This window comes from Ensifer adhaerens (assembly GCF_013283195.1).
Classification (GTDB): domain Bacteria; phylum Pseudomonadota; class Alphaproteobacteria; order Rhizobiales; family Rhizobiaceae; genus Ensifer; species Ensifer adhaerens_G.
On sequence record NZ_JABEKT010000007.1, the window covers coordinates 1 to 57,671 of the forward strand.

50 protein-coding genes are annotated in these 57,671 nt (G+C 61.4%); 42 read left to right on the forward strand and 8 right to left on the reverse strand.

Translation table 11 applies throughout. The annotated features are described in order from the left end of the window. Positions 1–272 precede the first annotated feature (272 nt). The gene (locus LPJGGPFB_RS32215) at positions 273–2,594 is read right to left on the reverse strand and encodes a multicopper oxidase family protein (RefSeq protein ID WP_173423985.1); all 2,322 of its coding nucleotides are present in this window, start codon (positions 2,592–2,594) and stop codon (positions 273–275) included. Between the two features lie 367 nt (positions 2,595–2,961). On the opposite strand from LPJGGPFB_RS32215, the gene LPJGGPFB_RS32220 reads away from it, so the two are divergent. From LPJGGPFB_RS32220 to LPJGGPFB_RS32260, 9 genes are read left to right on the forward strand one after another with little or no spacing between them, the layout of a single operon-like run. Beyond that, positions 2,962–4,092, forward strand: a complete 1,131-nt coding sequence (locus tag LPJGGPFB_RS32220) for a type II secretion system F family protein (protein ID WP_234903176.1) — start codon at positions 2,962–2,964, stop codon at positions 4,090–4,092. 5 nt (positions 4,093–4,097) lie between these two features. Continuing rightward, positions 4,098–4,562 carry a type II secretion system major pseudopilin GspG gene (gene gspG / locus LPJGGPFB_RS32225; protein ID WP_173423987.1) on the forward strand — a complete coding sequence of 155 codons (465 nt, stop codon included), beginning with the start codon at positions 4,098–4,100 and terminating at the stop codon, positions 4,560–4,562. Further along, complete coding sequence (locus LPJGGPFB_RS32230; RefSeq protein WP_173423988.1) at positions 4,531–5,007, forward strand: prepilin-type N-terminal cleavage/methylation domain-containing protein; 477 nt, start codon at positions 4,531–4,533, stop codon at positions 5,005–5,007. Before gspG ends, LPJGGPFB_RS32230 begins: the two co-directional genes overlap by 32 nt. Before the next feature lie 10 nt (positions 5,008–5,017). Then, the gene (locus LPJGGPFB_RS32235) at positions 5,018–5,431 is read left to right on the forward strand and encodes a prepilin-type N-terminal cleavage/methylation domain-containing protein (protein WP_173423989.1); all 414 of its coding nucleotides are present in this window, start codon (positions 5,018–5,020) and stop codon (positions 5,429–5,431) included. After that, the gene (locus tag LPJGGPFB_RS32240) at positions 5,428–6,093 is read left to right on the forward strand and encodes a PulJ/GspJ family protein (RefSeq protein ID WP_173423990.1); all 666 of its coding nucleotides are present in this window, start codon (positions 5,428–5,430) and stop codon (positions 6,091–6,093) included. Before LPJGGPFB_RS32235 ends, LPJGGPFB_RS32240 begins: the two co-directional genes overlap by 4 nt. Before the next feature lie 58 nt (positions 6,094–6,151). Next, on the forward strand, positions 6,152–6,961 hold the full coding sequence (locus LPJGGPFB_RS32245) for a type II secretion system minor pseudopilin (protein ID WP_234903177.1): 810 nt from the start codon (positions 6,152–6,154) through the stop codon (positions 6,959–6,961). Positions 6,962–6,977: 16 nt separating this feature from the next. Continuing rightward, positions 6,978–8,033, forward strand: coding sequence for a PilN domain-containing protein (locus LPJGGPFB_RS32250; protein ID WP_173423992.1), 1,056 nt, complete (start codon positions 6,978–6,980; stop codon positions 8,031–8,033). Beyond that, positions 8,030–8,596 carry a type II secretion system protein GspM gene (gspM, locus tag LPJGGPFB_RS32255; RefSeq protein WP_173423993.1) on the forward strand — a complete coding sequence of 189 codons (567 nt, stop codon included), beginning with the start codon at positions 8,030–8,032 and terminating at the stop codon, positions 8,594–8,596. Before LPJGGPFB_RS32250 ends, gspM begins: the two co-directional genes overlap by 4 nt. After that, on the forward strand, positions 8,593–9,045 hold the full coding sequence (locus LPJGGPFB_RS32260) for a hypothetical protein (RefSeq protein WP_173423994.1): 453 nt from the start codon (positions 8,593–8,595) through the stop codon (positions 9,043–9,045). The genes gspM and LPJGGPFB_RS32260 overlap by 4 nt, the downstream gene beginning before the upstream one ends. Here the strand turns inward: LPJGGPFB_RS32260 and LPJGGPFB_RS32265 are convergent, their stop codons facing one another. Continuing rightward, the gene (locus LPJGGPFB_RS32265) at positions 9,046–10,740 is read right to left on the reverse strand and encodes a GspE/PulE family protein (protein WP_173423995.1); all 1,695 of its coding nucleotides are present in this window, start codon (positions 10,738–10,740) and stop codon (positions 9,046–9,048) included. 310 nt (positions 10,741–11,050) lie between these two features. On the opposite strand from LPJGGPFB_RS32265, the gene gspD reads away from it, so the two are divergent. Beyond that, positions 11,051–13,060: a type II secretion system secretin GspD gene (gspD, locus tag LPJGGPFB_RS32270; protein WP_234903178.1), complete on the forward strand. Its 2,010-nt coding sequence runs from the start codon at positions 11,051–11,053 to the stop codon at positions 13,058–13,060. Beyond that, positions 13,060–13,638 (forward strand): A24 family peptidase, encoded by a 579-nt coding sequence (locus tag LPJGGPFB_RS32275; RefSeq protein ID WP_327795834.1) that lies wholly within the window; start codon positions 13,060–13,062, stop codon positions 13,636–13,638. Before gspD ends, LPJGGPFB_RS32275 begins: the two co-directional genes overlap by 1 nt. A 51-nt stretch (positions 13,639–13,689) precedes the next feature. On the opposite strand, the gene LPJGGPFB_RS32280 is transcribed toward LPJGGPFB_RS32275, so the two are convergent. The 3 genes from LPJGGPFB_RS32280 to LPJGGPFB_RS32290 all read right to left on the reverse strand — a co-directional run bounded on the left by LPJGGPFB_RS32280 (position 13,690) and on the right by LPJGGPFB_RS32290 (position 17,465). Continuing rightward, positions 13,690–14,655, reverse strand: a complete 966-nt coding sequence (locus tag LPJGGPFB_RS32280; RefSeq protein ID WP_173423996.1) for a magnesium and cobalt transport protein CorA — start codon at positions 14,653–14,655, stop codon at positions 13,690–13,692. Positions 14,656–14,727: 72 nt separating this feature from the next. Further along, a complete protein-coding gene (locus tag LPJGGPFB_RS32285; RefSeq protein ID WP_173423997.1) occupies positions 14,728–16,626 on the reverse strand; it encodes a potassium transporter Kup in 1,899 nt (632 codons plus the stop codon). Between the two features lie 194 nt (positions 16,627–16,820). Further along, positions 16,821–17,465: a TetR family transcriptional regulator C-terminal domain-containing protein gene (locus LPJGGPFB_RS32290; RefSeq protein ID WP_173423998.1), complete on the reverse strand. Its 645-nt coding sequence runs from the start codon at positions 17,463–17,465 to the stop codon at positions 16,821–16,823. 257 nt (positions 17,466–17,722) lie between these two features. Here LPJGGPFB_RS32290 and LPJGGPFB_RS32295 point away from each other — a divergent pair, with 257 nt between their 5' ends. The 10 genes from LPJGGPFB_RS32295 (at position 17,723) to LPJGGPFB_RS32340 (ending at position 28,296) form a co-directional block, all read left to right on the forward strand. Then, positions 17,723–18,550, forward strand: a complete 828-nt coding sequence (locus LPJGGPFB_RS32295) for a uracil-DNA glycosylase family protein (protein ID WP_173423999.1) — start codon at positions 17,723–17,725, stop codon at positions 18,548–18,550. 3 nt (positions 18,551–18,553) lie between these two features. Then, a complete protein-coding gene (locus tag LPJGGPFB_RS32300; RefSeq protein WP_173424000.1) occupies positions 18,554–20,179 on the forward strand; it encodes a GMC family oxidoreductase in 1,626 nt (541 codons plus the stop codon). Between the two features lie 12 nt (positions 20,180–20,191). After that, positions 20,192–20,512, forward strand: a complete 321-nt coding sequence (locus tag LPJGGPFB_RS32305) for an NIPSNAP family protein (protein ID WP_173424001.1) — start codon at positions 20,192–20,194, stop codon at positions 20,510–20,512. 108 nt (positions 20,513–20,620) lie between these two features. Further along, positions 20,621–21,646, forward strand: coding sequence for a BMP family ABC transporter substrate-binding protein (locus tag LPJGGPFB_RS32310; RefSeq protein WP_173424043.1), 1,026 nt, complete (start codon positions 20,621–20,623; stop codon positions 21,644–21,646). A gap of 253 nt (positions 21,647–21,899) precedes the next feature. After that, the gene (locus LPJGGPFB_RS32315) at positions 21,900–23,480 is read left to right on the forward strand and encodes an ABC transporter ATP-binding protein (protein ID WP_173424002.1); all 1,581 of its coding nucleotides are present in this window, start codon (positions 21,900–21,902) and stop codon (positions 23,478–23,480) included. Beyond that, positions 23,477–24,514 carry an ABC transporter permease gene (locus LPJGGPFB_RS32320; RefSeq protein ID WP_173424003.1) on the forward strand — a complete coding sequence of 346 codons (1,038 nt, stop codon included), beginning with the start codon at positions 23,477–23,479 and terminating at the stop codon, positions 24,512–24,514. The genes LPJGGPFB_RS32315 and LPJGGPFB_RS32320 overlap by 4 nt, the downstream gene beginning before the upstream one ends. Beyond that, positions 24,511–25,404, forward strand: a complete 894-nt coding sequence (locus LPJGGPFB_RS32325) for an ABC transporter permease (RefSeq protein ID WP_173424004.1) — start codon at positions 24,511–24,513, stop codon at positions 25,402–25,404. The genes LPJGGPFB_RS32320 and LPJGGPFB_RS32325 overlap by 4 nt, the downstream gene beginning before the upstream one ends. Positions 25,405–25,412: 8 nt before the next feature. Beyond that, positions 25,413–25,838 carry a VOC family protein gene (locus LPJGGPFB_RS32330; protein ID WP_173424005.1) on the forward strand — a complete coding sequence of 142 codons (426 nt, stop codon included), beginning with the start codon at positions 25,413–25,415 and terminating at the stop codon, positions 25,836–25,838. Next, positions 25,835–26,773 carry a nucleoside hydrolase gene (locus tag LPJGGPFB_RS32335; RefSeq protein ID WP_173424006.1) on the forward strand — a complete coding sequence of 313 codons (939 nt, stop codon included), beginning with the start codon at positions 25,835–25,837 and terminating at the stop codon, positions 26,771–26,773. The genes LPJGGPFB_RS32330 and LPJGGPFB_RS32335 overlap by 4 nt, the downstream gene beginning before the upstream one ends. Then, positions 26,770–28,296 carry an amidohydrolase family protein gene (locus LPJGGPFB_RS32340; protein ID WP_173424007.1) on the forward strand — a complete coding sequence of 509 codons (1,527 nt, stop codon included), beginning with the start codon at positions 26,770–26,772 and terminating at the stop codon, positions 28,294–28,296. The genes LPJGGPFB_RS32335 and LPJGGPFB_RS32340 overlap by 4 nt, the downstream gene beginning before the upstream one ends. Before the next feature lie 15 nt (positions 28,297–28,311). On the opposite strand, the gene LPJGGPFB_RS32345 is transcribed toward LPJGGPFB_RS32340, so the two are convergent. Further along, positions 28,312–29,211: a LysR family transcriptional regulator gene (locus LPJGGPFB_RS32345; RefSeq protein WP_173424008.1), complete on the reverse strand. Its 900-nt coding sequence runs from the start codon at positions 29,209–29,211 to the stop codon at positions 28,312–28,314. A gap of 119 nt (positions 29,212–29,330) precedes the next feature. Here LPJGGPFB_RS32345 and LPJGGPFB_RS32350 point away from each other — a divergent pair, with 119 nt between their 5' ends. From LPJGGPFB_RS32350 to LPJGGPFB_RS32445, 20 genes are all read left to right on the forward strand, one after another. Further along, the gene (locus LPJGGPFB_RS32350) at positions 29,331–30,263 is read left to right on the forward strand and encodes a VOC family protein (protein ID WP_173424009.1); all 933 of its coding nucleotides are present in this window, start codon (positions 29,331–29,333) and stop codon (positions 30,261–30,263) included. Positions 30,264–30,422: 159 nt separating this feature from the next. Further along, a complete protein-coding gene (locus LPJGGPFB_RS32355) occupies positions 30,423–31,109 on the forward strand; it encodes a hydrolase (RefSeq protein WP_112815779.1) in 687 nt (228 codons plus the stop codon). A gap of 70 nt (positions 31,110–31,179) precedes the next feature. Further along, a complete protein-coding gene (locus LPJGGPFB_RS32360; protein ID WP_173424010.1) occupies positions 31,180–31,461 on the forward strand; it encodes a XapX domain-containing protein in 282 nt (93 codons plus the stop codon). Continuing rightward, positions 31,461–33,443, forward strand: coding sequence for an amidohydrolase (locus tag LPJGGPFB_RS32365; RefSeq protein ID WP_173424011.1), 1,983 nt, complete (start codon positions 31,461–31,463; stop codon positions 33,441–33,443). The genes LPJGGPFB_RS32360 and LPJGGPFB_RS32365 overlap by 1 nt, the downstream gene beginning before the upstream one ends. Positions 33,444–33,687: 244 nt before the next feature. After that, on the forward strand, positions 33,688–34,131 hold the full coding sequence (locus LPJGGPFB_RS32370) for a DoxX family protein (RefSeq protein ID WP_173424012.1): 444 nt from the start codon (positions 33,688–33,690) through the stop codon (positions 34,129–34,131). Further along, positions 34,128–35,732 (forward strand): MFS transporter, encoded by a 1,605-nt coding sequence (locus LPJGGPFB_RS32375; protein WP_173424013.1) that lies wholly within the window; start codon positions 34,128–34,130, stop codon positions 35,730–35,732. The genes LPJGGPFB_RS32370 and LPJGGPFB_RS32375 overlap by 4 nt, the downstream gene beginning before the upstream one ends. Positions 35,733–35,900: 168 nt before the next feature. Then, positions 35,901–36,737 (forward strand): alpha/beta fold hydrolase, encoded by an 837-nt coding sequence (locus LPJGGPFB_RS32380; RefSeq protein ID WP_173424014.1) that lies wholly within the window; start codon positions 35,901–35,903, stop codon positions 36,735–36,737. Positions 36,738–37,247: 510 nt separating this feature from the next. Then, positions 37,248–37,769, forward strand: a complete 522-nt coding sequence (locus tag LPJGGPFB_RS32385; protein WP_173424015.1) for an Lrp/AsnC family transcriptional regulator — start codon at positions 37,248–37,250, stop codon at positions 37,767–37,769. Beyond that, a complete protein-coding gene (locus LPJGGPFB_RS32390) occupies positions 37,766–39,313 on the forward strand; it encodes a hydantoinase/oxoprolinase N-terminal domain-containing protein (RefSeq protein ID WP_173424016.1) in 1,548 nt (515 codons plus the stop codon). Before LPJGGPFB_RS32385 ends, LPJGGPFB_RS32390 begins: the two co-directional genes overlap by 4 nt. Continuing rightward, positions 39,310–40,473: a DUF917 domain-containing protein gene (locus LPJGGPFB_RS32395; protein ID WP_173424017.1), complete on the forward strand. Its 1,164-nt coding sequence runs from the start codon at positions 39,310–39,312 to the stop codon at positions 40,471–40,473. The genes LPJGGPFB_RS32390 and LPJGGPFB_RS32395 overlap by 4 nt, the downstream gene beginning before the upstream one ends. After that, positions 40,473–42,050 (forward strand): ABC transporter substrate-binding protein, encoded by a 1,578-nt coding sequence (locus tag LPJGGPFB_RS32400; RefSeq protein ID WP_173424018.1) that lies wholly within the window; start codon positions 40,473–40,475, stop codon positions 42,048–42,050. The genes LPJGGPFB_RS32395 and LPJGGPFB_RS32400 overlap by 1 nt, the downstream gene beginning before the upstream one ends. Before the next feature lie 18 nt (positions 42,051–42,068). Beyond that, positions 42,069–43,088, forward strand: coding sequence for an ABC transporter permease (locus LPJGGPFB_RS32405; RefSeq protein ID WP_173424019.1), 1,020 nt, complete (start codon positions 42,069–42,071; stop codon positions 43,086–43,088). Further along, positions 43,088–43,927: an ABC transporter permease gene (locus LPJGGPFB_RS32410; RefSeq protein ID WP_173424020.1), complete on the forward strand. Its 840-nt coding sequence runs from the start codon at positions 43,088–43,090 to the stop codon at positions 43,925–43,927. Before LPJGGPFB_RS32405 ends, LPJGGPFB_RS32410 begins: the two co-directional genes overlap by 1 nt. Next, a complete protein-coding gene (locus LPJGGPFB_RS32415; protein ID WP_173424021.1) occupies positions 43,914–44,867 on the forward strand; it encodes an ABC transporter ATP-binding protein in 954 nt (317 codons plus the stop codon). The genes LPJGGPFB_RS32410 and LPJGGPFB_RS32415 overlap by 14 nt, the downstream gene beginning before the upstream one ends. Continuing rightward, the gene (locus tag LPJGGPFB_RS32420) at positions 44,860–45,672 is read left to right on the forward strand and encodes an ABC transporter ATP-binding protein (protein ID WP_173424022.1); all 813 of its coding nucleotides are present in this window, start codon (positions 44,860–44,862) and stop codon (positions 45,670–45,672) included. The genes LPJGGPFB_RS32415 and LPJGGPFB_RS32420 overlap by 8 nt, the downstream gene beginning before the upstream one ends. A gap of 265 nt (positions 45,673–45,937) precedes the next feature. Then, a complete protein-coding gene (locus LPJGGPFB_RS32425; protein WP_173424023.1) occupies positions 45,938–49,006 on the forward strand; it encodes an ATP-binding protein in 3,069 nt (1,022 codons plus the stop codon). Continuing rightward, positions 48,990–50,228 carry a YcaO-like family protein gene (locus LPJGGPFB_RS32430; protein ID WP_173424024.1) on the forward strand — a complete coding sequence of 413 codons (1,239 nt, stop codon included), beginning with the start codon at positions 48,990–48,992 and terminating at the stop codon, positions 50,226–50,228. Before LPJGGPFB_RS32425 ends, LPJGGPFB_RS32430 begins: the two co-directional genes overlap by 17 nt. 8 nt (positions 50,229–50,236) lie before the next feature. Continuing rightward, positions 50,237–51,007: a TfuA-like protein gene (locus LPJGGPFB_RS32435; RefSeq protein ID WP_173424025.1), complete on the forward strand. Its 771-nt coding sequence runs from the start codon at positions 50,237–50,239 to the stop codon at positions 51,005–51,007. 34 nt (positions 51,008–51,041) lie between these two features. Continuing rightward, positions 51,042–52,226 (forward strand): gluzincin family metallopeptidase, encoded by a 1,185-nt coding sequence (locus LPJGGPFB_RS32440; RefSeq protein ID WP_173424026.1) that lies wholly within the window; start codon positions 51,042–51,044, stop codon positions 52,224–52,226. A 16-nt stretch (positions 52,227–52,242) separates the two neighbouring features. After that, positions 52,243–52,905, forward strand: a complete 663-nt coding sequence (locus LPJGGPFB_RS32445; protein ID WP_173424027.1) for a hypothetical protein — start codon at positions 52,243–52,245, stop codon at positions 52,903–52,905. A gap of 87 nt (positions 52,906–52,992) precedes the next feature. On the opposite strand, the gene LPJGGPFB_RS32450 is transcribed toward LPJGGPFB_RS32445, so the two are convergent. Next, the gene (locus LPJGGPFB_RS32450; protein WP_173424028.1) at positions 52,993–54,372 is read right to left on the reverse strand and encodes an enoyl ACP reductase FabMG family protein; all 1,380 of its coding nucleotides are present in this window, start codon (positions 54,370–54,372) and stop codon (positions 52,993–52,995) included. Positions 54,373–54,802: 430 nt separating this feature from the next. Here LPJGGPFB_RS32450 and LPJGGPFB_RS32455 point away from each other — a divergent pair, with 430 nt between their 5' ends. Next, a complete protein-coding gene (locus LPJGGPFB_RS32455) occupies positions 54,803–56,896 on the forward strand; it encodes a carboxy terminal-processing peptidase (RefSeq protein ID WP_173424029.1) in 2,094 nt (697 codons plus the stop codon). A 133-nt stretch (positions 56,897–57,029) separates the two neighbouring features. Here LPJGGPFB_RS32455 and LPJGGPFB_RS32460 read toward each other — a convergent pair whose 3' ends face one another. Continuing rightward, positions 57,030–57,476, reverse strand: coding sequence for an MEKHLA domain-containing protein (locus tag LPJGGPFB_RS32460; RefSeq protein WP_173424030.1), 447 nt, complete (start codon positions 57,474–57,476; stop codon positions 57,030–57,032). Positions 57,477–57,671: the final 195 nt, after the last annotated feature.

A 57,671-nucleotide genomic window follows, 5' to 3' on the forward strand; every position in this document is an offset into this window, starting at 1 on the left:
CGATCCTGTCCTTGATCAGGTCGTCATAGAAGCGAACCCTTTCGCCATTCTGAGTAACGACGTCGACATTGGGGAAATAGTCCTTTCCCCAACGCGAACTCTTGGCCTCCGGTCCGCCTGGACTGAACAGGAGGATCGCAGTTATCGCCGCGACGGCGACCAACCATCGTTTCATATGGATCTCCAAACAGCAGGCAGGCCGGCGCGGAGCGCGCGCCAGGCTGACGCAACGAGGATAAACGTCTCTCTGGTTGGCCGGCGCGGCCAACCCTTTACGGCGTGACCATGCCTGAGAGCTGCGCTGCCTGAACCGGCTGACTGTCTCTCCAACCCTTGGGCGCACCTTCCGGCATGATCTCCGGAGTCGTGAAAACAACGCCGTCCGGGGTGGGATTAGGGGTCGGGGTCACGGCAGTTTGCGGCGAGCCGGCCACTCCGGTCAGCAACTGGATGCGCGCCAGCATGGCGAAGTCCTCATGAATGGTGTTGTGACAATGGTTGACGTAGGATCCTCCGAACTCACCAAACTGTACCTGGAAGGTGACGCTGCCGTTTTCACCCAGCCGCCAGACATCTTTTCGCTGGAAAGCCTCGGTCGCTTCGAGCTTTAGCCCTTTGCGCGAAATGGTGACGCCCTCCTCGAAGTGGAGGTGAATCGGATGATCCCAGCCGCCGCCGCCGTTCCGATAGGTCCAGTGCTCGACCTCGCCCGCCTTCGGGACCAGCAGGGAAATTCGGTTGGCATTCATGGAATGCGACGTTTCGCCATTGATACGAATGGTCCAGGGGAAATTGACGTATTCACCGCAATCGGGAACGCACCCGTCCGGCCCACGGGAATCGCCTTCTCCTGATCTGCCGAACTCGACGACCCGGGTGCGTACTGGCGTTACGATCGGTATCTGTTCGGTCAGTTGCAGCGGAACGCGGCTGACGTCCGGGTCGGTGGCACGGTGGATGACGCCGGGCACATCGACGCTTTCGACGGCACCAACCACCCGGAACTCAAGCATCGGCCCGACGACCGGGTCCTTGGTGTCGCCCTTGATCGCCTTGACCAGGCTGAGTTCCTCCTTGGGCCCGCGCCCATCGTCATGGCGGACCTGATTGACGACCCGTATCCGGTCGCCCACCCGGAAACCGGAAAAGTCGACGACGATATCGTACCGCTCTCCCATGCCTTGGACGGGGAGGGAGGTCAGGGTCAGGGGTGTGACAACAAGGTTCCCGTCATTGGCGATGAACTTGATCGGCACGGGATTGCCCTTGGCATCCGCCAGCGCGAGCTTCAGGAAGCGCGACATGCAGGCGTTGAGGATGCGGAAGCGATATTTTCGCGGCAGGACTTCGAAGAATGGCGCATAGCCGAAATTGACCAACGGCACGTCGCCGACCATTCCGTCCGTATCGAAAATATCGAAGAAGAGCTGCCCCGACGCGTCGCATACACAATCGGAAAAGACCAGGTTGACGTCGAAGTCGATGTTGCCCCAACCCAGAAGCTTGCCGCTGGGCAGTCGCAGATTGACGCCGTCCGCAAGCTCTTCGTTGCCGCGGTCAGGGCCGCTGTAATAGTTGATCGCACCCAGATTGCCCTTATAGACGTTTTCCGCCGTGAAGAAGAAACGGTGGTCGTGCGCCCACAACGATCCCTGCAGTTCGCGGAAGTCTCCCGGCACGTTGACGAGGCCGGTGCTGTCGTCCGGGCCTGACGCCCGCCGATCTGTGGCCTGGGTGTTGATCTTGTCGCGTCGGGCAAGCGTGGTGCTCCAGCGGTAATCGTAGAACGTGCCTGGGAAGTGGTGCACATTCGCCGCGCCGTCGCTTTCCGCGCCATTGTGCGCATTGTGGAAGTGAAGCTGGGTCTCGTTGCGGCCGAAGCCGTTGTTCTGTGCCCGGTTGGCGGGTAGGTCATTGTAGATCCGCGTGATGATGGGTTCGCCGTAGCGACCCTTGATCAGGAACGGAGGCAGATTGCATTCGCCGGTCCTGCCGCCACCATAACACCAGACGCTGTCTGGCTGCTGCAGCGGGAAGTGGTCGTGGAAGTATCCACCCCCGCCTTGCGCAATTTGTCCGAGCCTCATGATGTAACCCACTTTGGGGAAGTACTCGTCCCAGCGCTGATGCGCGAAGATCTCTCCCGGAGGGCGCCCTTCGATCGGACCACGGTAGGTCCGCGGATTGATGAATTGCCTGTTTGTCGGATCGGCCGAAAAGTCGGTGTGATAGGACAGTCGCTTCGCCGGCCGTTCAGCCAGATGTGCAGGAAACGCCGCATGACCCTGCGACGTGCGCGTCATCGGCACGGGGTTGAGCAGGTGCAGACGATACATGGGTTGTGAGAACTTCTTGACGCCGAAAAGCGGTGTGCGCGGCGCCCCGGTGGGTACCGCCGCATAGGCGCTCTTCGCAAAGGGACTGAGCCCGTTTTTCATCGCGAGCATTCCGCTCGCGGTGAAGATGCCCCATCGCAACAGCTCGCGACGTGTCACCTGTTCCTGGTTGATCGCTCTTGCAATCTCGGCACGGTTTTCCCGTGCGAGCTGCGCTTCTCTTTGTCGCGCCCGCGACGCATCGTTGGAGATGTACATTTAATCCGCCCCTATAAAATGTAGCCCATGGTCCTCCGATTTGGATTTCAACAAAATAATACGCCCCGACACTTGTGATCACAATGATTAGAGCAGACTTTAGTCTTATGAATATTCCGACTTAGATCGAACGATTTGTTCCAGTCTGCCGGTTTTCCAATGTTTCTCTGTTGAGGATATCCGACATTCTCTTATAATTACCTTGGGCTTAGTATTCGATCCGGCCTTATCGCCAAGGTTGAGTCTTTGTCGGCATACAGAACTCCGATGGTGGTGAATGGTTATGCCGAGCTTTCGGTATCGGGCTATCGACCAGTCCGGACACATACTAGAGGGCTATCTGGACGCGGCTTCAAGCAGCATGATGATGACTGAGTTGGAGCGCAGATCGCTTCTGCCGATAGACATAGAAGAGGTGAGCCGATCCACCTCCGCACGGCACGCCCCTATCCTCACGGGCAGTGGGCCTTCATACGAAGATGTAACGGCGCTGACCGAGGATCTCGCGGCCCTGCTTTCCGGCAGCGTTGCCTTGGATCGGGCTCTTCAGATCATCTATCAATCGACCAAACGCCGGGCGCTTTCCGGCATCGTCTATTCGATGTGGGAAGTGATATCGAAAGGGCACAGTCTTGGCGAGGCGATTGCCGCTTACCCCAAGGCCTTCCCGAGAACCTACGTCAAAATGGTGGAGGTCGCGGAAGTCGCCGGCAATCTCGACGCAACCCTGCAGGTGATTGCTCAGGACCGGCGGCGTCAGAGTGAACTCAACCGTCGGCTGGCCGCAGCACTTGCCTATCCCTGCCTTCTGCTGCTTGCCGCGATCGGCGTGTTCTTCTTTGTGCTCATCGTCGTGGTTCCACAGTTCGATCAAGCTCTTGTCGAAACGGGCAACGCGTCGCGCGGATCGGAACCTTTGGTGTTCACGCTGTCACGCATTGCCGTCGGACACAGGACATTTTTGGCGTTCGCAGGAGTGGCTCTGGCCGGCGCCGGCATCATCGGAGCCCGCAGCGACAAGGTAAAAGCGGCCTTGATCTCCCTGCTTCGCCACATCCCTGGGTTCGACACCCTGCTCATGCAGCAGCGCGCCGTCGTCTTCTGTTCGACGCTTGCGATGCTGAGCAGAAGCGGCGTCGACCTTCCGACTGCACTCCGGCTTATCCGAGATCTCATGCGGGATACGAGCTCCGCCAACCTCGTAGCGGGAGTTCTCGCTGACGTCCGCGACGGGAGCCGCCTTACCGATGCGCTCACGCGCACTGACTTTCTGCCTGCCTACGGCCTGCAGATGATGCGCGTCGGCGAAACAATCGGAGAGGCCGACAAGGCGGCATGGCGGGTCGCAACCTACTATGAAACGAAACTCGACCGATCGATCGCGCGCGCCACCGCGATAGCGGGTCCGATCGTGCTGTTGGCAATCAGCGCCTTCATCGCCTGGATCATCGTCTCGGTGATCACCGCCTTGCTCAGTCTGAACGAATTGCTGCTGTGACCCCGATGAAAACACTCCGTCGCACGACCCCACCCAAACGTAACGCCTGCCGACAGAGGCACGACGAGGGAGAAGGCGGATTTACGCTGCTCGAGTTGCTGGTTGTTCTGATCATCCTCAGCCTCGTCGCCGGCATCGCCGCGCCGCGGGTGCTCGGATATCTCTCCGAAGCGCGTGTCCGCGCGGCAAAGCTCCAGATCGAGGCTCTCACCTCGGCGTTCGATCTCTTCTATCTCGACGTGGCGCGCTACCCGACCGAACGGGAGGGCCTGGATGCGCTGGTGGACGGTGCTTCGATCAAGCGCTGGAAAGGTCCCTACATCCAGCAGGCATCCGTGCCGCTCGATCCGTGGGGTAACCCGTATCAATATCGGATCAGTGACAAGGGGAGGCCGCAGATCATCTCTTATGGCGCCGACGGCGTCGAGGGGGGCGCCGATGGTGCGGCCGACATCGCCATCCAGCAATGACGCGGCATACGACAGCGGATTTGCGTTGCTCGAGATCCTGGCTGCGCTCGTCATCGTAGCGCTTGTAGCGGCAATGTCGTTTCCATTCCTGACGCGGGCGAGCCGCGCCATCGGCCTGAAGGTACGCACAGCCGAGATCGCCGCACTTTTGCGGCACGGCAGGAACACGGCGATGGAACAGGGACGACCGATCCTGTGTTCCGTCGACCCGCAACGCAGGACGGTTTCCTCGGGGGCTTCGGGTCGACAGGTGGTTTTGCCCGAAGGAACGACGATGAGGATCGTGAGTTCCGGCCGTCTGCGATCGGCCGATCGTCTTGGGTTTGTCTTTCTGGAGGATGGGCGCGCGCTCGGCGGCGTATTGAGCATTACGGGGAGCAACCTGACTTATCGCATAACGGTCAACCCGCTGACGTCAGGCGTCATGCTGTCGGAGATTGACTGAGGATGCCTCGATGATCCCGCTCGTTGTCCAACCCAATAGACCCGAAGACGAGCGCCGTTCCGACGCGGGGTTCACCCTGTTGGAGGTTCTGGTTGCCGTCGCAATCCTTGCGGCCGTGGTCTCGGTCGTTCCTCGCAGTCTTGTATCCGCCCGGACGTCGATCGGCCACTCCCGTGCCTGGCTGGAGGCGAGACTGGTCGCCGAAGAAGTTTTGGCGGGGGAGCTACGAAGCGGTCGCATGCGGCCGGGAACTTTTTCGGGCGTGTTGCGGGGACACCGATGGCGCGTGGTTGTCGCGCCAGCTGCGGTCGCCGACGCGCCGCCGAGCAACGGTCGCGTGCTGCTTGAAGCAAGGCTTAACGTCGAGGTCTCCGCGTCGCGCGTCCTAGCTGTTGACCGTCTTTTGGTCGGAGGCGGCCAATGAACAGTGTCCGCGCACGGAAAGACGAAGGCTTCGCACTCCTTGAGGCGCTGGTCGTGCTGATGCTAACCGCGCTGGTCCTGCACGCACTCATACTCACGGTTTCGCTCGTAACACGGTCGTCCGCCGCCGCTTCGCAAGGTGCAGCCACGCTTGAAGAGCTTGCGACCGGCCTTGCCGCAATGCGAAGGGATTTTGCGCAGATCGCTGCAGTCAAGACGGGAACGGAAGCGAATGCGCCGCTCCTGTTCTACGGCAGCGGCGAGGCGCTCGGGTTCGCCACGCGAACCGATCCGCAGCTTGAGCCGGATCAGTTGGTGTGGATTGCGGTGAGGTCCAGGCCGCCAGCACTCTTGAGGTCGTCGGCGATACGGGTTCCCGGGCAGGTGACCTTCGAACGAGCCCGAGCATCCGCACCGATCGCGATATTCGAAGGGGCGTGGCGTTGGCGCTTTTCCTTCGCCGAAACGACTGAGCGCGGAACCATCTGGACTGGATCCTGGATTGGGCAGCCGAAGCTCCCCGACATTGTTCGGCTGGAGATCTGGGACAGGTCTGACGAACGGCGGCAACCGCTGACGCTGATGATGTCGCCGCACGTCGACTCGCCGTCGGCCTGTCGCGACGGAGAATCGTGCGCGGGAGGTGGCAATGCGACGCGATGACGGATTTGCCACGCTCGCCGTTCTTGTTGTCAGCGGTCTGCTCGCAGCGATCGTGTCGATGCTGGTGCTGTTGTCGAGGCCGGCGCTTGTGTTGACGAAGCTCGGCGCCGACGACCTCGTGATGGAGAACCTTATGGAGAGCGGCGTTGCAGCGGCCGGGTATCTTCTCTTCCTTGCGGATGTCGACGCCGCATCGGTGGACGGCAGGACAATTCGCCTGCCGAGCGGTAGCGTCATCTTGCATGTTTCGGCGGAGGCCGGACGGGTCGATCTCAATGCGTCACCACGCGAATTGCTGGAGGGTGTATTCAAGGCGGCAGGAGGGCAGTCGCTTTCACCCAGGTCGTTCGCCGCCCGGGTCGTCGACTGGCGTGACGAGGACGATGAAAGAACGACGGGCGGCGCCGAGCGGACGGACTATTTGGCAAGCGATGCAATCGGTCTCCCGGCCAATGTCGCGTTCCAGTCCGTAAACGAGTTGCGCTTCGTTCGTGGTTTGAGCGAAGCCGACTATGTGCGTCTTCAACCGTTTGTCACTGTCTACAACCGCACGGGCCTGCTCTATCCAGCTGCAACCTCACGCCGTGTCTTGATGGCGATACCCGAGATGAGCAATGCGGATGCCTCCGCCTTGAGATCTGTTGAAGCGCCTGGTGCAGAAGGTGAAGATGGCGAACTGCGAGAGCTGTCGCAGCGGTACGACAGCTTCGTCACGCTGGAGGCACCAAAAGTGTATCGGCTTGACGTCGTTGTTCGCAGCGAAAGTGGCAGAACAAGTGCTGCTCACGTCATCATAGCGGATGCCGAAGACGAAGCGAAAGGCTATGCTGTGTACGACTGGGCGCCTGCTGGTCGGGGGGCCCGTTGATGGCGGGGCGGAATGGATGAGTGCTCTTGGCGCATACTTCAAGCGCGCGATGGCGGTACTTCTCGACGAGATGACGTCGTGGCAGGCGACGATGGGTATCCCGCGCACAGCGCGCGGGACATTTCTTCTTGTCGATGAAGGGACGAAGCTTGCCTGCTATCGCGTCGGCCGCTCCCGACCCGCGCACAAGGCAGATGGTAAGCGCGCCGACCTGCGCGACGGGTGGCTGAACAAGATAGTCGGTACACGCCCGGTTGAGCTGCGTCTGGCGGGTGACGGAGTTGTGGTGCGTTCCTTGCGGCTGCCCGCGGCGAGCCGTGGCCACATCGAGGCAATCATCCGCCATCAGGTCGAGCAGATCATGCCGTGGCCGTCAGAGAAGATGGTGTACGACTACGACATCCAGGAGAGCGAGGCCGCCCGGTTTTCAGGCCAGTTCGACGTGCGGCTTGTCGCGACGTCGCTGACCGCGGTGCGCAGCGCAATCGAGCCCTTCCAGTCCGTCGGCATTACCCCCGTCGTTGTGGGGCTTGCGTCGGACCCGTCGGATCGCCCAAGCGCGATCAATCTTTTGCCGGGCGCCAAGGCGGCGGTGCGCGCGAGGCGACGGCACAACGCCCTGGTTTGCCTTAGCCTGCTCGCAGCCGCCGGTGTGGCCCTGCTGGCCTGCGCTGGCTGGAGCGTCAATCACGCTGTCGCCGAAACGGCCCGTATCGAGGCGTCTCTTGCAAGCCTCCGTGGCGCCGTCGAGACGGCTCGCAAGGAGGCGGAAGCGACGAACGATCCCGGGCTCGACGTGGCGCGTAAATGGGACGCCGTTCCCATGGTCTTGCTGCTGGAAGAGCTCTCCAGCCGCGTTCCGGACACCACTTACCTTACGGCTCTCGACGTGGAGGACCGTAATGTCCGCGTTACAGGGCTTTCCACAAACGCTGCCGATTTGATCAGCCTGCTCGAAGGTTCAGATATGTTGGAGGGCGCCGGTTTTTCCGCGCCGATCGTTCGCGACAACGACAGCAAACTGGAGCGGTTCGAGATCCTGGCGCATCTCTCGGAAAAGGGCCGGCCATGAGCGCATCAAGCGCCAGCGCGCGACGTGTCACGGCAGCAACGGTTGCTGCGCTTTCCTGTCTGGTGGTGCTGCCGGTCCTGACGGCTGCGTGGAGTGCGACTGTCGTGTCTCGTCTTGGCGAGCAGAGCAGGAACGACACGGCCCTGGCTGAAACACTCAAATCCAGGCTATCTGCGCTTGGCGGCGGCGCGGGAAGCGAAGGCGACAGCACGAGCGCACGCGTCTATTTGCAGGGAAACACGCCCGCGATCGCCGGCGCCGAGCTTCAGAGGCTCGTCACTGATATCATCGGCCAGAACGGTGCTGTGGTCTCGCAGTTCGAATTCGTCGCGTCCGAAGAGGACGACCCGGCCGGCGGCACCGTCGAAATGCGGATTCTATTCCACAGCACCATCGAACCTCTTCAGAAGATACTGTTCGCCACCGAGACCAATCCGACAGCGCTTGTCTTCAAATCCATCAATATCGAGAGCCTGGCGTCCGACGAAGAGGCGCTCCATGCATCACCGACATTGCGCGTTTTGGCGCTCGTCGAAGGCTATTGGCGGAGGGCTGAACGATGACGCGCCTTCCGGCTTCGCGCTTGTCGGTCATCGCCGTCGCCTTGCTTCTCGCAGGCACGGCGTCGTCCCAATCCCCATCATCCGACGAGGCTCCCTGGCTTCGAGGTGTGAGCCTCGACAGGCTGGAGGCAACGCGATTGCGTCCATTGTTCACGCCGGCGCGGCAGCCTCCCACCGTCTCCGAGACGGTGGACACGCCAGCGCCGGTTGCAGCCACGAACGTTGAGATCGTGCCGGACGCCCCGCCAGAGCTCAAGCTCGTCGGCATCATATCGACAGCAGACAGTCAGCAAGCCCTTCTGCAGGATGCCGCAAGTGGCCAGATTCATCGCCTCAAGGACGGCGAGAAATTTCAGAACTGGAACCTCTCGATTGTCGACAGCCGCACCGTCGCCTTCGAGCAGAGCGGGCGTAGCCGGGACTACAAGATGTTTCTGCCCCTTCAATGATCAGACCGTCACGCGCAGAACCTCTTCGATCGAGGTGACGCCACGCCGGTATTTCGAGAGCCCATCTTCCAGCATGGTTGTCATGCCTGCCTGGACGGCGACGGTCTGAATCTTCTGAGGATCGGCATCCTTGCGGATCAAAGCGGTAATCTCGCTGTCGACGGGCAGGACCTCAAATATTCCAACGCGTCCGCGATAGCCGCTGTCGCCGCAATAGGAGCAACCGACCGCGCGAAAGCATGTGTCACCGGGGCGTTTGATAAAGCGCTGGCGCGCCGCAGATGTCGACGCGGCGGGCGCCATGTCCTCGATCGGCGCCTTGCAACGCTCGCACAATTTTCTGACCAGGCGCTGAGCAATGACGCAACGCAGTGCGGATGCCAGAAGGAATGTTTCGACGCCCAGATCCATCAACCTTATGATGGCGTCTGCCGCGCTATTGGTGTGCAGGGTCGTTAGAACCAGATGGCCAGTCAATGCTGCCTGAAGACTGATCGAGGCGGTTTCGCTGTCGCGCATCTCACCCACCATCATGACGTCGGGGTCCTGACGAAGGAACGATCGCATCGCATTGGCAAATGTCAGGTTTATCGATGGCTTGACCTGAGTTTGGCTGACCCCCGCCATCTGATACTCGATCGGATCTTCGATCGTCATGATCTTGCGTTCGGGGCTGTTCAGAGTGGACAATGCAGCGGTCAGGGTGGTCGTCTTGCCGCAGCCGGTCGGGCCGGCCACGACAACGAGGCCATGAGGCTCGGCCAGTTGCGTATGAAGAACGGAGTAATCACGCGACGACATGCCCAGGCGAGAAAGATCAAGGGCTTCGGCGCCTTTGACGAGGATGCGCACGACCAGCGCTTCTCCGTGCAACGTCGGCATTGTCGCCACCCGGAAGTCAGCGCGCGTCGAGTTGATCAGGATACGTGCGCGCCCGTCCTGCGGCAGCCTGCGTTCGGCAATATTCAAGCCTGCCAGGATCTTGATACGCGAGATGACGCCGCGCGCAATCTCGTTTGAAAGCGGCTGCATCGTGCGCAGCATCCCATCGACGCGCATCCTCAGCCTTACGCCGTCAGGTTGAGGTTCGATGTGAAGGTCCGTCGCCGATAGACTGAGCGCTGTTTCGAGCAATTGATCCACGGCCCGAACGATCGGCGCGCCGCTGGCGATATCGTGGAGGCGATCGAGATCCTCCTCGTTCCGATCGCCAGCAACAGGCGACGTCGAGCGCTCTGTGTTTGCGTCCTTGGCCGGTTCCCTCGAAAGCATGCGCTCGAAGAGCATCGCCATTTCCTCGAACGTCGCGATCCGCAACTCCACCTGACGGCCAAGTGCCGCCAAGGCAGCGTCGATCGCGTCGTTTCGACTGGGATCGGCAACGACGAGCAAACGAGCCTCACCTTCGAGCGCCGGCATCGCCCATGCGGCACGAAGGAACCGCGCCGACAAATCTTCAGTCAATTCCGGACGAAATTCGACGCGGTTGAATGCTGCGCGATTGAGGTTGTGAAAATCGGCAATCGCATCGGCGAGCAGCTCCCCGGACAACAGCCCGGTCTCCCAAAGGACGGTGTAGTTCGAGGGCGCTTCCACAAGAAGCCGTTCCAGGGACAGCCTCTCTGCCGGGCCGACCAGGTCCTCTTTCGTCAATAGATAGCGAATGAAATGCGTTACAATCGTTGCCGTATTCATCCGTCCCGCCGCAGTACACTACAGCAAAGCCCCACTCACTCGACCGCCACTTTGACGGCTTGTCGACATCGAAGGCAGATACATGCCGGCCCCTGGGATCTTAAGCGGTTATCCCCAAGAACCGCGATACCAGAAGTGGATTAGCTGCCGATAATAATAGTGATCCGTTACAGAAATGCTAGGCTTCGACATGAGTGAGGCAAGAATCAGTCGTGACAACATGAGCACTAGCGGGACAGTCCTTCGGACGGCTTTGTTTTTCGGCATCTGTCTGCTTTCCCCCGGCTGCCTCGCTCCTGAAGAAGGCCGATTGGGGAACGACGTCGACTCGATCCTGGGTTCGGTGACAAGCGCGGACCTGCAGGCGCGCTCACTCAGAAATGGCAGCAATTCTACGCTCGGCTACTCGTCCGCGGGATCGGCTGGTGCCCGCCAGCCAGCGATATACTCGTCCACGCGCCTCGGCGTTGTCGCCGCTCCAGCCGGAGCGGATGGTGCGGCCGGTGATAGCGTCAATCTGAATTTCCAGGGGGCTGAGCTCCGCGACGTCGTGCAAGCCATCCTCGGCGAGACGCTTGGTCTGACCTATACGATCGACCCGAAGGTAACCGGGACGGTGACACTGTCGACCGCTCGGCCGGTCCCTCGTGACGATCTCGTGTCCATTCTTGAATCGATGCTCGAAATGAATGGTGCCGATCTCGTTAAGCGCGGCAATGCCTTTCAGATCGTCGAGGCCGGATCTTCGATCGCCGGTCAGGTCAGCACGAAAGGTCGCCCGACCGGCTTCGGCATCACGGTCGTACCGCTGAGATATGTGTCGGCGCAGGCGCTTTCGCGGCTCGTGGACGGTTTTGGCGCGCGTCCAGGGACGCTGCGGATTGACACCACGCGCAACGCTATCCTGATCGCCGGCAGCGGGCCCGACCGCGAAGCGGCGCTGGAGACGGTCACGGCATTCGACGTCGACTGGATGAGGGATCAGTCGGTGGCGGTCCTGCCGCTCCAGCACGCACGCCCCGAAGCCGTCATTCCCGAACTCGAGCGCATTTTCGCCAGCAAGGGCAGCAATGGCGACAGCGTCATACAGTTCATGTCGATGCCGAGATTGCGTGCCGTTCTGGCGGTCTCACAGAACAAGGCACTCACGGAACGCGCTCTCACCTGGGTCCGCCGTCTTGACCGAGAGAACCCAGACCTCGGACAAAGCGTTCATGTCTATCGCGTCAAATATCGTGACGCGACGAAGATCGCAGAACTTCTGCAGCGTCTGTTTGCAGCCAACGAAGAGACGGAAACCGCCGACCAACAGGCCGCTCCCGATGAAGCGGCCGCACAGGAGCCGGCAGCCAGCGACGAGGACGTCGTGGACATCGACCCGGCGCGCTTCGGCGGTTCGTTGCAGCCAGAGCTCGGCGCCGAGCCGGTTCGCATCCGCTCGGATCCATCCAACAACTCGATCGTGATCTACGGCGACCTCGAGATGCGCAAGCGCGTGCTTGCCGCTCTGACACGGATCGACGTTCCCCAACTCCAGGTCGCCATCAGTGTCACGATGGCGGAGGTTCGGCTCACCGACGAACTGCGCTTCGGCGTCCAGTATTTCGTGAAGAGCAAATCGGTTGGTCTGGGCACCGACGAGGGATCGTTCGGTCTCTTCAAAACGCTTGCCGACAACATTGCCCGTGAGGTGCCCGGCTTCAATTTCGTCCTGGGCGCGAACAGCAGTCCGGATGTGATCATCAGCGCGCTCGATAAGATCACGGATGTGCAGATCCTGTCGTCGCCGTCGCTTGTAGTGCTTGAAAACGAGGTGGCACGTTTCCAGGTGGGCGATCAGATCCCGATCATCACGCGTACCGTCGTGCCGGTCGAAACCGCCGACGCCCCGGTCAGCAACCAGGTCGAGTACCGGGACACGGGCATCATCATGAACGTGCGCCCGAGGATCGCCGAAAACGGCGTGGTGGCGATGCGGATCGACCAGGAAATATCGAACGCCGCTTCGGGCGACAACAGCCTGACGCCGGTCATCTCCAACAGAAGCATTTCGAGCTCGGTATCGGTTCTTGACGGACAGACAGTGCTACTCGGCGGCTTGATCAGCGAAACGCAGGAGCGCGGCAAGGATGGTATTCCCTTCCTCAGTCGCCTGAAGCATGTCGGCAGCCTGTTCGGCAGCAAGAACCGGTCGAACGCGCGGACCGAGCTGCTGATCATGATCAGGCCGATGGTCATCCGCGATTCACGCGATGCACAGAGCGTTGCAGAGGAATTGCAGGCGCGGATGTGGGGCATGGGTTCGCGGGCGTTGAAGTAGTGCAGCTGTCCAAACGCATCGACCCGGATCTGCTTCCTGTCTTTGCCGCGACCATGGCTGCCCTCGTGATTGGTCTCGCGACCCTGCAGTGCGCGCGAACATTGTTGTTGATGTTGCTTGCTGCCTGCGTGACACGCATCGCCCTTCAGGATTGGCGAAGCCTTAGGGTTTCCAATTTTATGAATGGCACGGTCGCCGCCATCGGTATCGCGGCATGGCTCGCCGGCATCGATCCCGCGCGAGTTGACGCGTCGCGCACTTTTCTCGAGATCGCACGCGATGTGACATTGACTGGCGGCGCGCTCCTATTGGTACGAGCGCTTTACTTCAGGCTTCGTGGCATTGAGGGACTCGGGCTGGGTGACATCAAGCTCGGCGCTGCCGCCGGTATTTGGATCGGTTGGGAAAATTTCGCATTGGCTGTCTTTGGCGCAGCGTTGGGCGCCCTGTTGTTCGTGTTGGTTTCGACGATGAAGCACGGGCATTGGCCGGCAGGACGCCGCATACCCTTCGCCTCGTTTTTAGCCCCGGCAGTTTGGGGCACATGGTACCTAGCCCAGCAACTTGTTGCCAGTTGAACATATTGAAGAGCAGCGTGGCGGCACATCGCACCGCCCGATCTCAACATCCTAGAGCCAGCCGGACTTCTTGAAGCGCCAATAAAGGATGGCGCAGAGAGTGGCGATGACGCCGAGAACGGCAAAATAGCCATAGCGCGTCCCAAGTTCGGGCATGTGTTCGAAGTTCATCCCATAGATACCAGCAATCGCGGTCGGCACAGCGAGGATCGCCGCCCATGCCGCAAGCTGTCTTGTGATTGTGCCCTGGCGTTGTTGCTCGAGCAGGTTCGAGGCTTCGAAGACGGACGTCATTATTTCGCGAAGGCCGCTGACCAGCCCCTCCACACGCTTGATATGGTCATGGACGTCCTTGAAGAACGGCTTTGCATTGTCGTCGATGCAGGGCAGGTCGAGGTGGCTCAGCTTTCCCACCACTTCGCCCATCGGACCGAGCACGCGCTGGAACCGGATGACGTGACGGCGCATACGGAAGACGCGCCTGATCTGCTCGGGCTGCAGGAAGGACATGAGGACGTGCTTCTCAAGCTCGAGTATTTTGTCCTCAAGGGTCTCAACCATAGGCAGGTAGCCGTCGACAACGAAATCGATGATGCCGTGGAGCACATAGTCGGGTCCGTGCTCAAGGAGCTGCGGCGACTGCTCGAGTTGCTGGCGCAGTTCCTGGTGAGAACGGGCCGATCCATGGCGGACAGAGATCAGATGGCGCTTCCCCACGAAGATGCAGGTTTCCCCGTAGGCTATCTTCTCACCTTCGAGGTGGGCCGTCTTGATGACGACGAAGAGTTGATTGCCGTAGATGTCGACCTTGGGCACCTGCATGCCGTTGAGAGCGTCCTCCACCGCGAGAGGATGAAGGCCGAACATTACCTGGAGATTGGCCATCTCGTCCGCAGTGGGATCGGTCACCCCGATCCAGATGAACTCACCGTCCCGGGCGTCGACGGGCGTCGCGACAAGCGGCACCTCGTCTGCACGTTTGCCGGCTCGATACAAATAGGAGGCGACGACTGTCATTTAGATTTTCCGAAGATGGTTCGATCGCGTGTCGGATGACGCGGCGGACAAAGGTCCGCCGTGGGCCGAGGATCAAATCGTGACCTGTTCGCCGATCTCGACGACCCGGTTGGCGGGAAGCTTGAAATACGACGACGGATCGATACCGAGCCCCGCGAGCGCGATATAGAGATGATCCTGCCAACGGGGCAGACCCGAGTTCGGATCGCTGATAAGGGTTCTGCGGCCGAGATAGAACGAGGTCTGCATGATCTCGAACTTGAATCCTGCCTTCTTGCAAAGCGAGAGCGCCTTGGAAACGTTGGGTTCGTCCATGAAGCCGAAGCAGAGTTCCAGCCTTGCAAACCTGTCCGAAAGTTTTGTCAGCGTCACCCGGTCTTCCTGCGCAACGTAAGGATGTTCGGACGTGCGGACAGTCAGGATGACATTGTGCTCGTGAAGGACGTGATTGTGTTTGATGTTGTGCAGAAGGACTGCCGGCGTTTTGTCGCCTACGCTCGTCAAGAAGATCGCCGTCCCACGGACCGTCTGGGGAGCATGTGTCGATTTCTCTATGGAACGGATGAACGTCTCCAGCGGTATATCGTGGCGCGCCGTCTTTTCACGAAGCATTCTGGATCCACGGGTCCAAGTCCACATGATGAGCATGATGGCAAGTGCCAGCGCCACCGGTACCCAACCGCCGTCATGGATCTTGAGCAGGTTGGCGACCAGGAAAACGCTCTCGATGACCAGCAGCGGCAAAAGCAGCATCCCCGCCACAAGCGTGGAGTATCCCCAGACGGAGCGCAGAAACTGGAAAGCCATAACCGTTGTCACGACCATCGCGCCGGTGACCGAGATGCCATAGGCGGTGGCCAGCGATTCCGAATCTCCGAAGGAGAAGATCAGCACGATCACGCCGACAAACAGCATGACGTTCACGGCGGGCACGTAGATTTGCCCGGTATTGGTCTCGGAGGTGAACTTGATCAGCAGGCGCGGCAGGAAGCCCAGATGGACCGCCTGTCGTGCGAGCGAGAACGCGCCCGTGATGACGGCCTGGCTGGCGATGATGGTTGCCATGGTGGCGAGAATCACCATCGGCAAAAGGGCCCAGTCCGGATAGAGCAGGAAGAATGGGTTTGCCATCGCCTCAGGATGGCTAAGCACCAGCGCGCCCTGGCCGAGGTAATTGAGCGCCAATGCGGGGAAAACGAGCGAGAACCAGGCTGTGCTGATCGGCTTGCGCCCGAAATGTCCGAGGTCGGCATAGAGCGCTTCCGCTCCCGTGACCGTCAGGAACACGGCGCCGAGCACGATCAGGCCCGCCCAGCCCGCATGGGTGATGAACCAGAGGGCGTTGATCGGATTGAGCGCTTCGAGGATTGTCCAGTCGTCGCCAATGTGGATCAGGCCGCCCCATGCCATGGCGAGAAACCACACGACCGTGATGGGCCCGAAGAATTTTGCGACCGCCTGGGTGCCTTTCGACTGGACGGCGAAAAGCGCGACCATGATGGCGGCGGACAGCGGCAGCACGTAGCCGGAGAAGGCGGGAGTGACCAGCTTCATGCCTTCGAGCGCCGACATGACGGACAGGGCAGGGGTGATCATGGCGTCACCGATGAACAGTGCCGCCCCGATTAGTCCCGCGAAGAAGAGAACGGGCATGAAGCTGCCCGTCTTCTTCATCAGGAGGGCGAGAAGCGATAGCGTTCCGCCTTCGCCGTCGTTGTCGGCGCGCAACAAGAAGAGCACGTATTTGAACGTGACGATGATCGTCAGCGTCCAGACCATGAGCGAGATAAGGCCGATGACCTCATTATGATGCACGCCATCAGCCGAAAACGGCCGCAGCGCCTCGCGAAACGCGTAGAGCGGGCTCGTTCCGATGTCGCCATAGACAACACCGACGCAGCCGAGGAGGAGGACAAGAAAGTCACGCTTCTCCGAGTGGGGTTCGGAACCTACGTTACGCAAGGCAGTCATGGGGTCTCCGGCAACTCGGCGGCTGTGTCGTGGAGGGAGTATATGGTGCAATGCGCAAATGCTGGCAATCTGTGTTGTGCGCTCTAGCAACAACAGATGATATCCTCGCTATTGCAGAAGAAGGACGGCGCCTAGCCGGACCTATTGGAGACGATCGCAGCACCCATGGCGCGCCGGCTGATCAAAAGCTATGTTTATGAACCTTGCATGGGTGCCGGAAGAATGCCCTTCAGGATCGTCTCGGTGATCGTTATCGCCGCCGTCTCGTAATCCTCTGCTTTCAGACGTGCCTTCTTCAGGCCGTCGGCGGCGATCGGCTCGAAATCGGCATAGTATTGCGTCGATGCCCAGAGCATGATGAACAGGTGGCGTGGATCGACTGGCAGCATCTTTCCAGCCGCAATCCATCCCTCCACGACAGCCACATGTGCATCCGTGACCTGGCGCATATGATCGCGATCCTTCTTCTTCAGGAACCGGGCACCCTGGATGATCTCGCTGGCAAACAGCCGGGATTCCGCGGTGTTCTTGCGCGTGTAGTCGAGCTTGGCCCTGATATAGAGGCGGAAGGCCTCGGCCGGCTCGCGCTCGGGCGAGATGTATTTCAGCGCGTCGTCCCAACTGGCGATAAGGTGCGCGACGATGGCCCTGTAGATCTCCTCCTTGGAGGAGAAGTAGTAATAGACGTTGGCCTTGGGCAGGCCCGAGGCTTCGGCGATCTCGGCGATGCGGGTGCCGTCGAAGCCTTTGCGCGCGAAGATCTCGATCCCGGCCTTGATGATGAGGCGCATATTGCGCTCGCGGATGCGTTCCTCCGGATCTCGTGCTGCCTTTGCCATGCGATCTCGCCTCCATCTCGCCGCCGCTCCCTACCAGACAATCATGCGTGGCGGCGAGGCCGTTTGCGCAATTTCCGAGTTTTCCGGCGAAATGCAAGCGCTCGCCATTTTCATAAAACCTGACGATACGGTCAAAAAAACCTGACGGTTCGGTCATTTTTTATCCTCAGGAAAGTTGACACTTTGGTCAGCTTTTGTCTAGTCTCCTTTCAACGAGTTGGAGGGGCGGTGTGATGCCGGCACGACTGAGAGAGGCAATGGCGGAAACGCTGGCCGGCTGGGAGGCCGATCTGCCGCAGGCCTGGCAGGATGCGCTCGGGCCCATTGGCGACGATTTCGACCGGGTCGATGCCGGCCTCACTTTCGAGGCCTGGGAGCCGATCTTCCCGGCGCGTCGTGGCAGGATCTTTCCTGGTCAACCGAAAGGCGCGCATGCGCTTGCGGCCTTCGATGGAATTGCGCCTGACGGCGTACGCTGCCTGATCCTCGGCCAGGACCCTTATCCGGAGCCGGGTTTTGCAACTGGTCGCGCCTTCGAGGCAGGCAATCTCGCCGCCTGGACCGAGCTGGACAAGATGTTCTCGAAGAGCATCCGCGCCTATATGCAGCTCATCGCCGCCGCGCGTCTTGGCGACGAGAGTTTGAGTGAGGACTTCGGCCGTTGGCCGGATGTCCGGCAGCTTTTGTGTGATCCTTCAGGATCGTTCGAGGGCCCAAGCGCGATCGCCGACCGCTGGGTGGGCGAGGGCGTGCTGCTCCTCAACGCATCGCTGACGCTCTCGCGCTTTCGCGTCGACATCGACCCGCACCAGTCGCGCGGACATCTGCCGTTCTGGCGGCCGTTGATGTTGCGCGTCATCGAGATGCTGCTGTCGCGGGGCGAGCCGATCGTCTTTCTCGGCTTCGGTGCGGCCGCAAGCGATATCTTCGCCGAAACCGGTATCCGCGAGGGCCGCAACGGCAACGTCGCCTGCGTCGAGCGCGAGCATCCGGCGTTCGCCGACAAGGTGCTCGGCCGGGAAAACCCCTTCCTTCTCTGCAATCTCTACCTGGAGGCGATGGGCGCTCGTCCCATCGCATGGTGAACCATGGCGTCTAGCCCGGAATATGATTTCATCATCGTCGGTGCCGGTTCGGCCGGCTGCGTTCTTGCCAACCGCTTGTCGAAGAGCCCTGAAAACCGCGTGCTTTTGATTGAGGCCGGTGGCAAGGACCGCAATCCGCTGTTCCGGCTGCCGATGCTGATGGGCAAGCTCTTCCACTCGGGCATCTACAACTGGCACTATCACACGGAGCCCGAGCCCTATCTCAACGGCCGCTCGCTCTATTGGCCGCGCGGCAAGGTTCTGGGCGGCACCTCGACCATCAACGGCATGATTTACGTGCGCGGCAATCGCCACGACTATGACCGCTGGGCACAACTTGGCCTGCCTGGCTGGTCCTACGACGACGTGCTGCCGGCGTTCCGGCGCTCGGAAACGCATATCGAGCGCAAGGACGCGTTTCACAGCACCGATGGCGAGCTCACCGTCTGCCGTGCCCGTGGCCACAATCCGCTGATGGACGTGTTCTGCGAGGCGGGCCTGCAGGCCGGCTATCCAGCGAATGATGACTTCAATGGCGCCACCCAGGAAGGGTTCGGCCGCTACGATTTCACCATTCGCAAAGGCAAGCGCTGGTCCACATCCTGGGCGTTCCTGCGCCCGGCGCTCGGTCGCAAGAACCTGACCGTGCTGACAGGTGCCGAGACGACGCGTCTCATCATCGAAGGTGGCCGGGCCTGCGGCGTCGGCTACCTGAAGGACGGCAGGGCGGGGATCGCGCGGGCAGGGCGCGAAGTGATCCTGTCAGCGGGCGTCGTCAATTCGCCGAAGGCGCTGCTGCTGTCCGGTATCGGACCGGCGGACGAGTTAAGCGCGCTTGGCATCAAGCCTCTGCTCGACCTTCCCGGGGTCGGCAAGAACCTCCAGGACCACGTCGACTGCGTCATGAGCTGGGAATGCCGTGAACCGGTCACGCTGTTCGGTGACCTGCGCGCCGACAAGCTCATTCCCGCCGTCGCGCAAGGCATGCTGTTCGGGGAGGGCATCACGACAACCTTCCCCTACGAGGCAGGCGCCTTCGTCCGCTCGAACGACGGCCTGGTCTCGCCCGATATCCAGCTGCATTTCATGCCGGCGCTGGAAAAGACAGCCAACTTGCATTTCCCCAATCCCTTCGCCAAGAAGCGGGCGGTGGAGGCGGATCACGGCTTCACCATCCGCGTCGGCCCCGTCAATCCGGCGAGCCGCGGCGAGATCACGCTGCGGTCGGCGAACCCGACAGACAAGCCGAGGATTCAGGCGAATTACCTGCAGTCCGATTTCGACATCCGCACGATGATCGACGGCATCCGGCTGACGCGCGACATCGTCGGCCAGAAGGCATTCGACCGCTATCGCGGCAAGGAACTGGCGCCCGGTCCGGAAGCGCTCGACGATGCCGGGCTGACCCGCTGGCTGCGCGCCACGGCGATGACGACGTTCCATCCTGTTGGCACAGCCAAGATGGGCAACGACCCCATGGCAGTGGTGGATGCGCAGCTCAAGGTCCACGGCATCGAAGGGTTGCGCGTCGCCGACGCCTCGATCATGCCGATCATCGCCAGCGGCAACACCAACGCGCCCGCCATCATGATCGGCGAGAAATGCGCCGAACTGATCCTGAACAGCTAAGGAAGTGATCCGATGATCCTCGAACACCGCACCTACACGTTCAAGCCCGGCACGGTCGACAAGTGGATGAAGAAATACGAGGCCGACGGCCTTCCGGTGCAGAAGCGCCACCTCAACAAATTCGTCGGTCTCTATGTCTCGGAGCTCGGGACGCTCCACACCACTGTTCTGATGTGGGCCTATGACAGCCTTGCCGACCGCGAGGCGCGCCGGTCGGCCATGTACGCCGATCCGGATTGGCAAAAATTCATCTCCGAAGTCTGGGCGCTCGATGCGATCCAGAAGCAGGAGGTGATGATCATGAACCCCGCCGCCTATTCACCGCCCCTTTGAGACGACCGGGCGCGCGCCGGTATTGCCCGCGCACGTCGGAATACGCATGACACAAGACAATCAACAAAAGAGGGAACGATCATGACTGACAAGGCTTCACAACACATCATGCATCGCCGCACATTCCTGCAGGCAAGCGCGGGCGCAGCAGCGCTCGGCTTTGCCGCAAGCATCATGCCGGAATTTGCGCGTGCATCGGGCGGGCTGGTCGCGCTGGTTCACACGCAGGCGGCCGGCGACAACGGTCCGGTCGATCAGATGATTGCCAAGCTCAAGCAATTGTCGGAAGAAAAGGGCTTTGAACACCGCGCCATCTATGCGCAGGATCCCGCGACCTACGAGACCATCTACCGCACGCTCGGCGACGCCGGTGCCCAGATCATCATCTCCACCTTCAACGAAGTGGCCGAGCCCTTCAAGGCGCTGGCACCGTCCTACCCCAACACCAAGTGGATCCAGCTGTTCGCCGACCCCTTCGAGCCGGCGATCCCGAACGTGGTGACGGTATCCTATGACTATTATCTCGGCTGCTATCTCTCCGGCGTCTTTGCCGCGAAGATGACGACAACAGGCAAGACCGGGTTCATCGGCGGCGTTTCAATCCCGCCGCTCAACGCCGATTTCAATGCCTTCAAGGCTGGCGTGCACTCGATCAAGCCGGATGCCAGCGTCGTTGCCGCCTTCGCCGGCTCGTTCCAGGATCCTGCAAAGGGTCAGGAAATCGCCACCCAGATGTACAATGACGGCATCGACTACATCCAGACGGATGCCGCTGCCACCGATGGCGGCATCATTGCCGCCGCCAACGAAAAGGAAGGCCGCATGGTGAGCTGCCTTGCGCCGGGACAGTACGCACTCGGCCCGAAATCGCTCATCTCCATCGTCGGTCTCGATTTCGGTGTTTCGCTCTACAACGAGGCAGGCAAGGCCGTCGGTTCCGATTGGAAGGGCGGCACGCATGAGCATACTGGCCTTGGCACCGGCGTCATCGACTTCATACTTTCGCCCGTCTTTGCCGAACAGGGACCGGCTGAACTGAACGCCAGGGCGAAAGAGGCGCTTGTTGAGGTCGAAAAGGCGCGTGCCGGTATTCTGGATGGGTCCATCAAGGTTCCGTTCAACACCACGCTCTGAGCCACTGGAGCATCCCGCTTTGAAGCGGAATCGCTAAAGGCGGATAAGATGCTCTAGAATCAAAGTACTAGAGCTTCCTCATTGCGTTCTTCTGAACGCACGGTGTTCCACGCCGGCCCGTCGGGTCGGCGCGGAGCCTTGGCGGAAAACCGGCGTTGGTCTCTCCCGTTGGGGGAAGATCGACGGACGTTCGCGGATCGTCTTCCTTCCTGTTGATGACCCGTGAACCCATGCTCTCGATGGGAACCTTTTGATGTCGAATCCTCCGAAACCAGCGCTGGAGTGCCGTGATGTCACCGTGAAATTCGGCGACGTGACGGCATTGTCCGACGTTGCCGTCTCGTTTGCCCCCGGCCAGATCCATGCGGTCGTCGGCCAGAACGGCGCCGGCAAGACGACCTTCGCCCGCGTCGCTGCGGGACTCGTTCAGCCGACCGCCGGCGCGGTCGACGTTATGGGTGAAGAAATCCGCACTGGCCACGTCAGCCAGAGCCGGGCTGCGGGCGTGGAACTGGTTCACCAGAGTTTCGCCCTGCCGCCGTCCTTTACCGTCGCTGAGACCATGGAGTTCGGCGCGACCGGCAAAGGCGGCATCTACAGCCGCAAGAGCCTTGCCGAAAAATGGCAGTCGCATCTCGCCGGCCTCGACGTTCAGGTCGACCTGAACAGGAGGATTCGCGACCTGCCGATCGAAACCCAGCAGGGTATCGAGATTGCCAGAGCGCTGGTCATGGATGCGCGCGTTCTGATCCTCGATGAACCGACGGCCGTGCTGTCGCCGTCCAGCATCGACATGCTGTTTGCACGCGTCCGCCGTCTCAAAGAGCGCGGCGTGACAGTCATCCTCATCCTGCACAAGATCCGTGAGGTGCTCGGCATCGCCGACACGGTCACGGTGCTGCGCGGCGGCCGAAAGGTCGAAGGGCCGCTGCCGATCGCCGAGGTTTCGGCCGAGAGGCTCGCGAACCTCATCGTCGGCGATGCGATTGCCAAGACGCTCGACCGGCATGAGCGCGACGCGCTGGTTGGAACGAAATCACCAGTGGGCGAGGGCGCTGGTCATCTCGAAAATGCGAAGGGCCCAAGCGTGCTCTCCATGAAAGCCGTCTCGACGCGGCCCGATAGTGAAGGCACCGCGCTTGACAGCGTCGATCTGGATATTCGCCCCGGTGAGATCGTCGGCATCGCCGGCGTGGAGGGCAACGGACAGAAGACGCTGGTGCGCGCGATTTCGGCCCTTGCCGATCTGGCAAGCGGATCGATCCGACTTGCGGGAAATGATGTGACCGGCGAACCGCTCGCCGCCCGTCGCGCGATCGGCCTCAGGATCATTCCCTTCGAGCGCAATGTCGAAGGGCTAAGTCTCACCAGTTCCCTCTGGCAGAACTGGAGCGCAAGGGAACTTTTGCAGGGTAGGTTGCTCAGACTGATCCGCCCCTCAGCAGTGCGCGAAGCCTGCGACAGGTCGCTGAAGGACTGGAGCGTCCACTACCACAATTCCGCGCAGAAAGCGGGGTCGCTGTCGGGCGGCAACGCCCAGAAAGTGATCCTCGCGCGCGAGGTCGACCGCGAAGCCCGACTGATCATCGCGGCTCAGCCGACGCGGGGCCTCGACATCGGAGCCACCGCCTTCGTCTGGCAGGCGCTTCGGCAGGCGCGCGATCGCGGTGCCGCCATCCTCTTGATCTCGTCGGATCTCGACGAGCTCTTCGACATCTCCGACCGCGTCGTGGTGATGCTGTCTGGACAGGTGAACGGCGAATTCCGCGCGCCTTTCGACATCGCGTCGGTGGGTGCAGCCATGACCGATGCGGCCGCGAGGACAAGCGCATGAAAGACAGTCTTACCACGGTGGTCCGCAGCCTGATCTTCGTCGCCTTCGCGCTTATCCTGTGCGCGCTGGTGTTCCAGTTCGCCGGCTACAATGCGCTGACCATGCTCTGGGCGGTGGCCGATGGCGCCTTCCTGCGCAGTGGCGCGATCGAGCAAAGCCTCAGATGGGCACTGCCGCTGTTCATCACCGCGGTCGGCGTTGGGATCTCCTTCCGGGCAGGTTTCTTCAACATCGGTGCCCAGGGCCAATTCTATGTCGGCGCCATCTGCGCCGCCTTTGCCGCCGAGGCGTTCAAGGGCGGACCGGCTTTCCTCGTCATCCCGGCGCTGCTGATTTCCGGCATGCTCGGCGGCGCTCTCTGGGCGCTCTGGCCGGGGCTTCTCAGGCTGCGTTCGGGCACGGACGAGGTGATCACCACGTTGATGGGCAACTTCATGGCCGGCCTGCTTTTGGTCTACGTCACCTCAGGCCCGCTAAAGGACCCTTCGGGGTCCGGCCAGCAGGCATCGAGCCGCCCGCTCGATGCCGCTTACCGCATCTCGGACTCGCTCGGCCTCTCGCCGACTATCATCGCCATTGCTGCAGCGGTCGGCATCCTGATGTGGCTCCTGGTCAACCGCACCGCCTTCGGGGTTCTCGCGAGTCTTGCCGGTCGCAACGGCACCATGGTGGAGTGGCAGGGCGCGCGGCTCTGGAAGCTCGGCCTGTCGAGCTTCCTCATCTCGGGCGCGCTGGCCGGACTTGCCGGAACCATCGAGTTCATGGGGCCGAACGGCCGCATCGCATCCGGGTTCCTGCCTGCCCACGGCTTCACGGCGATCCTGATCGCGCTGGTCGCCAATCTCTCGGTGCTCGGCACGGCTGCGGCCGCGGTGTTCTTCGGCGGCCTTGCCTCCGCCGCACTCTATCTGCCGATCATGGCCGGGCTGCCGGCCGCCGCGATCGACATCATCAACGCGGCGATCGCGCTGTTCATCACGGCAAGGTCGAAGCTCGTCGACAGGGTATTGCGTTTCGGAGGGCGCCCGTCATGAACGAGATCATCATCGCCATCCTGCGCTCCGGAACGCCGCTGATCTACGTCACCCTTGCTGGCGTCATCGCACAGCGTGCAGGCGTCTGGAACCTCGGTCTCGAGGGCCTGATGATCATCGGCGCCTGCGCCACGATCGTCGGCATCATGCTGACCAATTCCATTCTCGCCGCCATCCTGATCGCAATTGTCATCTGCGTGCTTGCATCCATCCTCCTCTGGTTCGTGATCGACAGGCTCAAGGCCAATCCCATCATCGCCGGCCTCGGTCTGACCGGTCTTGGCATCGGCGGTACCGCGCTTGCCGTTCAGTCGATCTTCGGAAGCCAGGCGAGCGTGACTGCACCTTTCGGCATTCCCAAGCTTGGCCCGGCTTTCGGTGCCTATGGCGTGTTGTCGATCTCGGTTGCCGCCATGCCATTTGTCGTCTTCGGCATGTGGGTGCTGCTCCGCCGCACCCGGTTTGGGCTAAGGCTCGCCGCCTGTGGCGAACATCCCTTCGCAGCCCGCAGCGTCGGTGCCAATCCGTCGCGCATGCGCCTTGTGGCGCTTTCGATCGGCGGCGTTCTCTGCGCCATCGGTGGAGCGGAACTCGCAGCCGGAAGCCTGCAATTCTTCGCTCAAGGCATGACGGCCGGGCGTGGATTCATGGCGTTCGCCGCCGTCATCTTCGGCGCGTCCCATCCGGTGGGGGCAACTTTCGCCGCGCTGTTCTTCGCCGTCGTCGGCGCGCTCGGCATCCGGGCGCAGCTGATGTTTGGCGACAAGATCCCGCACGATCTGCTGCAGGCGCTCCCCTATCTCGCCACGGTCTTCGGGGTCTGGCTTTCGGGCAAGCTTCGCGGCGGTACAAAGGCCGCCAGCTCCTTCGCTGAACTCAAGGATCAATAGGAGGCACCATGACGTTTGCCCAACGCCATCCGATCCAGGATGTCTGCATCCTGGTCACCGACCTCGAGGCGTCGATCCGCTTCTATACGGAAAAGCTCGGCTTTGAGCTCAAGCATCGCGCCCCTAGCTTTGCCGATTTCACCGGCGCAGGGCTGACGCTGGCACTTTGGGAGCGGTCGCATATCGAGGTGCATGCCGATGTGCGCGTGCCCAAGGGGTCGGCCTCTGCCGTGCTCGTGGCGGTGCGGCTCGACAATCCCGCCGAGATCGACGGCCTTTACGCGGATCTCAAGAACGACGGCGTCGAATTCGTCAATCCGCCGGCAGACTACCCGTGGAATGCCCGGTGCCTCTATTTCCACGGGCCGGATGGCGAGATCTGGGAGCTCTACGCTTGGCTCGATGGCGGCGCTCCCGGCAAGGTGGCGCCATGACCCGCAAGCTGATCATTCTCACCGATCCCGGTCAGGACCAGGCAGCCGCCATCCTGATGATCCTCGGCCAACGCCAGGCCTTCGACGTTCTCGGACTGGTCGCAACTGCCGGCAACATCAACCTCGATCACACGATCGCCAATTGCCTGAAGCTAATGGAGCTGGCCGGTCGGCCTGATATTCCGGTCTTTGCCGGTTGCCCACACCCGATCATCCGCCCGCTTGTCATGGCCGAGCACGTGCATGGCCCGACCGGCCTTGACGGCCCGGACCTGCCACAGCCGAAGATCGCAGTGCAGCCAAAACACGGCGTTGATTTCATCATCGATACGGTGCGCGCCCACCCCGGCGAGATCACCATCTGCTCGCTCTCGCCGGTCACCAATCTCGCCATGTCCCTGCGCAAGGCACCTGATCTTGCCAGCAAGATCCACGAGGTCGTCGCGATGCTCGGCGCCTATTTCGAGGTTGGCAACATCACGCCGACGGCGGAGTTCAACTGCTATGTCGACCCCGAGGCCGCCGACATCGTGCTGAATTCCGGCATCAAGACCACGCTCCTGCCGCTCGATGTGACGCATAAAATGCGCTCGACGCCGGAACGCCTCGGTGCCATGCGCGCACTTGGCAACCGCTGCGGCGTGGCGACCGCCGAGATGCTGGAATTCTCCGAAGCCTTCGACCTCAAGAAATACGGCTGGGACGGTGCGCCGCTGCACGGCCCGTGCGTGCCGGCCTTCATGCTGGCGCCGGAGATGTTTTCGGGGCGGCAGATCAACGTTTCCGTTGAGCTCAACGGCACCCTGACGTCAGGCATGACGGTCGCCGACTGGTGGCAGATCACCGATCGGCCAAGGAATGTGTTCTATGTCACGGACGGCGATCCGATCACCTATTACGATCTTCTCCTGAAATCGCTGGAAAACCTTCCATGAGTGAAATCCTGATCCGCAACGCGACGATCGTGGCGATGGACGCCGGCCATGGCGCAGCGCCGTTTGCCGGTGACATCCTGATCGAGGGCGAGATCATCAAGGCGATCGGCGAAGCGCTCCTCGCCAGCCCGGACGCGCGGATCATCGACGGTCGCGGCAAGCTGGTAATGCCCGGACTGGTGAACGCGCACACCCATTCGAGCGAGACCTTTCTTCGTGGCCGCTACGAGCGCATGCCGCTCGAAATCTGGCTGCTTTATGCCTATCCGCTGCTGATGAACGACCCGATCGGCGAACGGCTGCTCTATCTGCGCAGCCTGCTGCTCGCCATGGAATCGCTGCGCACCGGCGTCACCACCTTCTGCGATGATTTCTTCGATCCGCCGCGCCATGATCTCGAGCGCCTTGCAACGGTCTTTCGCGCCTATGACGATGCCGGCATTCGCGCCAATGTTTCGAGCGCGGTGATGAACGTCCATACGCTCGATGCACTGCCCTTCGCGCGCGAGGTAATGCCGGCCGAGTTGCAGGCCCTTCTCGACTTTGGCCCGCCGATGACCGCGAATGCCTATATCGATTATTGCAAGTCGGCCTTCGCGAGCCTGCACGGCAAATCCGGCCGGCTGAATTTCATGATTGCCCCTTCGGCGCCGCAACGCTGCTCGCCGGACCTGATGGCCGCGTGCATGGATCTGGCGGTCGAACAGCACGTGCCCTTCCACACCCATATTCTGGAGACCAAGACGCAGGCCGTGACCGGCCACAGGCTGCACGGCAAATCGCTGATCGCCTACATGCACGATCTCGGCCTGTTGAAGCGCAACACGACGATTGCGCATTCGGTCTGGGTCAGCGACGAGGACATGCGGCTGATGGGGGAGGCCGGTGTCTCGGTTGCCCACAATGCCGTGTCGAACCTGAAGCTCGGTGCCGGCATAGCGCCGATCCGCCGCCTGCTCGATTCCGGGGTGACGATCGGCCTCGGTACCGACGGCGTCTCCTCGAACGATACATCCCGCATCTTCGACGTCATGCGTGTCGCCGGCCTCGTGCACAGCGCTGCCGGGCCTGATTACGAGAGCTGGTTGGCAGCCGACGAAATCCTGGCAATGGCAACCATCGGCGGTGCGAAGACGGCATTGCTGGAACAGGTCACCGGCTCGATCGAGGTCGGCAAGTCGGCCGACCTGCTGATCCTTGATCTGCGCAACTATCCCTTCATGCCGCTCAACGACGTCGCCAAACATCTGGTCTATTCGGAAAACGGCTCTTCGATCGAGACCGTGATGGTCGCAGGCCGGATCGTGATGGAGAAGGGGCGTCTGACCACAGTCGACGAACAGGCAGTCTTCGACGAGATTGCCGAACTGGTGCCGGCCTATCTTGCGGAACATGCCGAGCTGGAGCGTCGCAACAGTGTTTTCGAGCCGGTCATGGCGGAGATCCATCGCCGCGCGACCCGGATCGATATCGGCCTCAACCGGTATCAGGGGGATGGCGCGGCGGGGCGTATCAGGTTCTGATCCTGATTGCGCCGCTCAATGAACCGGGATCACGACGCCTAGGATCTGCTGCTCGAAGAACTTCGAGAAGGCCGCGATACGCGGCGGCAGCGCCTGGTAGGGCGGATAGTAAAGCGTTAGCCACAGATCCTGCGGCGCCCAGCCCTTGAAGGCATGGACGAGGCGTCCGGTCCGCAGATGTTCGGCGATATGAAAGCCGGGAAGCAGCGCCACGCCCGCACCGTCAGCCGCCATGTCGGCGAGGATCTCGCCGCTGTTGGCGCTGAAGGCCCGGCCTGCCGATATCGTCACCGATGAGCCGCCGTCCGAGAGAACCCAGTTTTCCCGGCGGCTCTCACCGCTATAGGCGAGACACTCTTCGGGCGTCAGTTCACCGGGATGGCTGAGGCCGGCGCAACGACTGCCCGGGGCTGCCACCAAAATGCGCGGTATCGCGCAGATCTTCCGCCAGATGGTGAACTTGTCGGAGGGCTGCGACGAGATGCGAATTGCCAGATCGTAGTCATCGTTGACGATGTTCACCATCCCGTCCGACAGCACGACTTCGAATGATATCTTCGGGTAGCGCTCCTTGAATCCGGAAATGATGGTCGGCAGAAAGGTTTTCCCAAGCCAGGTCGGCGCGCTGATCCGGAGCCGCCCTTCATCCGTCTTGTGGGTGTTCATGACGTCGCGGCGCGCGCGTTCGAGCGTTTCCATCGCCGGCTGGATCTGGGCTGCGAAAATGGCGCCGTCCGTCGTCAGCGACACCTGCCTTGTCGTTCGAACGAAGAGCTGAACACCAAGATCGGCTTCGAGTGCGGCGATCGCCCGGGTCACCGCCGCCGGCGTCATGTCGAGTTCGCGGGCGACCTGGGCGAAATTTCTCTTTTCGGCGGCCATCAGGAAGGTGCGGAGCGCTTTATAGTCGTTCATCTCATTATTTCAAAAATCGCAATTCATTCGAAATTAATATTGCAATTCCGCCGTGACGGCAATCTGCGTAGGTTTGTTTTCAGCAACAGACACCGGACAAAACGCAGGAAACAAGAGCCATGATCAAGGATATCAAGGGACTGCATCACGTGACATCGATGGCGTCGGACGCCGCGCGCAACAACGCATTCTTCACCGACACCCTCGGCCTGAGGCGAGTGAAGAAGACCGTCAACTTCGACGAGCCAAGCATCTACCATCTGTATTACGGCGACGAGACGGGTGCTGCCGGCACGGTGATGACATATTTCCCGTTCGACCACATGATGCGCGGTCGCCCCGGCGTCGGTGAAGTGGGCGAGACCCAGTTCGCTATCCCGAAGGGCACGCTCTCCTACTGGAAGGATCGCCTGACATCGCAGGGTGTCGCTGGCCTCAAGGCCGACACGATCTTCGGTGCCAACCGCCTGCGGTTCTCAGGCCCGGATGGGGACGGATTGGCGCTGGTCGAAAAGGCCGATGACGGGCGCTCCGCCTGGACCGGCGCCGGCGTGCCTGATGATGCAGCCATCCGCGGCTTTGCCGGCGCCAGATTGAGCCTGCATGACACGGCAGCCATGGAGGAACTTCTCGGTTTCATGGGCTACCAGCGCGCCGAAAAGGAAGGCAACGTTACGCGGCTGGTGATCCCCAACGGCAACGGTGCCGACACGATCGATCTCGAAGCGCTGCCGCAAACCACGTTTGCTCGCCAGGGTGCCGGCTCGGTCCACCACATCGCCTTTGCCGTCGAGGACCGCGCAGCACAGCTCGAGGTTCGCAAGGCGCTGATGGACACCGGCTACCAGGTCACGCCGGTCATTGACCGCGACTATTTCTGGGCAATCTACTTCCGCACCCCTGGCGGTGTATTGTTCGAAATCGCGACCAACGAGCCCGGCTTCAACCGTGACGAGGACACCGCCCATCTTGGTCAGGCGCTGAAGCTGCCGCAACGCTACGAACCCTTGCGCGACCGGATCGAGGCCGGCCTCGTGCCGCTCGCGGCCTGAAAGACGAATTGCGTGCGGGCCGGCCGGCTCTAGCCGCCCGCAGCTCCAATACCGGAAGGCCTGTCGCAGTAAGCCCGTAAACACAGTCTCCGACAGGTCGCGCCTATTCCGCTTAAAACCCGCCGCCAGACGGCACATCACGCACCAAGGAGAGACCCAATGTCCAAGCTCGAAGTCCTGACCCCGCAGAACAGCCAGCTCATCTTCATCGACCAGCAGCCGCAGATGGCCTTCGGCGTCCAGTCTATCGACCGCCAGACGCTGAAGAACAATGTCGTCGGCCTCGCCAAGGCGGCGAAAATCTTCAACATTCCGACGACGATCACGTCGGTCGAGACCGACAGTTTCTCGGGCAACACCTATCCCGAACTGCTCGGCGTCTTCCCGGAAAACGACATTCTCGAGCGCACCTCGATGAACTCCTGGGACGACCAGAATGTGCGCGATGCGCTGGCGAAAGGTGCGGCCGACGGCCGCAAGAAGATCGTCGTCTCGGGCCTGTGGACAGAGGTCTGCAACACCACCTTCGCGCTCTCGTGCCTCAACGACACCGACTACGAGATCTACATGGTGGCCGACGCCTCGGGCGGCACCTCTCTCGATGCCCACAAATATGCGATGGACCGCATGGTGCAGGCCGGCGTCATCCCGGTCACCTGGCAGCAAGTGCTGCTCGAATGGCAGCGGGACTGGGCGCGCAAGGAAACCTACGACGCCGTCACCGGCCTGGTGAAGGAGCATTCAGGCGCGTACGGCATGGGCATCGACTATGCGGTAACCCATGTCCACGGCGGTGCCGAGCGCGTCAGCCACGGCAAGCGGATCGGGCCTAACCCCGCCAAGTAACGATCGCCGGCCGCTCCGGCAGGATACGTCCTGCCGGAGCGATTTTCCCGTCATCCCGCGAGGTTACCCCATGAAAGTCTATCTTCTCTCCCTCGGTGCCGGCCTGCTGGTGGGGGTGATCTACAGCCTCCTGAATGTGCGCTCGCCCGCGCCGCCTGTCGTCGCACTCATCGGCCTGCTCGGAATTCTGGTCGGCGAGCAACTCGTGCCTTTGGCGAAGAGCGTCTGGGCGCGCGAGCCGGCTGCTCTGTCCTGGCTTCACCAGGTCAAGCCGCATATGTTCGGTCATCTGCCGAAAGGCGGTGCGCCGGTGACGACGGCCAGCAAGCACGCACCGGAGGATAAAGTCTGATGACGACGCGTCGAACCTTTCTGGGTGCGGCGACGAGCCTTGCCTTTCCCAGCCTGTTTTCACCTGTTGATGCCGCCGACCCCAGCAAGCCCGGAGCCGACCCCATGCATGCCGATATCATTCTTCACCGCGGGTTGATCACCACGCTCGACCGCGCCAATCCGAACGCCACGGCGATCGCCATCAAGGACGGCCTATTCCTGAAGGTCGGGACCGACGCCGAGGTGATGGCGCTTGCCGGGCCGGAGACGAAGATCATCGATCTCAAGGGTAGGCGCGTGCTGCCGGGACTGATCGACAACCATACACACGTGGTTCGTGGCGGCTTGAACTACAACATGGAACTGCGCTGGGACGGCGTTCGAAGCCTCGCCGACGCCATGGATATGCTGAAGCGACAGGTGGCGATTACCCCCGCACCGCAATGGGTTCGCGTCGTCGGCGGCTTCACCGAGCATCAGTTCGCCGAAAAGCGCCTGCCGACTATCGAGGAGATCAATGCGGTCGCGCCGGATACGCCGGTGTTCCTGTTGCACCTCTATGACCGCGCCTTGCTGAACGGTGCAGCCCTTCGCGCCGTCGGCTATACGAGAGACACGCCGAACCCGCCGGGCGGCGAGATCACCCGCGACGCCAACGGAAATCCGACCGGCATGCTGCTGGCCAAGCCGAACGCCGGCATCCTCTATTCGACGCTCGCCAAGGGCCCGAAGCTGCCCTTCGACTACCAGGTCAATTCCACCCGCCATTTCATGCGCGAGCTCAACCGGCTGGGCATCACCGGCGTCATCGATGCCGGCGGCGGCTTCCAGAACTATCCCGACGACTACGCCGTCATCCAGAAGCTTTCCGACGAAGACCAGCTGACCGTTCGCCTCGCCTACAATCTCTTCACCCAGAAGCCGAAGGAGGAAAAGCAGGACTTCCTCAATTGGACGCAGTCGGTGAAATACAAGCAGGGCAACGATTATTTCCGTCACAATGGTGCCGGCGAGATGCTGGTTTTCTCCGCCGCGGACTTCGAAGACTTCCGCCAGCCCCGGCCGGAGATGGGGCCGGAAATGGAAGGTGAACTGGAGGAGGTCGTTCGGGTGCTGGCCGAAAACCGCTGGCCCTGGCGCCTGCACGCCACCTATGACGAAACCATCACCCGCGCACTCGACGTCTTCGAAAAGGTCAACAAGGATATCTCGCTCGAAGGGCTGAACTGGTTCTTCGACCATGCCGAAACCATCTCGGATCGCTCGATCGACCGCATTGCCGCTCTCGGCGGCGGCATCGCTACCCAACATCGGATGGCCTACCAGGGCGAATACTTCGTCGAGCGTTACGGCCACGGCGTTGCCGAGGCGACACCGCCGATCAAGCGTATGCTCGAGAAGGGCGTCAACGTTTCTGCCGGCACGGATGCGACGCGCGTCGCATCCTACAATCCCTGGGTCTCGCTCTCCTGGATGGTAACGGGCAAGACCGTCGGCGGCATGCAGCTCTATCCCCGTGCCAATTGCCTCGACCGCGAAACGGCGCTGCGCATGTGGACTGAGAAAGTGACGTGGTTTTCCAACGAGGAAGGCAAGAAGGGACGGATCGAGAAGGGCCAGTTCGCCGATCTCCTCGTCCCGGACAAGGATTTCTTCTCCTGCGCCGAGGACGAGATTTCTTTCCTGACCTCGGAACTCACCATGGTGGGCGGCAAGATCGTCTACGCCGCCGGCGTCTTCAAGGCGCTTGATGAAAACGACGTGCCGCCGGCGATGCCGGATTGGTCGCCGGTCAGGGCTTTCGGCGGATACGCCGCCTGGGGCGAACCGGAAGGGGCAGGCAAGCGTTCGCTCCGCCGCACGGCCATTTCGACATGCGGCTGCGCCAGCGACTGCGGCGTGCACGGCCACGACCATGCCGGCGCCTGGACGTCGAAACTGCCGATCGCCGACCTCAAGGGTTTCTTTGGTGCACTCGGTTGCTCCTGCTGGGCCGTGTGAAGCCCTGCACTGCTATCAAGCAGGAACGGGCAGCCGATTGGCGCTGCCCGTCTTTTTCAAACCTCCCGGGCACCGTCATGCGTATGGCGTTTGCCTCCTCTTGCCGCCGGTAATTGTTGCAATATTCGCAATTAAATCGCAATAATTACTGCAATTGTTCGGAGCAATCATCCCGGGCAACATGGCCTCCATCAGACGAACACACCGTCGCTCTTACCCAAGAGCGAAGATCGCAGGAGCAGACATGACTGACCGTTCTCTTTCCATCCACCGCCCCGGTGGCCCACTGCACAGGTTTGCCGGGTCGCCCGTGACGCGGACGACAGCGCTTCTCGCCCTGTGCGCGGCCTATATCCAGGGGCCGCTCACCAAGATCTTCGATTTCGATGGCGCAATCGCCGAGATGGAGCATTTCGGTCTCAATCCGGCCGGCCTGTTCGCGGTTGGCGTGATCGTATTCGAGCTCATCGCTTCGGCCATGGTTGTCTCGGGTTACCTGCGTTGGCTTGGAGCGCTGGCTCTCGCTGTCTTCACCCTTCTTGCGACCTTCATCGCCCTTCGCTTCTGGGAGCTTGCGCCGGGCATGGAGCGGATGATGGCCACCAACGGCTTCTTCGAGCATCTTGGCCTTGCCGGCGCATTCGTCCTCGTCGCAGCGATCGACATCACCAAAGGAGCTGGCAAATGAGCGCTTCGAAGTCCAAGGGCGGCAGCTTCGCTCCGCTGCGCCAACCCGTCTTCGCTGTCCTCTGGGCCGCGACGGTTCTCGGCAACACCGGCAGTTTCATGCGCGATGTCGCCAGTTCCTGGCTGATGACGGATCTCTCCGCAGCGCCCGCCGCCGTCGCCATGGTGCAGGCAGCAGGCACCTTGCCGATCTTTCTCTTGGCAATTCCGGCGGGCGTCCTCTCCGATATATTAGACCGGCGAAAGTTTCTCATCGCTATCCAGCTTCTGCTTGCCTGTGTCAGCATAACCTTGATGACACTGTCGCATTTGGGGCTGTTGTCGGTCAGCGCCCTGATCGCGCTGACTTTCCTGGGTGGCATTGGCGCAGCCCTCATGGGCCCGACCTGGCAGGCGATCGTTCCGGAACTTGTGCCGCGGGAAGACGTAAAGAGCGCCGTCGCGCTGAATTCTCTGGGTATCAACATCGCGCGCTCCATCGGCCCGGCTGCGGGCGGTCTGCTGCTTGCCGCCTTTGGTGCCGCCGTCACCTACGGCGCAGACGTTGCGAGCTACATCCTCGTCATTGCAGCGCTGGTCTGGTGGCCGCGTGCCAAGAATGCGGATGATGCGCTTTCGGAAGGGTTCTTCGGGGCATTCCGGGCGGGCCTGCGCTATACCCGTGCCAGCAGGCCGCTGCATGTCGTTCTGCTGCGGGCGGCGATCTTCTTCGCCTTTGCCAGCGCCGTCTGGGCGTTGCTGCCGCTGGTGGCGCGCCAGCTTCTGGGCGGCGACGCCAGCTTCTACGGCATCCTGCTCGGCTCGGTCGGTGCCGGCGCGATCGGCGGCGCGCTCGTCATGCCGCGGCTGCGCCAGCATTTCGGCGCCGACGGCCTGCTGCTCGGATCCGCGCTAGTGACAGCACTGGTGATGGCTGCCCTGTCGCTGGCGCCGCCACAATGGCTGGCGGTTGTCATTCTACTCTTTCTCGGCGCCGCCTGGATCACCGCTCTCACCACCCTCAACGGTGCCGCTCAAGCCATCCTGCCGAACTGGGTGCGCGGTCGCGGGCTCGCCGTCTATCTCACCGTCTTCAATGGCGCGATGACGGCCGGCAGCCTCGGCTGGGGTGCCGTTGGCGAAATTGCCGGCATCTCGGGCACCTTGTTGATCGGTGCGGGCGGCCTGTTCGTGGCCGGATTAATCATGCACCGCATCAAACTGCCGGCGGGCGATGCCGATCTCGTTCCGTCCAATCATTGGCCGGAGCCGCTCGTTGCCGAACCGGTTCCCCATGATCGCGGTCCGGTGCTGATCCTGATCGAGTATCATATCGAAAAACATCACCGCACCGCATTCCTGCATGCGCTCGATGAACTGTCGCAGGAGCGCCGACGCGATGGCGCCTATGGCTGGGGCGTTACCGAAGATTCGGCCGACCCGGAAAAGATGGTCGAGTGGTTCATGGTCGAATCCTGGGCGGAGCATCTCAGGCAGCACAAGCGCGTGTCGCAGGCCGATGCCGACCTCCAGGGCAAGGTGCTCGCCTTTCACTCGGGCGCGGAAAAGCCTGTCGTCAGGCACTTCCTGACGATCAATCGGCCGGGTAGAGTACCGGCGTGACCAAGTGGAGGCGGTTCCCCGCCGCCTTCCTTTCATTGCGAAATGTGCAATTCAATCGACACTATTGTTGCAATTGCAGGCATTCTCTTCTCGGTCCAATATCCCTGCATAGACAATCACAACGCCGCGAAACCAACCTCTCTTCAAACAGTCAAAGGAGAAAAGATCATGGGCTTTGTCACCACCGCAGACGGAACCGAAATCTTCTACAAGGATTGGGGTCCGAAGGACGCCCAGCCGATCATGTTCCATCACGGCTGGCCGCTCAGCGCCGACGATTGGGACGGGCAGATGTTGTTCTTCCTGTCCAAGGGATACCGGGTGGTCGCGCACGACCGCCGTGGCCATGGACGTTCGTCGCAGGTCTCGGACGGCCACGATATGGATCATTACGCCGCCGACGCCTTTGCCGTCGTCGAGGCGCTCGATCTGAAGAATGCCGTCCATATCGGCCATTCGACCGGCGGCGGCGAAGTGGCGCGTTATGTCGCCAGGCACGGCGAACCTTCGGGACGCGTTGCCAAGGCAGTCCTGGTTTCGGCCGTGCCGCCGCTGATGCTCAAGACGGCGGCGAACCCCGAAGGCCTGCCGATCGAGGTCTTCGACGGTTTCCGCGCAGCACTCGCCGCCAACAGGGCGCAGTTCTTCCGCGACGTGCCCGCCGGTCCGTTCTACGGCTTCAACCGCGACGGCGCGACAGCATTGGAGGGCGTGATCCAGAATTGGTGGCGGCAAGGCATGATGGGCAGCGCCAAGGCCCATTACGAGGGCATCAAGGCCTTTTCGGAAACCGACCAGACGGAAGACCTGAAGGCCATCGGCGCTCCGACCCTGGTCCTGCATGGTGACGACGACCAGATCGTTCCGATCGCCGACGCCGCGCTGAAATCGATCAAGCTTTTGAGAAACGGTACCCTGAAGACCTACCCAGGCTTCGGCCACGGCATGCTGACGCTCAATGCCGACGTCCTCAACAACGACCTGCTCGCCTTCATCAGGGCCTGACATCGCATGAGAAGGGGTGCGGCGCCTTCCGCCGCATCCCACGTCCCTCGACACCGCCCGCCGTATCTCTGCTGCGACCTTTGCCGCACTGTCGGCAAGCGGCGCCCGGATCGGCCGCAACTCCCCCCCTATAGCAACGGTTCAACCAAGGGCATCGTCCGCGGGCTGGATAACGCACAGATCACCCGTTACGGCGAGCCCGTGCGCGCCCTCCATCACGCGGAGCGCCTTGCCGAGACGGCGCCGGGCCCAGCTTCCCGGCAGATGCCGCCGCTATGCTGAACCACCTGGCGCACCACACTTGCGGCGGACAAAGCCGAAACGCTCGCCCTTTGACCGACATGTCGTCTTCCACGTCTTGCGCCGGGAAGGAACGGTTGCCGCCTTGACGCTGAACTGGTTTCCGAAACGGCAATTCAAATACCAATACTTCCGTTTCGGAATATTTTGTTTGACTCAATTCCGGTTCGGCACATAAGGTACCCCTCAGATAAACCTGAGGAGCATCTCGTGACGAACCGAGACGATCTGGACGAGCTCGACCGAACGGTCATTTCCATGTTGACAGAGGATGGGCGCCTTTCCGCATCGGAAATTGCCGGACGCATCGGCAATGTTTCCGAGCGCACGGTGCGTAACCGCATCGCCGCTCTCCTGCAAAATCGGCACATCGTTATCGGCGCCATCCCCGATCCGACAGCCATCGGCCGCGACGTTCAGGCGGAATTGTTGATCGAGGTCGAACCCGGCAAGGCCGATGAGGTTGCCGCCGAACTCGGCGAATATGACGAAGTCGGATATCTGGCGGCGATCACTGGGCGTTACACGCTGGCCGCATCCGTCTTTTTCGACACCAACGCCGAACTTTTCGAATTCACCGAGGGGACCGTCGGCAAGATTCCAGGTGTGAACCGGGTCGTCACCAACATGATCCTGCGGATGTACAAGATCTACGGCACCCGTACGACGGCACTCAGCCAGCGTGAGCCGCAGCCGAATGGCGCGGGGCGTCGCGCCAGGAGGGCGAAATGATCGAGCGATTGCGCATTGGCGTAGACGTTGGCGGAACGAACACGGACGCGGCACTGCTGCGGGGCAACGAAGTTCTCGCGACAATCAAGACGGCGACAACCGAAAACGTCACGGACGGCGTCTCAGGCGCGATCCGCTCTGTGCTTTCGGCTGCAGGCATCGCCGGTTATCAGATCGGTGCCGTGATGATCGGCACGACGCACTTTCTGAACGCCCTCGTCGAGCGCCGCCGCCTGCAGCGCACAGGCGTGTTGAGGCTTTGCGGATCATCCACGCGCGCCCTGCCGCCGATGATCGACTGGCCTGACGATCTCAAGCGCGTCGTCGACGGCGGGGCGGCACTTGTCGGAGGCGGAGTAAACTATGACGGCTCGGCGATCGCCTCGCTCGACGCTGATGCGATCCGGCAGGCTTGTAACGACTGGCGAAGCCGCGGCATCAACGCAATTGCCATTTGCTCGGTGTTTGCACTGGTCGATCCCCGCATGGAACAGCAGGCGGCGGCCATCGTTGCAGAGGAACTGCCGGGGGCATCGATCAGCCTCTCACACCGCATTGGCCGAACCGGCCTCTTGCAGCGCGAGAGCGCGACCATCCTCAATGCCAGCCTCCACCGTATCGGGCATGAGACGATTGCGGCTTTCCGCCACGCCTTTGGCGAACTGGGCCTTTCCTGCCCGCTTTACCTGACCCAGAACGACGGGACCTTGATGTCGGCTGACTACGCCGAGCGTTTTCCGGTCTTCACCATCGCTTCCGGGCCTACCAATTCCATGCGCGGTGCGGCCTTTCTCACCGGATTGAAAGACGCTGTTGTCATCGATATCGGCGGCACGACGACGGACATCGGCATGCTGATCGGCGGCTTCCCGCGCAGCCGCGGCGAAGGGGCTGCGATTGCCGGCGTACCCACGAACTTCCGGGTGCCAGATGTCTTCTCGTTCGGCCTTGGTGGCGGCAGTATCGTTCGCGACGGGGCGCACATCGGGCCCGAATCCGTGGGCTTCCGCCTGCCGGAAAAGGCAATCTGCTTCGGTGGCAACACATTGACGGCAACCGATGTTGCCGTTGCCGCCGGTCTCGTCGATCTCGGCGACAAGACGCGCCTGAAGCATCTCGACGGCGCGATGGTGACCGCTGCACTCGCCAAGATGAAAAGCGACGTCGAGGCCGTGGTCGATCAGATGAAGCCAGGCCCGGAGCCGATCCCGGCGATCCTTGTCGGTGGCGGATCGGTGCTGATCGACGGTCTCCTTGAAGGAACGAGCGTCTCGCTGCGGCCTGACCACTTCGGCTCGGCCAATGCCATCGGTGCTGCGATCGCCCAGGTCTCTGGCGAGGTTGACAACATCGTATCGCTCGACGGCCAGTCGCGACAGGCGGCGCTCGATGGCGTCATCGCCGAAGCGCGCCGACGCGCGGTCGAGGCGGGGGCGGCCGAAGACACGGTGACGCTCGCCGAAATCGATGAAACGCCGCTCTCCTATCTGCCCGGCAATGCCATGCGGATCGCGGCCAAGGTGGTGGGGGATCTCAACCCATGAAGTTCTGGAACTTGCAGGAAAGCGATATCGATCGGATAGCGCTCGGCGCCGGCATCCTTGGCACCGGCGGCGGCGGAAGCCCATATCTCGGCGCACTGATGGCCAAGGCCCAGCTTCGCCAGGGGCGCCAGATCAGGGTGGTTCGCCCGGCCGATCTTGCCCCGGATGCCATGGTGCTAGCCCTCGGCGGCATCGGTGCGCCAACCGTCGGCATCGAAAAGATGGACGAGGGCGACGAAGGCATACGGGTGCTGCGCTCGATCGAAGCCTTGATCGGGCGCCGGATCGACGCCGTCATCGCCGATGAAATCGGTGGCGCCAATGGCATCTCGCCGATGATGACGGCGGCAAAGCTCGACATTCCCGTCGTCGACGCCGATGGCATGGGGCGCGCCTTTCCCGAGGTGCAGATGACGACCTTCTTCATCAACGGTCATCCTTCCGCACCTTCTGCGCTGGCCGACGCGTCCGGAAATGTCCTTGTCGTCACGGACGCGACCAGCCCGGAAATGCTGGAAAAGCTGATGCGCGCCGGGACGATCGCGATGGGGTGCACGGCGCATATGTGCACGGCGCCGATGAGCGGCGATTTCGTGCGCCGGTTCGGCGTTCCCCACACGGTAAGCCAAGCCTGGCGGCTTGGCGACGCTGTGCTTGCCGCACGTGCAGCCAAGACGGATCCGGTGGCAGCCGTGTTGAATCTAGAAGGCGGGGCGCTGCTGCTGCAGGGCAAGGTCGTCGATATCGCTCGCAAGATCGAAGGCGGCTTCGTGCGCGGGCGGATGACGGTCGCCGGGCTTGGCGCGTTCGCGGGTCGCTCTGTCGAAGTCGATATTCAGAATGAATATCTGGTCGCGCGCGAGGACGGCCGCACCCTGGCGATGGTCCCCGACCTGATCTGCATGGTTGATAGCGAAACGGGCCGCCCGATCGCAACGGAGGAACAGCGCTACGGCTTGCGGGTCAGCGTCATCGCGATACCGTCACCGGGGCTGTTGCGGACCGAGCGGGCGCTTGCATCCGTCGGGCCACGCGCTTTCGGCTACGCGTTCGATTTCGAGCCGTTGGGTGAGCCGAATGCGGCTGAACCCGTGAATGCCTATGTCAACGAGAAACAGATGGAGCGCGAAACCCTTTCGGCTCCCGTGGGAGCACTGTGATGAAGAGTCGCGATCTGCTGAAAACTGTTGGTTTTGCTGCTCTTGCCCTGGGTGCCGGAGTGCCCGTCCTGCGCGGGCGCCAGGCGATCGCCGCTGATGGCACGTCCATCTTCACGCTCGCCTATCCCGCGGGATTTCCCGATCTCGATCCCGCCACCTCGTTTTCGAACGACGGCGCCGTGCTTGCAAATACCTATGAGACGCTGACGCGCTACATTCCGGCGCGCGACGGTGCGGAGGCCAAGGTGGAGCCGTTGCTGGCCGAAAGCTGGCAGGCTTCGCCGGACGGCCTGACCTGGACCTTCCGCCTGCGGCCAGGCGTCAAGTTCCATGATGGAGCGGATCTGACGGCACAGGCGGTGAAAGCCTCGATCGAACGGACCAAGAAGATCGGCGGCGGCGCTTCCTTCATCTGGGCGCCGGTCGAGACAATCGAGACGCCGGACACAGCAACCGTGATCATGCGCCTCAAGACCGCGCAGCCGATGGATATCACCGCAGCCGCCGGTTTTGCGGCGTGGATCTACAGCCCCGCCTCGATCGACAAGGACAATGCCTGGTTCAATGCCGGCAACAGCGCAGGCACCGGCCCCTACAGGATCGAATCCTACGAGCCCGGCCAGCGCGCGATCCTCACCCGCAACGACAGCTATTGGGGCGGCTGGTCCGAGGGTGCCTTCGACAAGGTGGTCTTTGAGATCATCGAAGATGTGGTGCTGGCCCAGAGCAAGCTCGAAAGCGGCGAGGCCGACTGGACCTTCGGCATCCCCTACGACAATCTCGAAAGTCTGAAAGAGCATCCCGAGCTGAGCGTTGTTTCAAACCCGTCCTTCGAAACGCTTGTCGGCATGTATAACACGCGCCGTGCGCCCCTCGACAACGCCAAGGTGCGTCAGGCACTCTCGATCGCCTTTCCCTATGACGATGTCATCTCTGCCGGAACCGCCGGTCTCGGCGCGCGCGCCAGGGGTGTCATCCCGCCAGGTATCTGGGGACACGATGCGGAGGCGCCGATCCCGGCAACGGATCTCGACAAGGCCCGAGCCTTGCTGGCGGAGGCCGGTATTGCCGAAGGCGGACTGGAACTGACGCTCACCTATGCGACGGGCGACGCGCTCGAAGCGCTGGCTGGCGAACTGTGGAAGGCCAATCTCGAACAGTTGGGTATTACGCTGACGCTGCAGCCGATGGCCTGGGAGGCGCAGTGGCAACTGGCCAAAGCCGACCCTGCCGCAGGGCAGGACATCTTCCTGATGTACTGGTGGCCAACCTTCGTCACGCCCTACGATTACCTGTTCAACCTGTTCCATTCCGAGACCGCACCGAATTTCAACCTCGGCTATTACGCCAATCCGGAATTCGACAAGCTAATTGACGAGGCGAACACGCTGTCGGCGACCGACAGACATGCGGCGGAGGTCTCGTTCAAGAAGGCGCAGCGCATCTTGATCGACGAGGCGGCAGCGGTGTTTGTCGTCGACAAGCCCAACGTCCACATTATCCGCGCAGATATCAAGAACTACGCCGACAACCCGGCCTATGGCCACGTGACCTTCGTCCACGAACTGAGCCGCTAGGGCAGGGAGCGAAGCGTCATGCACCTGATGCGCTATTTGTTACGACGCCTGGTACTTTCGGTCTTTGTGGTGCTGGGGGTCACTCTGTTGGTCTTCGTGGTGGCTCAGGTGGTGCCGTCAGATCCGGCCGCACTTTATGCCGGGCCTCGCCCGACGGCGGAACAGATCGAGACAGCGCGCAAGGTTCTGGCGCTCGACGCGCCGCTGCATGAGCGCTTCTTCTCCTTTGCCGCGCGAATGGCGACTGGAGAATTCGGCGTTTCCTACAAGACGCGGCGGCTAATCGCCGATGACCTGTCCGTCTTTCTGCCGGCAACATTGGAACTCGCCGTCTTCTCCACCGTGCTGGCTTTGCTGATCGGCGTGCCTGCCGGGGTACTGACGGCAGCCGGGCGGGGCGGGTTGCTCGATCGACTAGGCAGCCTGGGTTCGATTGCCGCCGTAGCGATGCCGACGTTTTTCCTGGCCATGCTGCTGCAAGCCTTCTTTGCCCAGTGGCTTGGCATCCTGCCGCTCTCCGGCAGGCTGTCCAAGGAGTTCGCGGTGCTTGCGCCGCTGCCGTCCGTAACCGGCTTCAACCTGGTGGATTCGCTCTTTGCCGGGCGCCCTGCGGCCTTCTTCGATACCTTGTCGCATCTCGTGTTGCCGGCGTTAACGCTCGCCAGCTATCCCGCGGGTGTCGCCATGCGGCTCACCCGATCGGCGATGATCGAGATCCTGCAGAGGCGGCACATCGTTGCCGCTCGTGCGCTTGGCCTTTCGGGCTCGCGCATCCTCTTCGGACATGCACTGCCGAACGCCATTGGCCCCGCGCTCACCGTGGTCGGCCTGAGTTTTGCCTATGCGCTGACCGGCGCCGTGCTGGTCGAGATCATTTTCGCCTGGCCTGGCCTCGGCCGCTACGTCTCCGAGGCGATCTTGTCAAAGGACTTCCCGGTGATTGCCGCGGCAACCCTGGTGGTGACGATCTGTTATGTCGCGATGAACCTCCTGATCGACCTTGCACAGGCGATCTTTGACCCGAGGGTGGCCCTGTGATGCGCGATCTGCTCAAGCGGCTGGGCTGGGCCGGTTCCATCAGCCTCTTCTTCATCATCTTCGTCGCGTTGCTGGCGATCTTCGCGCCTGTGGTCGCGCCTTTCCCGACGCAGGGGTTGGGTGCGCCCAACATCGCCGACAAGCTAACGCCGCCGTCGACGGAGTATTGGCTGGGAACCGATCATCTCGGCCGCGACATGGTCAGCCGCGTTATCTACGGCGCACGGGTCTCCTTGACCACCGGCCTGTTGATCGTCGCGCTTTCGCTGGTGATCGGCCTGCCGATTGGCTTGCTGGCGGGCTATTTCGGCGGATGGATCGACGATGCGCTGATGCGCGTCACTGACGTCTTCCTCGCGTTCCCGGCGCTTCTGTTGGCGGTGCTGATGGCCGCGGCAATGGGGCCGGGCATGGTCAACGCCACCGTTGCAGTCGCCGTCACCTGGTGGCCTTGGTATGCGCGGCTGGCGCGCGCCGAGGTCCTCGTCCTGCGCGGCCAGCCTTATATTGAGGCGGCAAGGGTGATGGGGGTCTCGCACGGCACCATCATTCTCAGGCACATTCTGCCGAGCACTAGCAGGCCCCTTGCTGTACAGGCAGCGCTCGATTTCGGCCCGGCATTGCTCACGGCATCGGCACTGTCGTTTCTCGGCCTTGGCATCCTGCCGCCGACGGCCGACTGGGGGCAGATGGTCAACGCCGGCCGCGCCTTCTTTCCATTGCGCTGGTGGTATGCGGCCGCCCCGGGCATGACCATTTTCGTGTTGGCGCTGGCTTTTTCGGTGTTGGGAGATGCGTTGCGCGGCGACGATGGAGGGCAGGGCGATGTCGCTCGTTGAAATCAAGGGGCTGGCTATCCGCTTCGGCAGCCTCCACAATCCCATCCATGCCGTTCGTCACGTCGACCTGTCGATCGAACGCGGCACGATCCATGGCCTGATCGGGGAATCCGGCTGCGGCAAGACCATTTCCGGTATGGCGCTGCTCGGCCTGTTACCACAAAGCGCGCGCGTCTCGGCTGACGCCTTTCGCTTCGATGGCCTGAACCTTCTCGATGTTGCGAAAAGTCTGCGCGGCCGGCGCATTGCCATGATATCGCAGGACCCGGCCGCAGCCCTCAATCCTGTGCTGCGGATCGGCCGGCAGATGGACGATGTGCTCAAAAGCCATAGCGGCCTGCCGCGTTTCCAGCGGCGCGCCGTCGCCGAGGAACTGCTGGCTGCAACCGGCCTTGCGGATCCACGCCGGGTGCTGAAGAGTTACCCGCATCAGCTTTCGGGCGGCATGCAGCAGCGCGTGGTCATTGCGCAAGCGCTCGCGACGGGGGCCGACTTCATTATCGCCGACGAGCCGACGACTGCACTCGACGTTACGGTTGGCGCACAGGTGCTGGCACTGCTGAAACGCCTTGTCCAGGAACGTGCCCTGACGGTGCTGATGATCACGCACGACATGGACGTGGTTGCCGAATGCTGCGACAGCGCGACAGTGCTTTATGCCGGCCATACGGTGGAGGCTGGGCGCACCGATGAACTTCTGGCAGCGCCGCGTCACCCTTATACACAGGCGCTGCTCGCCGCTCTGCCCGATGCGGTGGCCAAGGGCGAGAGGCTGGCGTCGATCGAAGGCCACATTCCTTCCCCCTTTGCCGTGATCGAGGGCTGTCCTTTCGCGCCGCGCTGCGCGAGCGCCATGGCGGTCTGTCGCCAGGCCAAGCCGCCGGAACGGGACGATGGGAACCATTGCTGGACATGTCACCTGGAGCCGCACCATGGATGAGCCGCTGCTGCAGATCCGCGATCTCGTGGTTCGCTATCGTCGGACGGGCCTCTTTTCCGCGCCGCCGCCGCCGGCGGTCAATGCGGTCAGCCTGGCACTGGCGACCGGCAGCACGCTCGGCCTCGTCGGTGAATCGGGCTCGGGCAAGAGCAGCCTGCTACGGGCGATCCTGCGGCTTGTTCCGGTCGAAAGCGGCACCATCCGCCTCGACGGCGACGATTGGCTGGCGTTGCCCGAGCAGCGTCTGCGCGAGCGGCGCCGCGCGATCGGCGTCGTTGCGCAAAACCCCTTCCTCTCCCTCAGTCCGCGGCTGACCATTGCGGAAATTCTGGCTGAGCCGATGACGGCACAAGGCCGTGTCCCTGCCGAGGAGCTGCGCCTGCGCGCAGCCGAGATGCTCGAGCGTTGCGGGCTGCCTGGCACATTTCTCAGCCGTCGGGCGCGGGAGCTTTCGGGTGGGCAGGCACAGCGCGTCGCTATCGCGCGAGCGTTGGTCCTCCAACCCAAGCTGCTCATTCTCGATGAACCCACTTCGGCACTCGATATCTCCGTTCAGGCCCAGATCCTCAACCTTCTGGAAGATCTCAAGCGAGAGTTGGGGCTGTCGATGTTGTTCGTCACCCACAATCTCAAGGTCGTGCGGCATGTCTCCGATACGCACGTCGTTATGCGCGGCGGTCGCATTATCGAAGCCGGCTCAACCGAGCAGATATCGTCTGCACCCGCCGAGGAGTACACACGCCAGTTGATGGGATACGGACGAAATCCGACCGGCGCCGAGGTCGCTTCGGCACGCCGGGGTTAATGTGGCGAGCCTGGAAGTGCGCAGTGGGCGACGTGGTCGTTCTTGCCGGTTCGAAGGGCAGTGAACCGACCGCCCACCGAATTCTGCGCGCCGCAATATGCATGGCCGCGAAGAGACGGCGGCGATGACGATAGAAGAGCTTGGCGATGCAGACGACAAGGCATGCCAACAGAATTTCCGGGCCGACAAGCGAACGCCAATCGCCTATGCTATATATTCAAGGGGAACTGTGGAGCCAGCGTACACGCGAGTTTAGGGGCGGCAGATGCTCGAAAGTCGGGTCAGCAAACCACGACAACCGACGAAATCTTCGGGGCGCAAGGGACGCCTCTCCGAATATGGAGGCGAGCGGCGGATCGTCACCGCCCTCTGTTATGATCTCGTCGGGTCGACGCGACTTCTCCACCTGCTCGACATAGAAGACTATCAGGAACTGATGGCTGCATTTCAGAATGCGGCGAAACAGTCGATAGCCTCCCATTCCGGCGTCGTGCAGCATGAGGCCGGTGACGGCGGCGTGGCGCTCTTCCCGGTCGAGATCGGTGCGAAGGATGCAGCATCGCTCGCCATTCGCGCGGGTCTCGGGATCGTCGAAGGCTGCGCGCGCGTTGGCCGGGAAGCGGGGCGTGACGACCTGCACGTGCGCGTCGGTATCGCGACATCCGTCGCGCTCATTCAAGAGACGCCGGATGAAAAAGGCGAACCGGTTACGGGTGCCGCACTTGCCATAGCCACCCGCCTGGAAGAAATCGCGACACCAGACACCGTGTTTGTTTCAGGCGACACGCGCGACCTGGCCGGCAGGTCACATGCTTTCGTGTTCGAAGGCGTGAAGACGCTGAAGGGCTTCACGGCACCGGAAAAAGTGTGGCGTGCACTCGGACACAAGATCGAGGTCGACAGGTTCTACGCATTCGGTAGCCTTGGTGGACGCTTCATTGGCCGCGAAAGCGAGTTGAAAACGATCGCCGCCTGTTGGGAAAGGGTCGCCGCGACGGGTGGCGAGATACTCCTGCTTGAGGGAGACGCAGGCATCGGGAAGTCGCGACTCCTGCGGGAAATCCGCAAGATGACGCGTGACCGGCGATCAGGGCTCTTCTTCTTTCAGTGTTTGCCGGGCGGGCATCGCTCGACGCTGCATCCCCTGTTGAACAGCATAATGGCTGCTGCGTCTGGACAGGACGATCAACTGGGCCTGTCAGCACACGCTGTGGCAACGCCATTTGAACGGAACGGCATTCGCGACGCGGAAACGATTGAAACATTTGCCTATTTGCTGGGCGCAATGGGGCGAAATCAGCAACTCGCTGATAACGACCCCAAAGCCATCCGGGAAAAAGCTTTTCGCGCTGTGTTTCACGCACTCGCGGGGTTGTGTGCCAATGGCCCGATCGTGCTCGCCGTCGAAGACATCCACTGGATCGATCCGACCTCCCAGGATTTGCTGGCGGAGGCGGCTCGGGTTGCGCGCCAGCTTCCGATTCTTCTCGTCGCGACCTCACGTCCTGGATTTGCGGCGGACTGGCTGGATGCGGCCAACGTCACGCGTCTGACGCTCGCCCCGCTTGATCGTGACGAAACACGACAGGCGATAGAGGCAAGATGGCCGGAACAGAGGCAGGCAATGCTCCCTGGGCTCTACGACGTCATGGAGAGGATATCCGGTGGCGTTCCACTCTTCATCGAGCAGATCTGCCAATGGATCTCCGAGAATGTTGCCGCGGACACTATGAGCCTGTCGGACAACGTTAAGCCCAGCCATGTGTCCGCGTTCGAGGAGATCCTGGACGCACGGCTCAATCACCTGGGTACAGCCAGAGAGGTGGCGCGCGCGGGAGCGGTCGCGGGCACCCGATTCACGTTGTCGTTGCTTCGCGCGCTGCTGCCAGGAGTTGGCAAGACGTCTTTGGCCAGGGCGGCAGAGACCCTCAGCGATTCAGGGTTCCTGGTGCGGATCAGGGCGCGGGGACATACCGCCTACGGTTTCCGTCACGCTTTGATTCAGGAAACGATCTACAACGCGCTTCTCCGCAGGCAGCGGCAGGCATTGCACCGGCGGCTGTTCCTGGCCGTCAGTCAGAACCGCCAATTGGCCACCTGGATCGACACCGGAAGACTTGCCGAACATGCGGAACGCGCAGGACACATCGAAAGCGCGATCGAATTGTACACTGCGGCGGGCAAGGAAAGTTCGAGCCGATCGGCGATGGTGGAGGCGCGCAACTATCTGGAGCACGCCTTGGCGGTTTGCGACCAATTGGGCGAGGGACATGCGATCGAGCCACTACAGCTGACCGCACTGACTTCGCTCGGTCCAATCCTGACCGGTCTTGTTGGACTGAACTCACCTCCGGCACGCAAACTCTATGAAGATGGCGTGGCCATCGCCCGTCGGCAACCGATGGCCGAACAATCCAGATGGTTTCCGATCTATTGGGGATGGTGGCTCACAGGAACGGATTTTCGCATTATGCACGATCGCGCTCTGCAAGTGCGAGCGATGCTGGCCGGGGCGGAAGATTCTGAGATCAAGCTCCAGGTCAATCATTGCATCTGGGCCATTGATTTCAACCTCGGGCACCATCAGGAGGCCCAGGATGCGATCAAGGCTGGACTGGCGCTTTATGACGAGCAAGCGGCCAAGACCAGCCGAACGTTATTCGGCGGCCATGACGCCAAGGTGTGCGGTCTAGGGCAACTGGCACTTTCGCTATGGCTGACGGGACAATCGAAAGCATCCGATACGGCTCTGTCGAAGATGGTCTCCTTCGTTGACCGGATATCACACGCGCCGAGCACGGCGCATTCGCTTGATACGGAAGCGGTTTCCGCATTTTACCGGGACGATTATGCGCGTCTCGCCGAAATTTCCAACAGAATGGCAGATTTCGCGAAGTTGCATGAGATGCAGTCGCTGTCCGGCCTGTCGTTGCTCTTCGCCGGGTGGGCCCGCGCGCATGGGGAAAGTCTCACAAGCGGGCATGCGATGTTTCTCGAAGGGCTGTCACTCTTGCGAAGCCTCGGCGCTGTCGCCGATCTCCCGATCTATCTCTCCATGCACGCCACATTGCTCGGGCGTGCGGGAAAATATGAATCGGCGGTTGAGGTTACGAACGACGCGATCGAAAAATCCAGGGAGACCGGGCATGCTTACTGGCTCGCCGAGCTTTACCGTCGACGCGCCGTTCTCAACGCGCGGGGCAACGCCGCCAGGGGGGCGATCATCGCCGACCTTACCTCAGCCGTGGAAATTGCCGAGAGCCAAGGAGCAAAGGCGCTTCTAAAGCGCGCCAGGCATTCAATCCAGGAGCTTGGCGTTGCCGTTCAACGTTGAACCAGCAGGCCCGCCACCGAACGATCCGTCAAGCCTTGACGGCAGGCTCGCAACCTTTCGTGACGCCGTCATTACCGGCCTTCGCACCCCCTTTTCGCACTCCGCAGGTCCGCACGATTCTGAGCAATGCCTGCGTGCAATTCTCCCGCTCTGCCGTCGTGCTCTCATAACCCGGATCGGTGATCTGACCGGACTTGACCGGATCGGCCTGCCGGTCGTTCAGGCCGTTCGACCCGCCGCCCTTTCCGAAGTCTCGTCGCTCGGGCGAGGGCTTACCAAGGCGGGAGCGGCAGTGGGGGCGATCATGGAATCGCTTGAGCGGTTCTACGCCGAAGCCATTCCGCCGGAGCGGGCATTTTCCGCGACGGCGGATGAACTCCAGATCGCTGGCGGTCTGTTTGAAAATCTGCTGACGCACGATCGCCAGCGGAACTGGCGCCAAAGGACGATACCCTGGATCACCGGCATCGATATCGCGGCTGGCCTCCCGCAACCGGTCCCCCTGGAACTTGTTCACACCTGCTACACGGATCCGCCACCCGCCCATGATGGTCTGTTCCTGCGCACGACCACGGGTCTCGCCTGCCATCGGACCGTCTTCGATGCGTTCCTGCATGGACTGTTCGAATGTATCGAGCGCGACTCTATCGCTCGTGCCTTCGCCACCCACGGCTTCTTCGATCGAATGCGCATGTCCCCGCTCGGGCTGGGTGAAGGCGTCGATCACATACTGTCCGTTGCGGGCGAGCATCACATTTCCTTCGGTCTTTGGCTCGCACCTTCGCCAGCAAATGTTCCGGTGGTCTGGTGCCAGACGATCGAGACGGGTCCCGGAGAACCGATCCTTGCGCTTCCGACCGAAGGCTATGCGGCAGGGCCAAGCGTCGCTGCGGCGACTGAAAGCGCGATGCTCGAAGCCTTGTCCGCGCGGGCCGGGGCGATATCAGGCGCGCGAGACGATCAAACGCGGGAGCACTACAGGCGCAGCACCGACCGGATCGTCGCCAAGGCCCGCCAGCTGATACTTGTCGATACATCCGGATTGCCTCCCCCGGCACTCGAAGCGGGCGTCGTTTCAGATCTCGGCTCGCTCATCGACAGGGTCCTTTCCGCCGGCATGGGGCCCATATTGACTGTGCCGGTGGGAACGGACATCGAAGCAGGTGTTGCGTGCGTGCGAACCATACTTCCCGGCGCCAGTCCCTTTTCGATCCTGCGGTGAGTGCTCACATGACCGATGCGAGTGGAAAAGGTCCGATCCTGGTGTTTCTTGGTCCGACGCTTCGGTTGGCCGAGGCGGCGCCGGTTCTCGACGCCATCTACCTGCAGCCCGCCGCGCAAGGCGACATTCTGCTTGCCGCCCACGCATTCCGTCCGCGGGCGATGATCCTGATCGACGGTCAATTCGAGGACAGACCGGCTGTCCGACACAAGGAAATCCTATGGGCGCTGGCGCAGGGCATCGTCGTGATCGGCGCGGCAAGCATGGGCGCCCTCAGGGCCGCGGAACTTAATGAATTCGGCATGATCGGCGTCGGCGTGATCTACAGGTGGTATCGGCGCTGGCGGCTTGCACCCGATGATGCGGTCGCCGTCCTTTCGGGGCCGCCGGAGCTTGGTTTTCTCCCTTTGACAGACGCACTGGTCGATCTCCAAAGGACGTTTGCCAATCTGGCACGCCGGAATTTGCTGACGGCCGCCGAACGCGACTTGCTCACAACAATGGCGCGAAACACGAATTTTCGAGAGCGCCGGCTCGAAGCGATTTTGCACACCGCAGGGTGGCGGAAGGAGGATATCAAGGAATTGCGAAAGGACATCGTGGGGCAAAAAAAGCTCGATGCTCTCTTGGCGCTGCGGAGCGCTCAAACCCTCCTGCGTCAGGGAAATGCAGCGCATCGCGTGAGCGACGCCTGGGTCGCAACGAACACCTTTGTCCGGGATCTCGAGGCGAGCGGCATTGACTCAGAATTAGTTAACACTTATAAATTGAATCCTTAATTGTCGGATTTTCCATCGTGGGGGCAACTGTGCGATGCGTCTGATTCGAGACGAGGCCCCCGACTCCGGCAATGCGCGCGTCGGCACGCGCTTTTGGATTTATCCCCAACCACCCTTTATTCCAGGATACGAACAGCCCGATCGCGTGTGGTTGTCGATCCCACGCGACGAAATAGGCGAGGGGCCCAGCGACCTCTCCATGTATGTCGCCGATCCGCTCTATGACAAGCAACCTTATGGCTTCGCGAACTTGCCGCCATTCGGCGGAGCAAAGCGCGCGCCGGTGAGGCCGGGGCCGGACCGTCACTTCGACAACATCGATCCAACCTCGCGCCCATTTCTTGCTGTCCACGCCTACGCCTGCGTGCGTTTCGTACTCGATATCTGGCAGAGCTATTTGGGGCAGCGGGTCCATTGGTTCTTCGATCAGACCTTTCCGAGGCTTGAAATCGTTCCATTTGTCGATTGGGACAATGCACAAGCGGGCTACGGCTTTCTGGAACTGGGGCGTTCCGACGTCGATGGCATACTGAGACCCTATGCGTTGAACTTCGACACGATCGCGCACGAGGTCGGGCATCTGGTCATGCTCTCGGAGACGGGCATTCCAACCGTGACATCGCCTGATGGCGACTTCTTTTCGTTCTCCGAAGCTTTTTCGGATTGTGTTTCACTGATCTCGTTCCTGCATTTCGATTCCGCCATTGACCGGCTCCTGCGGCGAACGAGAGGCAATCTGCTGCTCTACAACGAACTGAACCGCTTCGCGGAAACGAGCCCCGAGACGCAGATCCGCCTGGCGACCAATTTCCGGCGAATGTCCGCGGTTACCCGCGAGGTGCACGACCGCGCGCTGCCGTTCGTTGGCGCCATTTTCGACAGCATCGTCGCGCTCTATCATCGCGATCTGGTCGCGAATGGTTGCGCCGACAGACGGCTTCTGGATGTCGATTTGCGCGAACTGGCGCGGGACGAATTCGACACGTTTCGCCAGGCAACAGCAGAGGCGTTCAGTACCAAGCCATTGTATTTCAAGCTTGCACTGACCGCCGCACGCGACGCGGTGGGCGCGGCACTGGCGACTGCATTGAAAACGCTTGATCCGAACACACTGCGTCTTGAGGAAGCGGCAAATGCCGTCACTGCCGCGGCGCAAGGTGCCGCGGCCGAACTGCTCGAAGAGAATTTCGCTTGGCGTGAAATCATCGCTTCAAGGTAAGCCAAAGGAGGGAAAGATGAGTGATTGCTGTGTTAATCCCGTTGTTGGAACCGTGCAAAATCTCAAAGACATCATTGACTATCGATATTATCGCCCGGGCGACGTTAGGTTATATGGACGGCCAGCCCAGTTCTATGAAAGAGAGAAGAAAGACGAGGCGATCAGGGAAGCTATATCCGACCTCGAAAAAAGATTGAAAAGCCTTGGAAACACCGAAATTGCCGACGAACTTCTGAAGCGCATAGGAGATATTATCGACTACATAATGAAGAGCTCAGGAGTGGTCGGTGATGGCGTAACAATCGCTGTGTTTGACGGGGAGTATTACAGCTTCCTCCCTGTTAGCATGAACGTTCCGAAGAATTACATCAATAGCATTGGCGTCATTTATGGTTATGCGTATGAGGGGCATTGCTACAAGCTACCAAAGCCGCAGATCATGTGCCTATCCGAAAGACCGTCGAAAATCGCAAAGGGCGATTGCGGCTGCGATTGTGGGTTTGACCCGGCATTCGGCTATGCGGTCTGGTCGATCGACAAGCTCGAGCGTGCTATATCTCTCGACATTCGTGCCGACGATCTGAAAACGCTGGTACTGGACGAAAACCTTCCAGGCAACCGGTCGCCACTCGCTTATGCCCAGACAATGGCGCTGGCCCCGCAGCGGCTCCGGGATTGACGGCAACGCCCTTACTGCTCGTAAATGATGTCGGCGGGACCTTCAGTCATCCCGCTTGAAGGCGGGATGCTCTGGATTGGGAAGCTGTCAGGCCACCTCAAGGTGAGAGCCTGTCGTCCCTTGCGCGATCGTAGGTGCGAGAGACTCGGCTTTCAGGTGGGAAGCGTTCAGTCGCCGTGCCACGATGTCGTGGTTGAGCCACTGGACGGGGCCGGTGGGGGCTGAGGATTCGGCAAAAATGAGCTGGCCGGTCGCCTCAACGACGAGCGCACTCAAGAGGTCGCTGATCATCGCCTTGCCGTCCCGGTGCATCTGCGTGATCTCGTTGGACGTGCCGATCGTCAGATCGGATTGTGCCTGGCTGTTTGCCATCGGCCACGCCGAGAAGTCGTAGAACGGACGCATGACCTCATTGGCCTGCATGTCAGTGATTTTCCTAATCACATCGTTCATCGTGAAACCGTCTGCCAGAAGCTGCTGGCATGCCTGCCATTGCTCTTCAGCCCATTGGCCGCCGTTCTCTTTCTTCAAGGCAAGCAGCAGCGGTATCAGGGGAAGCTCGATCCCCGTGAAGACGTCCGACGAATTGGTCCGGATTTCAGGGCAATTATAAACGGTCGCCTTGATACCGGCTGCCCACGCATCCTTCGCGATGCCTTCGAGCCGCATCTTGGCATAACCCTGGGTGTAGTTGGTGTAGGTCTGCCAACGATAGCTTCCGTCGATCAGGACCGCTGTTCCGTGATAACCGTAGGCCGTGTACCGGACCTGAGCACCCGATGCCTCCACGCGCTCACGGATCGCCGCGCTGAAGTCGATGAGATGTTGAAAGGTGATTGCGGAGACTTCGTCGAAGTTCTGCAGGATCAGCTTGCCCATATCGCTGTCGAGCAGGGCTTGCGACGACATGTGGCGGGCACCACGACCCTTGTAGATTCGATTGGCAACGACCAGGAACACCTTCGCCTTCGGGATGCCTCCGGCCATCGTATGGGCGAAGAAGACATTGCGGCCGTCGGCGATCATTCCATCGAGAACGGCCATGACCTGCGCAAGCGAATTCGTAAATCGAGCGGTAGCGATCTCCCGGCACTGCGCGATGTAATCCCAGTCGAGTGCGTCCTGTTCCCAGCTCTCGAGCGTCATGGTCGCGAGAAAATCCGTGGGAGTGGGGCCACCTGCCGGCGCGTCGAGATCGAAGCCAGCCATCAGAGGTATGTTGATGATCCGCCCGCCCAATCGGTCCTCGGCGGCAGCGAGCTCCTCGGCGTTCAGGGGCCGCAGCGCGTTATTCTCATCGCGCCGCCCGACCGTGATGCCCACGATCTCCATTCCAGCCCGCCGGGCTTCATCGAGCAGGCCAGTCGCATATCCGCGACCGAACAGTTCGCCGAAAAGGACGAAAACATCCCCCTTACGGAAGACGTTGTTTTCGGCGATGCGATTCAATGCGATCGGGTTTTCCATGCTGTCTGCTCTTTGGTCCGTTGGTCGTCGAGCAACGGCTCAGACGAACTTCAATCATCACATGACCGCACTGACCCGGAATAGGAAGTCATTTTACGTGACGGTTCATTTCAAAGCGTGAACTCGCCGCGGGAAATCCGGCTATCCAACTCGGAAACAAAAGCAGGCAGGAGCTTGAATCTTAGGGCAAATTCGGTCTTACGCCCGCGGGCTTATTTTGGAAATGACGGCATCGCCGCCCTGCCGAGTGGCGCTGTGACGGCCTGCATCGGTCATCTTGCACGCCTCAGCCGCCCGCAGTTTTGCATCAATCTCTTGAGCCGAAGGACCTTTGGATGTGCCGCATGATCGACTCGGTTGCCAAAAAACCATAATTGCGCCACCTAGATTGCAGATCGACACTCGGCATTAAGAATTGGATCAACGCTGAATGCGCATTTCACACGTCTTCCTTGGCGCGCTTCTGGCTGTCGTACAGCCCGCATATGCTGACGTCGCCTCACCGCCCGTATTGGAGCCGGTTAAGCAACAGGCAAAAGCTGCCCAGTTGAGTGCAAAATTTCTGACGCGCTTCAGCTACAAGCCCGTTCCGCTCGATGACGCCTTGTCGGCAAGGATCATGGATCGGTTCATCGAGTCGCTTGATCCGGACCGCGCGCTCTTCCTGCAAGCAGACGTTGACAGGTTCATGGCGGACCGCAGCGAGATCGACGACGCCATCGAACGGAAAGACCTGAAGATTCCGTTCGACATCTTCAACGTCTATGGCAAGCGCGTTGTCGACCGTATGGACTACGCGCGCCAGTTGATTAAGCAGGACTTCGATTTCGGCGCGAAGGAAGACTACTCCGTGCTGCGCGACAAAGCGCCTTGGCCGCAGTCGGAGGCCGAGAGCAACGAGCTTTGGCGCAAACGCGTCAAAAGCGACTGGTTGCGGTTGAAACTGGGCGGCAAGAGCGATGCGGCTATTCGCGAAACGCTCGACAAGCGATATGCCAACGCACTCGAGCGCGCCTACAAGTATAAGAGCGACGACGTTTTCCAGTCGTTCATGAACGCCTACACGACGTCGGTCGATCCGCACACCGATTATTTCGGCGCGAACGCCTCGGCCGCTTTCGATATCGCGATGAAGCTTTCGCTGGTTGGTATCGGTGCCGTGCTGCAGGAGCGCGACGATTACACGACGATCCGTGAGCTCGTGCCGGGTGGGCCGGCGCAGTTGTCTGGCAAGCTCGCGGTCGGAGACCGCATTACCGGCGTGGGCCAAGGCAAAGATGGGGCGATAAAGGAAGTCGTTGGCACGCGCCTTGATGAAGTCGTGCAATTGATTCGAGGAAAAAAGGGGTCCGTCGTACGCTTGGACATCTTGCCGGCGGATGCGGGAACAGATGCCACGCATAGGGTCGTCAGCCTGGTGCGCGACAAGATCAGCCTCGAAAAGCAGGCTGCCCAGAAGGCCGTGTTGTCTGTGAAAGTGGGCGATGCCACGCGCAAAGTCGGGGTGATTACTCTGCCGGCGTTCTATGAGGACTTTGAGGCCAGACGCAAGGGAGACAAGGAGTATCGAAGTGCCAGTCGCGACGTCAGAAAACTCCTCGACGAACTGAAGCAGGAGAAAGTCGACAGCGTTCTCATTGACCTGCGCAACAATGGCGGCGGCTCCCTGGACGAGGCGATTGACTTGACCGGCCTGTTCATCGGCACGGGACCCGTCGTTCAGCAACGCGATAGCGACGGTAAGGTTGCGATAAGAAGCGCTGATTTGCCAGAACCTGTCTGGACAGGCCCTGTGGGTGTGCTGATCAATCGCGGGTCGGCATCGGCGTCGGAGATTTTTGCCGCGGCTATTCAGGATTACGGTCGAGGCGTGATCGTTGGCGAGCCCAGTTTCGGCAAGGGCACGGTTCAAACTGTCGTCAATCTCGACGATATGGCGCGCAACAACAAGCCGGAGTTCGGCGAGCTGAAAGTGACGATTGCACAGTTTTTCCGGATCAACGGCGGCACGACGCAGCTGCGCGGCGTGACGCCTGATATCAGCTTGCCGGGACTTTCCGATCCGACGAGCTTTGGCGAAACCAGTTATGACAATGCCCTGCCGTGGGCACAGATCAAGCCCGCGAACTATGCGCCCGCCGACACTGTCATGACAGTGCTGCCGACACTCCAAGGCCGCCACGATGCACGGGTTGAGGGCAATCCGGATTTCCAGCGCCTGCTGAAGGACATTGCAGACCTGAAGGCGCAGCGCGAAAAAGGGGTTATCTCCCTTAACGAAGCCGAACGTCGCAGAGAGATGGCTGACAGAGAAAAGCGGCTGAAAGATCGAGCGCAGGACGGTGACGGCGGAAATGCCGGTGAAGATGATGGTCTCTATGCCAACGAGCGCAGCCTGAGTGCCGATATTGCGCTTGAGAACGCCCGCAAGAATGCGAAAGACGTCCTGCTGAGCGAGACCGCCGCCATTCTCGCCGATACGGCGGACTTGCAGGAAGGCGTGCTAAAGGCGGCCACAAAATAATAGGGAGGCACGGGTGGAAGATGATCTTGGCCGGCCCACGCACGGCGATGGAGCGCAACCGGAGCTCCGGTGAGCATCCTGCAAGCGGCCTGAGGCGTTCCGCCGGTCGCCGAAAGCTGGTTGGATGGGCGGATTACAGATCTTTCCAGCTATGAAAGACGGCGGCTTGACCGAGATACTCGCCGTCGGAGCGCGCAAGCTGCCAGACGGTGGCGTGTTCGATCCAGAACCGGCGCCCGGATTTCGCGATGCGAAGGCCGCGATAGTCATCAATGAAACCCTGGGCAGAAACGCTGTCCAGAAAGCGCTGCCTTTCTTCACGCTCAGGGGCCTGTGCGGAAAGGCGCGACGGCATCCCGATAAACTCGTCCCAACTGTAGCCGAAACAGTCCTGGGCGGTTTTGTTTGCGTAGATGAAGCGCGGATCATTGGATCGATCGTGCGCGAGCACGGCAAAGGGAGCGGACGCATAGAGCCATCTGCTGTCCGCTGCTGGCTCAATCAGGCTGCGACCTGTCACCTGGCGAAAGCTTGCAATGATCAGCGAGCCGATCTGTTGCGCGTCATGATCGATTTTCACGCCGTTCCCTTCTGGTGCACATAGGTGGCCTCTGCGTACTTGCTTGCTGCCATCCCAGTACTCGGTCCGTCGGCAAACGCGGAGACGACTGTAGCTGCTGTTTTGGTTTCCGGCCGTCGTCCATGGCGCTGGCGGTGGTTCTGACGGAAGCAGCACTGCGAGGAATTCTCACACTCTATCTTGAGTGCCACTGCC

Coding starts and splice junctions, on each gene's coding strand:
- LPJGGPFB_RS32215 (WP_173423985.1), bottom strand. CDS start 2,594: ATGTACATCTCCAACGATGCGTCGCGGGCGCGACAAAGAGAAGCGCAG.
- LPJGGPFB_RS32220 (WP_234903176.1), top strand. CDS start 2,962: ATGACTGAGTTGGAGCGCAGATCGCTTCTGCCGATAGACATAGAAGAG.
- gspG (WP_173423987.1), top strand. CDS start 4,098: ATGAAAACACTCCGTCGCACGACCCCACCCAAACGTAACGCCTGCCGA.
- LPJGGPFB_RS32230 (WP_173423988.1), top strand. CDS start 4,531: ATGGTGCGGCCGACATCGCCATCCAGCAATGACGCGGCATACGACAGC.
- LPJGGPFB_RS32235 (WP_173423989.1), top strand. CDS start 5,018: ATGATCCCGCTCGTTGTCCAACCCAATAGACCCGAAGACGAGCGCCGT.
- LPJGGPFB_RS32240 (WP_173423990.1), top strand. CDS start 5,428: ATGAACAGTGTCCGCGCACGGAAAGACGAAGGCTTCGCACTCCTTGAG.
- LPJGGPFB_RS32245 (WP_234903177.1), top strand. CDS start 6,152: ATGCTGGTGCTGTTGTCGAGGCCGGCGCTTGTGTTGACGAAGCTCGGC.
- LPJGGPFB_RS32250 (WP_173423992.1), top strand. CDS start 6,978: ATGAGTGCTCTTGGCGCATACTTCAAGCGCGCGATGGCGGTACTTCTC.
- gspM (WP_173423993.1), top strand. CDS start 8,030: ATGAGCGCATCAAGCGCCAGCGCGCGACGTGTCACGGCAGCAACGGTT.
- LPJGGPFB_RS32260 (WP_173423994.1), top strand. CDS start 8,593: ATGACGCGCCTTCCGGCTTCGCGCTTGTCGGTCATCGCCGTCGCCTTG.
- LPJGGPFB_RS32265 (WP_173423995.1), bottom strand. CDS start 10,740: ATGAATACGGCAACGATTGTAACGCATTTCATTCGCTATCTATTGACG.
- LPJGGPFB_RS32280 (WP_173423996.1), bottom strand. CDS start 14,655: ATGACAGTCGTCGCCTCCTATTTGTATCGAGCCGGCAAACGTGCAGAC.
- LPJGGPFB_RS32285 (WP_173423997.1), bottom strand. CDS start 16,626: ATGACTGCCTTGCGTAACGTAGGTTCCGAACCCCACTCGGAGAAGCGT.
- LPJGGPFB_RS32290 (WP_173423998.1), bottom strand. CDS start 17,465: ATGGCAAAGGCAGCACGAGATCCGGAGGAACGCATCCGCGAGCGCAAT.
- LPJGGPFB_RS32295 (WP_173423999.1), top strand. CDS start 17,723: ATGGCGGAAACGCTGGCCGGCTGGGAGGCCGATCTGCCGCAGGCCTGG.
- LPJGGPFB_RS32300 (WP_173424000.1), top strand. CDS start 18,554: ATGGCGTCTAGCCCGGAATATGATTTCATCATCGTCGGTGCCGGTTCG.
- LPJGGPFB_RS32305 (WP_173424001.1), top strand. CDS start 20,192: ATGATCCTCGAACACCGCACCTACACGTTCAAGCCCGGCACGGTCGAC.
- LPJGGPFB_RS32310 (WP_173424043.1), top strand. CDS start 20,621: ATGCATCGCCGCACATTCCTGCAGGCAAGCGCGGGCGCAGCAGCGCTC.
- LPJGGPFB_RS32315 (WP_173424002.1), top strand. CDS start 21,900: ATGTCGAATCCTCCGAAACCAGCGCTGGAGTGCCGTGATGTCACCGTG.
- LPJGGPFB_RS32320 (WP_173424003.1), top strand. CDS start 23,477: ATGAAAGACAGTCTTACCACGGTGGTCCGCAGCCTGATCTTCGTCGCC.
- LPJGGPFB_RS32325 (WP_173424004.1), top strand. CDS start 24,511: ATGAACGAGATCATCATCGCCATCCTGCGCTCCGGAACGCCGCTGATC.
- LPJGGPFB_RS32330 (WP_173424005.1), top strand. CDS start 25,413: ATGACGTTTGCCCAACGCCATCCGATCCAGGATGTCTGCATCCTGGTC.
- LPJGGPFB_RS32335 (WP_173424006.1), top strand. CDS start 25,835: ATGACCCGCAAGCTGATCATTCTCACCGATCCCGGTCAGGACCAGGCA.
- LPJGGPFB_RS32340 (WP_173424007.1), top strand. CDS start 26,770: ATGAGTGAAATCCTGATCCGCAACGCGACGATCGTGGCGATGGACGCC.
- LPJGGPFB_RS32345 (WP_173424008.1), bottom strand. CDS start 29,211: ATGAACGACTATAAAGCGCTCCGCACCTTCCTGATGGCCGCCGAAAAG.
- LPJGGPFB_RS32350 (WP_173424009.1), top strand. CDS start 29,331: ATGATCAAGGATATCAAGGGACTGCATCACGTGACATCGATGGCGTCG.
- LPJGGPFB_RS32355 (WP_112815779.1), top strand. CDS start 30,423: ATGTCCAAGCTCGAAGTCCTGACCCCGCAGAACAGCCAGCTCATCTTC.
- LPJGGPFB_RS32360 (WP_173424010.1), top strand. CDS start 31,180: ATGAAAGTCTATCTTCTCTCCCTCGGTGCCGGCCTGCTGGTGGGGGTG.
- LPJGGPFB_RS32365 (WP_173424011.1), top strand. CDS start 31,461: ATGACGACGCGTCGAACCTTTCTGGGTGCGGCGACGAGCCTTGCCTTT.
- LPJGGPFB_RS32370 (WP_173424012.1), top strand. CDS start 33,688: ATGACTGACCGTTCTCTTTCCATCCACCGCCCCGGTGGCCCACTGCAC.
- LPJGGPFB_RS32375 (WP_173424013.1), top strand. CDS start 34,128: ATGAGCGCTTCGAAGTCCAAGGGCGGCAGCTTCGCTCCGCTGCGCCAA.
- LPJGGPFB_RS32380 (WP_173424014.1), top strand. CDS start 35,901: ATGGGCTTTGTCACCACCGCAGACGGAACCGAAATCTTCTACAAGGAT.
- LPJGGPFB_RS32390 (WP_173424016.1), top strand. CDS start 37,766: ATGATCGAGCGATTGCGCATTGGCGTAGACGTTGGCGGAACGAACACG.
- LPJGGPFB_RS32395 (WP_173424017.1), top strand. CDS start 39,310: ATGAAGTTCTGGAACTTGCAGGAAAGCGATATCGATCGGATAGCGCTC.
- LPJGGPFB_RS32400 (WP_173424018.1), top strand. CDS start 40,473: ATGAAGAGTCGCGATCTGCTGAAAACTGTTGGTTTTGCTGCTCTTGCC.
- LPJGGPFB_RS32405 (WP_173424019.1), top strand. CDS start 42,069: ATGCACCTGATGCGCTATTTGTTACGACGCCTGGTACTTTCGGTCTTT.
- LPJGGPFB_RS32410 (WP_173424020.1), top strand. CDS start 43,088: ATGCGCGATCTGCTCAAGCGGCTGGGCTGGGCCGGTTCCATCAGCCTC.
- LPJGGPFB_RS32415 (WP_173424021.1), top strand. CDS start 43,914: ATGTCGCTCGTTGAAATCAAGGGGCTGGCTATCCGCTTCGGCAGCCTC.
- LPJGGPFB_RS32420 (WP_173424022.1), top strand. CDS start 44,860: ATGGATGAGCCGCTGCTGCAGATCCGCGATCTCGTGGTTCGCTATCGT.
- LPJGGPFB_RS32425 (WP_173424023.1), top strand. CDS start 45,938: ATGCTCGAAAGTCGGGTCAGCAAACCACGACAACCGACGAAATCTTCG.
- LPJGGPFB_RS32435 (WP_173424025.1), top strand. CDS start 50,237: ATGACCGATGCGAGTGGAAAAGGTCCGATCCTGGTGTTTCTTGGTCCG.
- LPJGGPFB_RS32440 (WP_173424026.1), top strand. CDS start 51,042: ATGCGTCTGATTCGAGACGAGGCCCCCGACTCCGGCAATGCGCGCGTC.
- LPJGGPFB_RS32445 (WP_173424027.1), top strand. CDS start 52,243: ATGAGTGATTGCTGTGTTAATCCCGTTGTTGGAACCGTGCAAAATCTC.
- LPJGGPFB_RS32450 (WP_173424028.1), bottom strand. CDS start 54,372: ATGGAAAACCCGATCGCATTGAATCGCATCGCCGAAAACAACGTCTTC.
- LPJGGPFB_RS32455 (WP_173424029.1), top strand. CDS start 54,803: ATGCGCATTTCACACGTCTTCCTTGGCGCGCTTCTGGCTGTCGTACAG.